This is a genomic window from Asticcacaulis sp. (genome assembly GCF_047605585.1).
Classification (GTDB): Bacteria; Pseudomonadota; Alphaproteobacteria; order Caulobacterales; family Caulobacteraceae; genus Asticcacaulis.
The window spans coordinates 56,395-114,065 of record NZ_JASGFK010000008.1; the positions used below are offsets into that span (position 1 = coordinate 56,395).

Below are 57,671 nucleotides of genomic sequence, written 5' to 3' on the forward strand. Positions count from 1 at the left end.
GATACGGCGCATTGGACATGCTTTCCATACCGCCGGCCACGACCATATCCACTGATCCCGCCGCAATGGCGTCACAGGCGAGCATCACTGCCTTCATGCCGGAACCGCACATCTTGTTGACCGTGGTGGCCGGCACGCTGACCGGCAATCCGGCCCCCAGCGCCGCCTGTCGCGCCGGCGCCTGTCCCTGCCCCGCCGGCAGGACACAGCCCATGATGACCTCATCAGGCACCTGGCCATTCAGCACGGCGCGTATAGCCACAGCCCCCAGCTCCGGCGCGGTCACGGCCGCGAAATCGCCTTGGAAGCCACCCATCGGCGTCCGCGCCGCGCCCGCTATAACGATTGTCTCCGGCATGTGTGGTTTCCTCTTATTCTTGCGGGGAAGATTACGCCTGAAACCATTTTTCGCAAGCTTTTTGCGACGGGAAAGCCTGTCTGATCACGTTTGCAAACCGTATCGCTTTTTTCCAAAATCGGCGTAAGAACCAGCCCGCCGTTATGATCTCAAAAGGATTCGCCATGCGCACTGTCAAAATCGCCCTCACCGCCCTTGCCCTGATCCTGCCCGCCTGCGCCCAGGCGGCGCCCGCCCCCGTTACCGCTGAAGCGCACGCCTTCCAGATCGGCGCCTTCAAGGCGTGGAGCCTGCGCGACCTGACCAATGTCGTGCCCAATGACAACAGCGTCATCGGCCAGGACCAGACGCCGGAAGCCGTCGCCGCTGTGCTGAAAGCCGCCGGCCAGCCGACCGACCATATCACCCTGTCGATCGACGCCCTGCTGGTGAAGGCCGGCGATCACCTGGTGCTGATCGATACCGGCATGGGCCCGAAGGCGCACGGCGTGCTGATGGAAAGCCTGGCCAAGGCCGGCGTGGCACCGGACCAGATCACCGATGTGCTGATCACCCACAGCCACCCCGACCATATCGGCGGTCTGCTGACGGCTGACGGCACGCCCGCCTTCCCCAAGGCCGTGGTGCGCATGACCGATGCCGAATGGGCTTCCCTGCAAGCCAATCCGCAACAGGCCGCCTTCGTCACCGCCATTACGCCGCAGATCCAGGCCTTTGCTGGCGGCACCGAAGTCCTACCCGGCATCACCTCTGTCGTGCTGAAAGGCCATACGCCCGGCCACACCGGTTACGAGATCGCTTCCGGCACAGCGAAACTGCTCGATATCGGCGACATGGCCCACAGCTCGGTCGTTTCCCTCGCCAAGCCGGAATGGGCCATGGGCTATGACAGCGACAAACCCACCGGCGAAGCCACCCGCCGCGAGGAACTGACCGTCCTGGCCAAAAGCGGCGAAACCATCTTCGCTCCGCACTTCCCCTTCCCCGGCACCGGCAAAATCGTCACCAAGGGCGACGGCTTCGCCCTGAAACCCACAAAGTAACCCACAAAATAAAGTCAGCTTATTCCAAAATCAAAAATTACTGATTTTATTTATTCTGACACGCGGCGCACACTCAACGCATCAACCCTCTGAGGAGATGCCCGCGTGTCAGACCAAGCCCCCAAATGCCCATTTCACCAAACGACCACGGCCGGCGCGCCGATCGTCGATAACCAAAACAGCCTGACCGCTGGCCCGCGTGGTCCTGTCCTGTTGCAAGACTACCAGCTGATCGAAAAGCTGGCCCACCAGAACCGCGAGCGCATCCCGGAACGCGTCGTCCATGCCAAGGGCTGGGGCGCGCACGGCACCTTCACCGTCACCCACGACATCACCCAATACACCCGCGCCGCCATCTTCGCCGAGGTCGGCAAGCAGACCCCGCTGATCACCCGTTTCTCGACCGTCGCCGGCGAGCTGGGCGCCGCCGATGCCGAACGCGACGTGCGCGGCTTCTCGGTGAAATTCTATACCGAAGAAGGCAACTGGGACCTGGTCGGCAACAACACCCCGGTCTTCTTCATCCGCGATCCGTACAAGTTCCCGGACTTCATCCATACCCAGAAGCGCCATCCGAAGACGCACCTGCGTTCGGCCACCGCCATGTGGGACTACTGGTCGCTAAGCCCTGAAGCCCTGCACCAGGTCACCATCCTGATGTCCGACCGCGGCATCCCCGTCTCGCCCATGCACATGAACGGCTACGGCTCGCATACCTACAGCTTCATCAATGCGGCCAGTGAGCGCTTCTGGGTCAAGTTCCACTTCAAGCCACACAAGGGCAAGGTCAACCTGACCAATGACGAGGCGGCGAAGCTGATCGGCGAGACACGCGAGAGCTATCAGGAAGCCCTGTTCGGCGCCATCGAGGCCGGCGATTACCCGCGCTGGGACCTGTTCGTGCAGGTCATGCCGGAACTGGAAGCTGAAACCACGCCCTACAATCCGTTCGACCTGACCAAGGTGTGGCCGCACGGCGATTACCCGCTGATCCCGGTCGGCGTCATGGAGCTGAACCGCAATCCGGACAACTATTTCAACGAGGTCGAGCAGGCCGCCTATTCGCCGTCGAATATCGTGCCCGGCATCGGCTTCTCACCGGACAAGGTTTTGCAGGCGCGCATCTTCTCCTATGCCGACGCCCACCGCTATCGTCTGGGCACCCATTACGAGGCCCTGCCGGTCAATGCGCCGAAATGCCCGGTCAACCATTATCACGCCGATGGCCAGATGCGTTTCTTCCCGCAATTCGGCGGCAATCCGGACGCCTATTACGAGCCCAACAGCTTCGGCGGGCCGAAAGAAGCGCCGGAATATCGCGAGCCGCCGCTAAAGATTTCGGGTGATGCCGACCGCTATAACCACCGCGAGGGCAATGACGACTATTCTCAGCCCCGCGCCCTGTTCAACCTGTTTTCGGACGGGGAAAAGCAACGGACCTGCGAAAGCATCGCCGGCTCGATGAAGGGGGTTCCCGCCTTCATCGTCGCGCGCGCCCTCGACCATTTCGACCGGATCGATCCGGCCTATGGCGCAGGCATCCGCAAGGCGCTCGGCCATGGCGGCGATACCGAGGTGCAGGCGACCCGCAGCCTCGACTGATCATTAAAAAACGCCGCGGTCCGGAGGGACGGCGGCGTTTCAGGCGTAATGCCGGTAGAGCCGTTCGCTGCGGGCGGGCGGCGTCTTGCCCTTCACCGCCCGTTCGACCACGGGCCGAACGTCGGGATGGATGGACTGCTGGTGAATCTCGTAATTGGTATCCATGAAATAGGCGTTTTCCAGCGCCTCGTCGATCACCAGCGACCACACATTACGCGGCAGGCCGAGGCGGGCAATGAGGTCCTGGGTGATGTCGGCTTTCTCGAACATCAGGTCAGAATTGAGGGACATGGGCTTATCCGATCATTTGAAAATGGGGGCGGAACAGGCAGGAAGCCAAGGCTTCACTGTTATATAAGCGTTAACTTTTGAGGCTTGACCACTTAAAAATCATCATGGTTCCAAGCACATGCGGCGAGTTGCCAGGGCGCTTGTTCCGTCCACTGACTAATGCCGAAACTCAACATGCAGACACAGTCGCAAAAGGTTATTGAGTCGGCAGATGAATCCGGCCCCGCCATTGAGAGGGCCACCTGTGCGAATGTTGCAAAATGCTTACAGTCATCAAGCTGACATCTTTGGTTCACAAATTGTGACAGCCGCCTATGGCCGCTCATGCGTGACATGCACCCAGTCAAAATCGGCATACCCCGCCGCTGCCGTCTTGTTGAAGGTGAACAGCGCCGGCCGGCTGCCCTTCCACCAGGAAAAGGTCGACAGCGGCACTTTTTCACCGAACAGCGTAAATGTCCTGCCATCCAGACTATAGGCGAACCGGCTGGTCTGATCGGGCAGGACCTCGGCGCGCAACTGCACCGTCTGGCCGGTGATTTCCGGCCCCGGCGTCTCGATGCCCGCCGACGCATAAGCGATCCGCGACACGCCATTTTCATGCACCACGCCGATCCATACCGGCCTGACACCGAACAGACTCACCCCAGCCCTCTGGCCATCGGCCATGTGCGAGATATCCAGCCGCGCCGTCATCTGCATGGCCGGACCTTGCAGGATCTGCGTCAGGGTATTGCGTGAGGTCGTCAGGCTTTGCGCCTGCCCGGCCTTAAGGCGCAACCAGCCCGGCCGCTCGGTCAGGCTCCATTTCGTGTCATCCGGATTATGGTTCCACGACCATTGCAGCCCCAGCGTCTGGCCGGCGAATGCGTCCGAATCCTGTAACCGGTCCGTCGAGCGCGTGCCTGTGTCTGGCATAGTATGTGTGAGCACGGGTTTGCCCTCATCGCCCATCACCGGCCAGTCGTCCACCCATTTGACCGGCTGGAGATAATCGATGCGGCCGAAGGCGCCGGTCGAATTGAAATGCACGAACCAGCCCTGACCGGACGGCGTTTCGACATAACCGCCCTGATGCGGCCCATTGATATCGTTGCCTGGGACCAGCACATCGCGCCATTCATAGGGACCGTAAATGTTCCTTGCCCGCCCCACCGCCTGCGGCCCGGTGCCGACCCCGCCGATCGGCGCGAAAATATAATACCAGCCATTGCGCTTGTAGAGCTTTGGCCCTTCCAGCACCGGCAGGCGGTCCTTGTCCTCGGCCACCACCACGCCATCATCCAGCACGTGCGTGCCGTCCACGCTCATCCGGTGCAGGATCAGCGGTCCCGCCCCCTTCTTGCCGTGGATCAGATAGGCCTGGCCGTCATCATCCCAGAACGGGCATGGGTCTTCGAGCTTCGCCTGAGCAATCACCTGAACCGGCTTCGACCACGGTCCCGCCGGATCCTTAGCGGTGATCATGAAAATGCCCTCGTCCGGCGTTGGGAAGTAGATGTAGAACAGGCCATCATGAAAGCGGATGGACGGCGCCCAGATACCGCTGGCGTACTTCGTGCCGGTGACCGGCTTGGACTTAGTGTCGTCGATCTCAAAAGGGCTTGATCCAGGAAGGCCAGGCATATCGTATTCCGGCGCGAAGGTGAGCTTCGGCACGGCATTGGCGATGATCTTCCAGTGCACCAGATCATCCGACTTCAGCACCGGCAGGCCGGGCGAAAAATGGAAGCTCGACGCCACAAGGTAATAGCTCTTGCCGACACGGATCACATCCGGATCGGAATAATCGGCATAAAGGATCGGATTGCTGTAGGTCTCAGCCTTCGGCGCAGCGGCGGCACTACCGGAAATCACCGCCAGGACCAGCAGGGATATGAGCGTGCGACGGATCATAGGGCAATCCTTTCATTCGGCTTGATGGTCAGCTTGCGCGTCGGGCGCCCGATCAGGCGCAAAGTAATCTTTTCGGTCTTTTCAGAAATACCAAGCAAGGCTTGAGGGGCGCCGACCTTCGTGGTCACCAGCCGCGCCATCCCTTCGATACGCCCCAGCGGCTTGCCTGCCAGTGTCAATGCGGCCCCCTTGCCGTCATAGGCCATGGTAGCGATAGCCCCGGCATCGGTCGGCAAGTCAAACCGCGCCTCTTCCGCCGCCGCATGACCGGGCCGGACATTCCAGTGCAAGGTGTCGCGCGCCTCGACCACGCCCGCCAGCCGCCAGGTGAAGTCCATCATCACCAAGGCCGCCGGCGAATAGTTGGGCAGGTCTTCCGCCATAACGGCGCCCGTCTGCGGATTGAGCTGCTGGCGGAAGGTCATGTCCGCCGCCAGGGCCTCACACCAGCGCGTCATCATGAAGCTGAACTCGACCGCACGCCCGTAATGCTCCATCCAGCGCGGCGCACGCAGGGCGGTCAGGGCCTGTGAGGGTCCCCCCCAGCTGTTCTTTGGCAAGGGCCGCACGAACTGCGGATCGTCCAGCGCCACGGACGGCATGGGGTAATTCGTCCAGAAGGCCTGGGGGTTATGGATTTGCCGCGCCCACAACTCGTCGAACAGCGCCTGGTCAACCACATGCTCACCGCACACCCGGCTGAGGATATCCGAGCGCACGCGCACGAACTGGTCATTGGCGTCGAGATCGAAGAAGGCCGCGTCTTCGGCGACATAGAGCCTTTCCAGGATCACCCGGCGTATCTTATCAGCGCTTTCCGCCCAAAGATCCGCCTCAGTCCCCTTGCCCAGCGCCCTGGCCATCTCACCCAGCGCCAGCCGCGCGCCATAGGTGGTGGCGGAGAGATCCGGACACAGGCGCGGCAGGGCGAAGCCCTCCGGATAGCGCTTGGCGTCCTTGTTCGGACACTGTGGCGGAATACCCGTCCAGCGCGGCGAGTTATCATGGCCGGTGTCATAGGTGCAGAAACCTTCGGTCAGGCCGGTCCCGCGCGTATTGCGGTATTTCAGCAGCCACGAATCCCACGCTGAACAGGCGGTATAGGCCGAATGCAGCAACGCCTCATCACCGGTCGCCTGCGCCAGTTCCCAGGCCGTGGCGGCGATCGGCACCACCATCTGGATCTGGCCAAAGCCGGTCTCGGTCACCTTGTTATTGCACGGCAGCTGGCCATCCATGCGTTGCAGCTCGAAGAAGGTCATGTGGGCATTGCGCGCCACATCCGGCCGGAACTTGCGATAGACCAGCGCCTCGTGTGGCCCGCATTCCATCCAGATGCCGGCATAGTCGGCGCCCTCTATCAGCACCGGCCCGGAATAGCGCGGCACTAACTGCACATTGGCGGCCAGCACGGCCAGCGCCTTGTCATAGGCTGCCTGCCAGCGGGCATTGCGCGTGCTGTATTGCGGTTGGATCGAGGGTTGCGCCAATGCCGGCGTAGCCAACGCCGCCACCGAGGTCGCCATAAAGGTCCGCCGGTTCATCATACGGTACAGGCCTCCGTATCCGTCCGCAGCCGGAATTGCGGACGCTTGTCCGGCGTCACCGGCGTGAAGACCGTATCCACCACGGTCAGGCGCGACACATGCCGCGCCCACAGGCCATAGGCCGGCGCATCATGGTGGTCACCCTTTGAGACCACCTCGTCCAGCATATGGGCATCGGGATAGATGCCGCGCATTTCCGGAATCTCGTCTTCCCCCAGCCAGCCCTCCGAAGCCGCCACCTGGATACGCACATCCTTCAGCACCACGTCCTCGATGTGTTTTTCCGGGATGCCGATGAAGTAAGACCCGCGCGCCCCATTATCTTCCCCCGTAATGCGCTCGAAGACGATCTTGCGCAGCGCACCCACGGGCGGCTTCGGCTGATCGGGCTGTACGCGGCCGCGATCCTCCAGCCGCATGAAAAGCGGACTGCGCGCCCGGACGATATGGATGTCGGTGGCCCGGATATTTTCCGCCGTGCCGCCATCGACCACTTCCCACGAAATACCGGAATCCGCGCCCAGCGGCTTGATATGGCGCATGCCTTCCGCCACGCCGCCGACCGTGCAGCGGCGCACAAGCACGTTGCGGAACGGGCTCTGTGAGTCCGTTCCCAGCTTGACCGCATTGCACGAGCTGAAAAAAGTACAGTCCTCGACCAGCACATTCTCGGTCGGGGCCTGCGCCGCGCCCTTGAAGCACAGGGCATCGTCGCCCGAACTGATATAGGATTTCCGCACAATGACATTGCGGCAGCCGTCGATATCGATACCATCATTATTGAAATTGGCCTGGTTCTCGACCGTCATATGCTCGACAAGCAGGTCTTCGCAATTCAGGTAGTTCTGCATCCAGCACGGCGAATCCTTCAGCGTAATGCCGTGGATATGGATACGCCGGCAATCGATCACCCGAATGACGAACGGCCGCCCCGGCGTACCATGAATGCCTTCCTCGCCATGGAAATTGTCCCCCCGGCCATCGATAATCCCCTCGCCGCTGATCGAGATATTTTCAGCCCCCTCAGCGAAGATCAGGGATTGATTCATGCCCATATTGGTGTCCTGAACCGTCCGGCGTTTTGCCACGCGTTCGGGGTAATCCTTGAGATCGAGCGAACCGAGCAGCCGCGCCCCCTTCGCCACTTCAAGCCGGACCTGGCTGCGCAGATCGAGCGTACCGGATACATAATCGCCTTTGCTGAGCCTGACCGTGCCGCCACCCTGTGCCGCGGCGTCTATGGCCTGCTGAATAAAACCGGTCGCCAGCCCCTCGCCCGCATAACCGAACTGTTCCGGCGTCACGATACGCTCCGGCCCGCTCCACGGTTTCAATCTGGCCGTCAGGCGCCTGGCCATGGTTTCGAGATCGGCGCACAGAGGCGCTACCCACCCGGGCAGGGTGCAGGCCGCCTGCACGGGCCATGCCGCAACAACCCCCATCCCTCCCAGTCCGGCCAGCAGATGACGACGTGACGAAACACAGGACATCGGTTTTCCTCTCATATTTAAAACCGCTTCTGTTGGCGGTTCCGTATCAAAGCCCAAATATCAAAGCCCAGATATCAAGGCCCAGATATCAAAGCACTGTATCGGCGGAAAAAGAAGCCCGGCAGGAAACCGGCCGGGCTTTAGTTCGCGGAACCGGGGAGGCGGTTCTTTCACGCAGGCTAGAATTTGGCATCCACGCTGACAAAGAGCACTCGCCCCTGAACATCGTAGGTGGCCGGGATGGTGTTATCCGACGACAGCTGCGACGAACCGAGGATCGGCGGATCCTTGTCAAAGATGTTGCGGGCGCCGACCGACAGCTGGAGCTTGGCGGAAATATCCCAGGCCGCCGTCAGGTCGATATAGGTCTGGGGATCTATCACCGGATTGGTCAGCGTATTGAGCGCCGGGGGCGTGCCTCCGGAGGTCGCCGGCAGGACGTAGGTGTCGACCGTCACCTTGCCGATATAGCGCGCGCTCGCCGACAGGGTCAGCGGTCCGGTCCTCCACGTCACCCGCGCCGAGCCTTTCCAGTGGGGGATTGGCTGGCCGCAGGTCGAGCCGAACGAGCCGACACAGCGGTTCTTGATATCGGGCAACTCCTGGATCGGTGTCACGGTGTATTCGTGGACATAGTTCAGGTTGGTGCTGAGATCCCAGCGGCTGCTGCCGATCAGGCCCCAGGACGTGCCGAAGCCATAATGGCCTTCGATATCGACGCCAGATGTCAGTATGCCGCCAATATTAGCGTTGGTCGTAGTGACGTAGTCAGGGCCAGCGATCTGACCGGTGGAATCGCGGTGGATAGCCTTGCAATAGACGCTGTCGGCGTCCTGGATGGTGTTATAGCACAGGTTCAGCACGTTCTGCAGGCTGCCGCCGCCCAGGGTCGAGATCGCGTCATCCAGGGTGATGCGGTAATAGTCGACGCTCAGTTGCAGGCCACGGACATAGGACGGCGAATAGACCACGCCAAACGTTGTGGTGTCCGAGGTTTCCGCGGTCAGGTCGGGATTGCCGCCGGTGACCTGGGTCAGATAGTTCGATGGCTGGATTGAAGCATCGAAGACCAGATTGGCCGGCACGCCGGTGGCAATACAGACCTGACGGACGGCATCGGTCTGCTGCGCCGTCGGCTGACGGCTGGAGCACGGATCGGTCGCCGAGGGGCCGTTGGTGCCCGCGCCACCATAAAGCTCGCCCACATTCGGTGCGCGGATGGCATGCTGAAATTGCGCCCGCAGGGTGATATCGTCGTTGAGCGCCCATTCCGACCCCAGCGAATAGGTCCAGACACTACCGACGCCCTTGAGATTATAGTCGGAAAAGCGGAAAGCACCATTGAGGCTCAGGCGTTTGGCCATGGGCAGGTCCGCCAGGATCGGCACGCGCACTTCGCCGTAGATTTCCTTGACCATGGTCGAGCCGCTGGTCGCCTTGGCGGCATTCCAGCCGGAGACATCACCCGAGGCCAGGTAGGTATCCGGAATATATTTGGCGAAGTCGTAGCGCCATTCGAAGCCGGTAGAGAAATCGACCGGCCCCGCCGGCAGGTCGAACGCTTCACCGGTCAGATTGCCGGCCAGCACCTGCTGCTCGGCGCGCAGGCCAGCATTGGAGGTGATCGAAATGGCCGCGGCACAGGCCGCAGTCATGTTCTGGCCGAAAGGATTACAGACCGGGTCTGCGCCATTTTGCGACAGGATGGCGTTCTGGAAACGGCTGAGCGAGATCGAGCCCGTCTGGGTGTCTGACTCCGTGGTGCGCGCGAAGCTGTAATAGACATCGTATTTCAGGTCGCGCAGGAAGTCGGGCGACACATCCCCCAGATGCCCTCTTACGCCGACGGCTGTACGGAAGACCGAATGATCGGAGGTCGAATAGCGCGGCCCCAGGTCTGAGAAGCGGCGGTTGAGATTGAGCACGGCCAGGCCGTCGCCCGGCGTTGTCGTCAGGGTCTGGCTGCCTGTGGTAACGCTGGTGGTACCGCTCTCCTTGAGGTCAAGCTGGTTCAAAACCTCCTGCATTTCCGCGCTCAGATTGGGGTTGTCGGTATCGACCAGGAAATTGCCCGAGGCCGAGGTCGGCGCGATCTGCACGTCGGCGACATTGTCGCTGTAATGCATTTCGACGTAGCCGGTAACCTTATCGTTGAAATCATAATGGGCGAAAACATTGCCCATCCAGCGCGTCTGCGGCGTGATGATGTAGGATTCGGGCCCGAGATCGTAGGAATCTGACGGCGACTCATATGGCCGCACCGTCTTGCCATCAGCGCTGAAAACGGCGCCAAGCGTCGTCATGTTCTGCAGACCGGCCGCGACAAGCGCCGCATCGAGCGCGGGATTGGAGCTGGAAGAGCCCACGGTCGGCAGATTGCCGATCCGGCCATTGGGCACCGTGGCCGAACCACTATAGACTAGGCCGGGACGGCCGCCGGCTTCCAGGCAGGTCTCGCCCGCAGGGACCGTCAGCGGTGTACCGGCCGAATCCTTGCTCCAGGAATCGGAAGTGACACAGCCGTCACCGAGCGAAGTGCCGGCCCAGTCACCGCGGTCAGCCCGCGTGTAGCCGCCACGATTCAAATAATCGATCGAAGCGACGAAATTGCCGCGCCCCTCGGCGAAATTGCCGCCGGTTGTCAGGCTCAGGCTGTAGGTCGGTGTACCGGTGTGCTCATCCCAGCTGCGCTGCGCCTGCATTTCCACGCCCTGAAAATCGTCACGCATCACGAAGTTGACCACACCGGTGATGGCGTCCGAGCCATAGACCGCCGAGGAACCGCCTGTAACCACTTCAACGCGTTTGATCAGTGCGGCCGGTATGGTGTTGATATCGGTGGTGAAATCCGGACCGGTAATGGCGAAACGCCGGCCATTGACCAGGACCAGGTTACGCGAGGCCCCGAAATTGCGCAGGTTCAACGTGGCCGTACCGATGGGCTGGCCGGCCTGGACTGTGTTGGCAGTGGGACTGTTCAGCTGAGAGCCGGTAAACTGTGGGGTACTGGAGAGCAGTACGTCGACGTTCTGCGTACCGGAAAGCTTCAGTTCCTGTTGATCCACTATGGTGACCGGTGTCGGCGCCTTGAAGCCGCGGCTGGACAGGCGAGATCCGGTCACCACGACAACTGTTGACTCAGCATCCGCCGGTGCATCAGCGGCTGGCGTTGCGGGGGCGGCTTCCTGGGCCAGGACCGGCGCGGCGATAACCAGGGCCACGATCGAGATGGACGCCGCGAGAGCCGGCCGGAAATTCCCCGTTTTGTTAAACTTTTTCATATTTTTCCTTCCATTTTTATTTTTATACCCGCCCGTCCCGGTGAACCGGGCACAGACCTTCCCTTCCGCAAGACACAGGCCTTGCGGTTCGGCGCGGAGAGGCTCCGGCACGACAGAGTTTCAAGACGAGAGGAATGGGCGTGCGCCTGCAGGCGGCGCGTCATCCTGCCTGGTATCCATCCCGTTTGGCGGCCGCATTCGTCCCGCAAGGGCGCGCGGCTTTCTTTTTACAGACCCGTTTTTGAGTGCCCGATGCCTGAAACATGACACCGGTGTCAATTTATATGATAGCGATAACATCATGCGACCTGCCAAAACTTGCAGCTCGTTTGAAAACGGTACGCGCCTTATTTCAGGAAAGCAACACCTTCACCTGAGGCCTGCCACCTGCCTGCGCGCCACATCGAGGTCGAGTGCCAAATGATGGGATTTCGCCACCAGATGCATCCCGCATAGTGGGACCCGACAGGCAAACTCCTCCTGAAAACGGGCCAGATGTTTCAATATTCGGGATGAGTGTGCAAAATGTAACCTTCCGGCCACAGTTGTGAAATTTTGGCGACTTCAGATGAAAGCGGCTATCGGTTCAGCTTGTTGAGCAGCAGGGCGCGCAGGCGCCGAGCCTTCATCTCATCCATCGGCCCCAAGGGACCACGCGCGTGTTCGGGCAGGTGCGCGCCAGCGGTCTCGGCCGGCCCGAAGACATAATAGTCGAACAGCTCGCGCCACGCCGCTTTCTCCGCCTGCGGCCTATCTCGCAGGCTGAGAAGCGCATGCAGCAAGGTATTCTGCGGCGTATCCATATAGGCCGGCGAGGTGTTCCACCAGTAATTGACCAGAATATTGAAGGGCGCCAGCGCCTCGACATGGTGCCACCACAGGGCCGGATAGAAGAGCACATCGCCCGGTTCCAGCTCGGCCACCTGTCCGGCGGCGATCGCCTCGTGGAAGCGCGGGTAGCGCTCGAAATCCGGATGGTTGAAATCGACCATGCTGATCACCTGGCCACCGGGCGTCGGCTCCAGCGGTCCCGGATAGAGGTTATGCACCTGATCGGGCGGAAACAGGGTAAAACGCCGGCGGCCGGCGACACAGACCGCCAAATTGTGCGACATGTCATAATGCGCCGTAGCAATCGTGCGGTTGCCGAGCCAGATACTGGCCAGCGGCGGATTGGCGGCGAACATCGGGTGATTGAGCTGAAGCTCGTCATGCGCCCGCAGGCCCGGCAGAAACAGGTCGAGATCGGTCGAGCCGATATAGAAGGCCGGCGGGTTCGGATCGTCGAGATAATCCCGTATCTGATCGAGCGCCGCACCGAGATCGATGCGTCCGGCCTCGTAATTGAACCCGGTGACATCGTCATTATAGAAGAAACGGCCGCCCTGCCCGGGTTTGCCGACAAAGAGCGTCACCGGGCGCCCCTGGTAGAACCCCTTGAGATAGTCCATGGCGGACTGGGCGGAAGCCAGTCCGGCCCTTACCAGAGGCCAGTCCCGTGCCACGCCCTTAAGGATAACCGGCGATTGCTCCGTCATCAGATCGTCATAGGGGATGCGGTCCGGGGCGATGCCGGTAATTTCCCGAGTTCTGGCGGCGATACCCGGCATGTCGGCTCAGGCGCCCAGCCGCTTGCGGGTCTTGAGTTTGACCAGATGTTGCACATTGCCGAGCGAGGCCATCACCTGAAAGGCCAGGGCCAGGTAGCCGTGTTCATTGAGACGGGTCAGAACCACGCCATCGAGCTGTGCCAGCGCTTCGCCGCTGATCGAGAACAGGTCGGGGATATCGTAGCCCAGGGTATCGTCAATGCGGATATCGAGCCTGACCGGCGCCAGCAGACCGGCCTCCATCCAGGCCGCGAAGACAGCGTCATTCATCTGCATACCCTGATGCAGGGTGCGCATGACCTGAAGATGATGTTCCAGCACCGGCGCATTGCCGCCGTGTGGCAGGAACAGGGGTTCGCCCGCGCTGCGGCTGACGCGCGGATGGCCCGGATCGATCAGCATCATCGGCCCATTGTCGCCGCCATCGCCGCCTTCACGGAAACCTAGCAGGAAAGGCCCGCGGCTCAGCACGGCCGGAACATAGCGGGCCTTCCAGCCCTCCCCGTCCCCACCTTTCCCGTCAAGAAACAGGTTTTCATCGCGGTCAAAACCCAGCAGCGCCACGGCATGGAAGGCGCCTTGCGCGTCACGCCGGAAAAAGATCGGATATTCGCGCTGCACCTCGCCAAATTCGTTCGGATAGACGCGCACCTGATTGACGGCATCGCCGAAATCGGCGGAATGGCCGGTAATGAGGCGCAGGTCGTGATGCGCGACATTGTCGAGCAGCACGGGCTTGGTATTTTCCATAAGTGTCTGGTCCATGGGCAACTATACGACAGCGGTGGGGCAATATTGCTTTAAAAAGGCATCCTGAGGCATCATTTTCGACACGGCATCGTCGACAGTCGCCTTCAGCCCCTGAAGCGCCTGGGTCAGTTCCTGATCGCTCATGAAGGCCGCCAGCCGATGCCAGCCCTGCGGTTCCAGCCGCTGGCCCAGCATGACCTGCACCCATGAGTCCGTTCGGAACAGTTCACCAGTGCCACTATAGGCCACGCCGGACTCGCGGAACAGGTCGATACGCGCCTTCAGGGACTCCGGTACCTCCATGGCGGCATTGTCCTGCCAGAAGGCGCTGTCGGCACGCTCGGTCAGCTTGTAGTGCAGAATGACGAAATCCCTTGCATATTCAATCTCCTGCTGGTTCAGCGCATTATAGTGCGCCACCAGGGCATCGGTGATGCCGAAGAACGGGAAGTTCTGGATCAGGTGCAGGACCGATTTCTGGAACAGGTGGATGCTGGTCGATTCCAGCGGTTCGATAAAGCCGCTGGCCAGGCCCATCGCCACGCAGTTCCGGTTCCACACCTGCTTGCGCCGCCCGGCCTTGTACCTGATCAGGCGCGGCGCATTGGCCGGAGGCGCATCAACGCTGGCCAGCAGGCGGGCCTGCGCCTCGTCATCCGACAGATAGGCGCTGGAATAGATCAGGCCGTTGCCGACCCGGCTCTGCAGCGGTATGCGCCAGCGCCAGCCATCGGCATGGGCAATGGCGCGCGTATAGGGTAAGGGCGCCCGGCCTGGCCGGGTCTGTACCGCCACGGCGCTGTCGGTGCGCAGCCAGTGCGACCAGTCCTCATACCCCGTCTTCAGGGTCTCCTCGATCAGAAGGCCCCTGAAGCCGGTGCAGTCGATAAACAGATCGCCCGCAATCACCTCTCCGCTGGCCAGGGTGACCGAGCGGATGAAGCCCGTCTGTGCTTGCTGCTGAACGCTGGTGATCTGGCCCTCATGCCGTTTGACGCCGGCCGCCTCACTCAGCTTGCGCAGATATTTGCCATAAAGTACGGCATCGAAATGGTAGGCATAGTTGATCGGCAGGTTCTTGTGGATCTGGAATTTCCCGGCCAGCGCCGCCTTGGTCTCCAGGCTGTAGTCGTCAAGAGCGCTGCCTATGCCCTTGGCGCGGGCTTCCAGCCAGATATTGTAGAAATGCGCCATCCAGGGCGACTTGCCCAGGCTGCCGAAGGAATGGAAATACTGGTCGCTGCGGCGGGCCCAGTTCTCGAACGCGATCCCCAGCTTGAAGGTCGCATCCGTTTCGCGCATAAATTCCGGCTCGTCCACGCCGATGAGATGATGGAACGCTCGCACCGTCGGAATCGTCGCCTCGCCGACCCCGATAATGCCGATATCCGCCGATTCGATCAGGGTAATATCCAGTATGGAGCCCATCAGGCGTGACAGTCCTGCGGCCGCGCACCAGCCTGCCGTGCCACCCCCGACGATCACCACCTTCCTGACAACCTGTTCCTGCATCGCCAATCTCCGGCCCTGTTTCTTTCATGCGCGGGCTTACAAAAAAAGGAAGGCCGCACAGGTGTACGGCCTTCCGATCAGACTAAACCGATATCCGGCTTAGAACTTGTAACGCACGCCGAATTCGTAACGGGAGTCGAGCTCCTGATACAGAACCACATCGGTCGGTACGCGAATATACTGCACGATGTGCCCCTTGTTGATGTTCAGGGCTTCGAACGTCAGGATGATGTTCGGACGCAGCGTGTAGTTCAGCGAGGCATCCCACTGGCCATAGGCCGCGGCATACCGGCCGCCGTTCTGCGAGGCATTGGCCTGCATCAGGTACTTGTCGCGCCAGTTATAGACGACGCGGCCCTCGAAGCCATACTTCTCATAGATACCCGTGATGTTGTAGGTATTGCTGAGGCCTTCGAGAGCGAACTGGCTGCTGCCGTTCGGATCGGCACCGTCATCCAGGGCCACGTCACCATTGACGGTGGTGGCACTGGCGGCAATGCCGAAGCCGGTCTCGCCGAAGAAGTGCTGGATCGCGAATTCAAAGCCATCGATGTTGGCGGTGTGGTTGTTGATCGGCTGCGACAAGGTAAAGATCGCCAGGGGATCGTCGCCATTGCTGACGACCTTCCAAGCCGGATTCGCCCACAGATAGACCGAAAGCGCATCCGTATCGGCAAAGGTCTGGCCGTCCGGTGCCGTATTCGTGGTCCATTCGGTCTTGGCCGTATCCACATTGCCACCCGCCTGTTCGATGAGGATCGTCATGGCGGACAGGTTGTTGGTGTTGGTGCTGACGCCCAGGGCCTGCAGGGCGGTCACGGCGGCACCCGAACGCGTACCCGATGTGCCGGAGGCCGGATCGGTTATGCCGAACAGGCTGGTCTGTGTCGTGCCGTTACCAACGAAGTTCTGTACAGCCTTGCGGTAATAGCCCAGCGATACATAGCTGTTGCGGCCATAGTACCATTCAGCCGAGACGTCGAAGTTTTCCGAAACCAGCGGCTTCAGGGCGGGGTTGCCCGAAGACGCCGTGTAGACGCCGCCGTTATAGCTGGCATCGCCCGGTGCGTTGACACTGGTCGTGGCATACATCGAGCTGTATTGCGGACGCGCATCCGTTACCGAGAATGACATACGGCCGATGATATCGTCGGTCACGTTCATCGCCATGTCGAGGCTTGGCAGCAGGTTGCTGTAGTGGGATTTTACAGCATAGGGCTGGATATCCGTACCCTGGACAACCGAGAAGTTGTTCTTCTGATCCCAGCGCAGGCCCGTCGGGATGTTCTGATAAGCGGTAACCGTGACATCCGTGTCTTCATAGCGCACGCCGGCCAGAATCTTCACCGGACGCGACAGGAGCTCGCTCTTCATCGAGAACTGCACATAGGCGGCGGTAACCTGCTCGTCGACCTGGTTGTGGCTGAAGCCATTCAGGTTCGGCGTATTGGACTTGGCGCCGCCGGACGGCAGGACGTTCTGGAAGTTGGCGGCATCGCCATAATAGGCCGCCAGACCAGCATAGGCTTCCACCGCATTGAAGCGGTAGGCCGTGCTGTTTGAAGACCCCAGATCGACCGACTGGAACTGACAGGTCATGCAGAAGGTCTTGATCTCGGTATTGCCGTACTTTTCCAGGTCGCCGGGGTTCAGGCCGCCCCAGTCGCCGAACTGGGCCTGATAGGCGGTGTAAGACTGTTCATTGACATTCTTGTAAGCGTCAACACCGAAGCTCAGCTTGCTGTTGTCGTCAACCTGATAGGTGGCGTCAAACTTTGCCTGCTGGATCTTGTCCGACTGCTTCGAGAAATACTGATTGCTGTAGCCGGAACTGATCGAGCCGATGTCCTGTGCGCCCGTGGCCGATTTGCTCGGATCGAGCGTGACATGCTGGACCGGCGCGGCCAGTTCGCCAAAGGTGGTCGTATCGGAAGCCACATAAGTCTGGGCGACGCTGACTGTGGTCGACGACGTGCCGTTCGGGTTGTCGCCCCCCGAGCCGGATTGCGATGACGACAGGTCAGCCGTCAGGGTCCAGTGGTCGTTCGGCTGGTACTTGACGTTCAGGCCGGTCGACTCGATGCTGCTTTGCGTGGCGCGCAGCTCGTTTTCATACCCCTGGTCCTTACCGGTCGGAATCGTGTCCGTAACCGAAATCGCCGAACTGACGGTCGAGTTACCGTCAAACGTGACCGCGGCGTAAGGGCTGCGCGAGAACCAGTTCGTCAGTTCGGAACGGGCTTCCTGCTGCTTGCTGTTGGTATAGAAGCTGTTGGCCGTGATGGTAAGGTCTTCGGTCGGCTTCCATTGCAGCACGATAGCGGCATTGGACCGTTCCAGATGGTTTTCCGCATAGGTATAGCGGCTGTCGGTCGGAACGGCGATCAGCTGGTTCGGATCGGTCGGCGCATTGGTGATATTGGCCGCATCCGGCGCCTGACCACTCGCCAGCCAGTCGGAATAGGTCTGAACATTCCAGGTATTGACCGTGTCGGAACGGGTCGAGCCGGTCTTTTCCTGATACGAGCCAAAGAGCGCGATACCGAAATTGCCGCTGTCATTGGTCCATTGATAGGCGCCGGAGATTTCCGGCGTGACGCTCTTCTTTTCCAGGACCGTGCCGAGGCCCGGATTGTCCGTCGTCAGCCCCTTGATCGTGAAGCTGCCCTTCGAGCCCGGATGGGAGAGCGGCTGCAGGGTGACCAGGTTGATCGAGGCACCGATGCCGCCGGAATTGATGTCGGCGCGGCCGGTCTTGTAAACCTGAACAGCCCCCACGCCGTCCGAGGCAATGTTGCTGAAGTCAAAGGCGCGGGTATTGCCCTGGCCGCCGTCAGCCCCCTGGCCGCCGCCGATGACGCCGATGCCGGAGGCCGGCATGAGGCGGCCGTCGACGGTCGTCTGATTATAGCCGGGGCCGAAACCGCGAACCGTGATCTGCTGGCCTTCGCCGTTGACGCGGTTGATCGACACGCCGGTGATGCGTTGCAGCGAGTCAGCCAGGTTGGTGTCCGGATACTTGCCGACGTCTTCGGCCGAGATGCCGTCGACAACACCATCCGCATTCTTCTTGATGTTCATCGAGCGTTGCAGCGACCCGCGCAGGCCGGTCACGATAATGACCGTACCGTCATCCGCCGGTGCGGCGGCGGGGGCCGCAGGTTGTGCCGCCTCCTGCGCGAACGATGGCGCGGTAACGGCGCACAGGGCAAGTGTCGATGCACCGCCCAGGAACGCCGCACGCAACAAGCCTCCGGTGCGCTTCCCAGTTACTCCACTCTTCATATAGTCCTCCCAACTTTTGGTTTTATGTTAGACAACGTCGGCCGACGGGCGTGTTCGTAAACACTGACCCGCCAGACAGACGCAGCTCTCCGCTCCGCGACGCCGGGTCATCCGGCCTCCGGTTGAAGTCTTCGCGCAAAGCCGCGCCCTGACTGGACACGGCTTCGCCTTGCTTTGAGAACGCTACTGATCGAACCGGACCTGATCCCCGTGATGCGTGGTCCTGAAAACCGTCAGATATCCGACAACGTTGTCAGCATCAAATTCGATACCAAACTCTACACGTACTTTTGCCGCAATAGAAAATGCCGGCGCTTCCTCTCCCAAATTTATCTTTATCGCCGCGGCTGCCTTTCAGGGCCGCGATTCACCTCAGCCTGTTTCCGGACAGGTTTTACCCTTCCGGACCGATCTGGGCACGTTAGCGGTAACACCAGCGTCACTATGCGTCAATTATGGAAAAAATCCGCCATAGTTTTTTACGGGTGATTTGCATAATTGCAACATTATGTGCGTAAAGACGGCGTTTACAGCTTTTAATTGTAATATCAATGACCGTTTGATCATACAATTAGCCATGTTATCCACATACCAGACATAAAATCTGATCCGCCCGGAAACCCGGTTAAAGCCAAATGGTCGCGAATCATCCAGCCGTTACGGATAAGCAGACCCGATCAGGCGCTCTTCAACGTGCCTGCAACCGACCGCTGCGCTCCAGCTTGCCCCAGCCCACGGCCCGGCCTCGCCCGGCCGACAACAGCGCCTTCAGCACAACATAGTACATGATCTGGCGATAGACGAAGCGCTGCGACAACAGCCAGAAGACCGGATAGCGCTTTTCCCGCGGTTCCAGCCAGTAGGCAATGCCGCCACACAGGGCGTCAATGGCCAGAAAGACCAGCCAGTAAATCCCCATACGGCCCAGATCGCCGCTGCTCTGCGCCCAGCCGTGCTGAGTTACGTTGACAATGGTGGCGACGATATTGACCACCAGGGCAAAATCGATCAGGGGCGAGATGATCGAGAAGAGAATCTGGAACAGCCAGGCCTGCGGCATGCCGATGAAGGCCAGCCCCTTCGGCTTGCGGGTGCGGAAAATATCGCGGTGCTTCCACAGGCACTGCAAGGTACCGAAAGCCCAGCGATAGCGCTGCTTCATCAGGGCGCCGAAGCTTTCCGGCGCCTCGGTCCAGGCCACGGCGTCCTGGTCGTAGGCCACCTGCCAGCCTTTCCGCTGCACGGCGATGGTCAGGTCCTGGTCCTCGGCCAAAGTATTGTGCGGATAGTTGCCGACCTCTGCCAGGGCGGTACGCCGCCAGGCCCCGACCGCGCCGGGCACAACCATCATGGCCCCGAACATGGCCAGCGCGCTGCGCTCCAAATTCTGCGAGGTGACATATTCCACGCCCTGCCACTTGGTCACCCAGTTGAACCGGTTACCGACCTTGGCATTGCCAGCCACGGCGCCGATTTCCGGACGCACGAACCAGCGCACCAGGCGGGCGATGGTTTCCGGCTCGAACTGGGTATCGGCATCGAGCGCGATGATGATGTCACCCTTCGAAGCGGCGATGCCGTTATTGACCGCATTGGCCTTGCCACCATTGGCCTGGGTGATCAGGCGCACACGCGGGTCATCCTGGAAGGCCTCGGCGATGATGGCGCTGGTGCGGTCCTTCGAACCGTCGTCGATGACGATGACTTCCAGATCGACGCCGACACTGGCCAGCACGCGCCGCACCGAGGCCTCAATCACGCGCTCCTCATTGTAGGCCGGGATCAGCACGCTGACGAAGGTGTGGCTGGCGAAGTCCGCCAGCTTCTCCTCACCTTCCGGCGCCTCCATATGGCCGCTGAAATCGGCATAGATGGCCAATCCCGACAGGATCAGCGCCCGGCCGATCCCCAGAATGATGGCGATAATGAACAGCCACTTCAGCGCCGCCGCCGCCCAGGCCATGAACATGAAGATACCGACGTCAAAACGCACCTCCATCAGGTCCTGGCCGCTCAGCTTCGGCATCACCTGGTCACGCGGCAGGCCGATCAGGTCGCCCACCGTTACGAACTGGTAGCCCTGCGCCTTCAGCGCGCGGATGATGGTCGGCAGGGCCTGAATGGTTTCGGTGCGTACCCCGCCGGAATCGTGCATCAGGATGATCTGGCCGGAACGGCAGTCATCGGGCGATTGCCTGCAGGTCGCGGACTGCTCGTTCTGCGCGCCATCGCGAACGCCATCGAGCGTATTCTTGATCACCTGCGCCGTGCCGGGCCGTGTCCAGTCCTCGGAATCGACATGCAGGCCGATATTGGTATAACCCATCTTCTGCGCCAGCAGCGCCGGCAACAGTTCGTCATTGGTGGTCGGCTCGGCGTCACCGAAATAGGGCGCGCGCAGCAGGCGCATGGAATGGCCGGTATAGGCCTCGACCACGCGCTGGGTCGAGTTCAGTTCGAAACCCACCTGCCAGTCGGGAATCTTCGACATATTGGGATGGGTGTAGGAGTGGTTGCCGATATCGTCGCCATCCTTGACCATCTGGCGCAGAAGGGCCGGATGGCTGATTGCCTTCTCGCCGATGACGAAGAAGGTCGCCGGCACCTGTTCCTGTTCGAGGATTTTCAGAATCTGCGGCGTCCAGCGGCCATCGGGACCGTCATCGAAGGTCAGGGCCAGCTTACCGGGCTTGTAACCGGTGCGGCGCACAACGAAAGGCGTCGGCAGGGTCTGGTAAACTTCATTCTGCGCCACGCGTTCCTGATCGAACGTGACCTCGCGGTGGCCGCTCTGGGGTGTCTCATCGATATGAACGACCTCGCCATTGCCATAGACCTGGTTGTCGCCCAGGGCCGTCAGGGTATTCAGATCGGGCAGGTTGCGGGTCTGGTAGGTATTGAAGGCCTGCCATATGCCCGGATCTTCCGAACCCAGCCGCCACAGGCCGACGCCCGAGACGTCGGAATCGGCCACGGTCAGCAGCTGGTTCCAGGCACTGACGCCATCGAGCATCCATACCTGATGGTGTACCCCACCTTCGTCGTAGAAGAAGTAGGCATTGCCGGAGGCTTCATCGAACTGGATCGGCGCCGAGGATTCACGCGAAATGCGCCAGACCTCGGCCACCGTGGCCGGATCGGCTTTCAACTGACCGTTCGGCTGCTTGTACCAGTCATAGCCGTAATTGCCGATGCAGACGATCGCCTTGCTCGCCGGCACGCTCTTCAGGGCGTGGTTCAAGCGCTCATTGAACCAGTCCTGAGCGGCGATCGGCCCTGCCGGATCGACCATGGAGTGCTGGTCGTAGATCATCAGGAACAGCTTGTCGGCCGCAGCGGCGAAGGCCTTGAGGTTCCAGCTGTCGGTATCGACCGGCGCGGTCAGATTCAGCTGATAGCCTTTCGCACCGAAGGCGGTACGGGCGTCCTTCACGAAGGTCAGGTAGTTGCGCAGGGCCGCGTCCGGCAGGGTCTCGAAATCCAGCACCACCCCTTGCGCCTTCTCCCGGTCGACCATGTCGAGCATCTGGCCGATCAGCTTGCGTCGCGCGGCCGGATTCGCCAGCAAACGGGCGGTATTGGCGCCCTGCCACTGGCCGCCGGTGATATTCTGCACCATGATCAGCACGGAAGGCTTGTGCTGGGCGTTCTGGATCGTCTGGGTGAACTGGTCATCGGCCAGGTAGATGAAACGGTTGTCCGCCCCACCGACATAGGCCAGGCCGGGAATGACCGTATCGAGATTGTTGACGTGCTTCTGCAATGAGACCAGCGAGGCATCATCGCCGGTGACATAGAAGGCCGACAGGCTCTGCTGCCCCTGCGCCTGGCCGCCACGCACCGTCAACGGGCGATGGCGCGGCGCGGCGTGGTTGAGCACCAGCTTGGAAGCATGCGGCTTGGGATATTCGAGATGCAGATCCAGCCCCTGCGGCACCGGAACCGCCACGATCGACACAATGACACCGATGAACAGCAGGATGGCCGCCACGATCAGGCTGATCACGCCCACCAGCGACGCCTTGCTGCGCTTGCCGGTCGGATCGTAGAAGACCGGGCTTTGCGATGAGGGGGTCTTGTCAGGCATGGTCTTACTCGGCAGAAGTCTGCATCAGGGCCGCACGGCTTTGCGGCAGGGCGATAATATCACGGCATGGCACGAGTCGCGCGGTTTGAAACACGCTTATCAGGAAGCGCCGCATGTCTGGCGACAGGTTGGGCTGGCTCAGGGTCTGCCCGTTCAGACGATGATCGACCACCGTACTGGCGCCAAGCCAGGTCTGGAAATCGCCCACCGTGGCGAAGGGCGTGAAATCGAAGGCGCAGCGTTCGTCCGCCAGACCATCGAGCCGGTGCAGGAAGGCCGACGGCGTCTCCGGCACGATACCCGGCCCCTGCAGGGGCGTGATCAGGTTCACGTTCGGACCATACCAGACCTCCGGTACATTATCGACATTGGCCGAATCCATCCCCGGCACCGGCAGGCTGAACCACACGCGCACATCAGCCTGATATCCGGGGGCCTGATATCCGGGGCTTTTCAGCGCCGCCAGCGACGACGCCGGAAACTGATAGTCATCGAAGGCATCGTGGATCGATTCGACCAAGGCGCCCTCATCGGCATAAAGCAGCGAAAAGAGCGCACAGGCGCACATGGCGAGCAAGGCCCAGCGGACGCGCAGCGGACGACCTGGCAGGAACATCCCCACCAGCCCAGCAACGGTCAGCACCGCGCCATAGCCGATGGTCCGGGTATTATACGGGTCGAAGAAGGTACGGAAACGTAACCAGAAGGCCAGGGCCAAAAAACTTAAGCCCGCCAGCAGAATGAACAACGCCGGCCGTGTCGCCTCCGACAGGATGAAACGCCGGTCAGGCCAGCGGCGCACGGCTATGCCGGCTATCAGGGCCGCCGCGACCGCCACGCCCAGGCCATTGTCGCCGAGCGCGATCAGGAACCGGCGGATCAGCAGCAATGGCGCTTCCGGTGCGGCCACGCGCGGCATGCCAGTGCCGAAACCGGTCATTTCGTGATTGATCAGCTGATAGACAATAAACACGCAGCCCGCGATGCAGAAGGCCGGAAGAACCTTAAGCGCCGTCCGCCGGCCAAAGGCGGGCCAGGTGCTCAGGAACAGCAGGAAGGCGAACGGTCCCCAGAAGTAACGGGCAAAGCAGCCCAGCACCAGAAAGCCGGTCAGCCATACCGACGCCCATTTGCCCTTTTGCCCCTCGTGGATCAGGGTCAGGGCATAGACCACTCCGCACAGGCAGAACAGCAGCAGGTTTTCCGACCAGGTGTACATGAAGATGAGCAGGCTGACCGGATTGAGCACCACCAGGGCCGCCACCGTCACCTGCCGCGACGCCTTAAGAATGAACCAGAAACTGCAAACCAGCAGGATCAGATTGATGATCTTGCTGCTGATCATCATGACCTCAGGCCGCGCCACCGGCGCCGTCAGGGCCAGGATCGCCGGATAGCCGCAAGGATAGACCGCCGAATATTCGCCGTGCAGGCTGCACCCGTGGCCATGCCGCAGGCTCTCCGCCAGCAGCATGTAATACCAGGAATCGACGCTGATATAGCCAAACAGCATCGCCAGGATCGCAAACACGGCGCCCAGGGCGATGACGGTCAGAAGGTAGGGGTTGAGGCGAACAGCGGACATACCCCCTATACGGGCCCTTTCCTTTAAACCTTGCGGCCGCGAAACATATTTATCCTGCGACAGGCGCATTATCGGATTGTCACAATAAAATATACGGTATACGTTTCTGACTTCATAGAGGAGGCATGGGCATGAGGATACCGCGTTCATTTCTGCGTTCCGGGGCCGCTGTCCCCGCAATCCTGCTGCTCCTGGGCAGTACCGCCCTCCCCTCCCTGGTCCACGCCGCACCGGTCGCAGCCGCTCCCTCCGCCGATGCCACCTTCGAAACCCTGTGGACATCCGAATGGGCCTGGCGCAAGGCCCTGACCGGCGACAATGACGACGACAGCGGCGAGGCCGCCATCCGTTCGCATTTCCCCGATGTCTCCAAAGCCACGCAGGACGCCAAACTCAAGCGCTGGACCGATACCCTGGCGGCGCTCGACGCGATCGATCCGAAATCCCTCTCGCCGGATGAGCAGGTCAATTACACCGTCTACCGCAACCAGATCGAAACCCTGGCCAGCCGGCAAAAATTCCGCGGTTATGAGATGAGCTTCGGCTTCTGGAGCGGACTGAGCTACGCCGCGCGCAAGCCGATGCGCACCGAGCAGGACTACCGCAACTACATCGCCTATCTGAACGATGTGCCGCGCTATTTCGGCCAGAATATCGACAATATGCGCGCTGGGCTCAAGCGCGGTTTCACCCCGTCGCAGGTCTCGCTCCAGGGCCGTGACGCCTCGGTCTCCAGCGCCTTCGAGAACAAGACGCCGGAACAGACCGTCTTCTACACGCCCTTCCAGACCATGCCGGCCTCGATCCCGCCGGAAAAGCAGGCGGAACTGCGCAAACTGGCTGTAGACGCCATATCCGGCAGCGTCATCCCGGCGCACAAGACCCTGCTCACCTTCCTGCGCAACGAATATATCCCCGGCGCCCGCAAGACCATCGCCGCCTACGACCTGCCCGACGGGCAGGCCTATTACCAGTCGCTGATCCGCGAATATGTCACGCTGGATATGACGCCCGACCAGATCCACCAGATCGGCCTCGACGAAGTGGCGAAAATCCGCGTCGAAATGCAGGCGGTGATGGACGAGGTCGGCTTCAAGGGCACGCTCCAGGACTTCAACACCTTCCTGCGCACCGACCCGCAGTTCTACGTCACCACGCCTCAGGCCTTTCTCGATCACGGTGCCTGGATTTCCAAGGAATTCGACGGCAAGGCGGCGCAGTATTTCGGTCGCAATCCGCGTATGCGTTTCGCTGTAGTGCCCACCCCGGATGCCATCGCCCCTTATAATACCGGCGGCAATGGCGGCCCCGGCGTGCTGATCCTCAATACCTACGACCTGAAGTCACGCCCGCTCTATACCCTGCCGGCGCTGGTGCTGCACGAAGGCGCGCCCGGTCACGCCTGGCAAATGCCGTTGGCTTTGGAAAACAAGTCCCTGCCGGAATTTCGCCAGTCGACCTATATCTCGGCCTATGGCGAAGGCTGGGCGCTCTATTCCGAGCGTCTCGGCGTCGAGATGGGCATGTACCATACGCCCTATGACCGCTTCGGCATGCTGACCTACCAGATGTGGCGCGCCTGCCGGCTCGTGGTCGATACCGGCATGCACGCCAAGGGCTGGACCCGCGATCAGGCGCTGGCCTATCTGCGCGACAACACCGCCCTGTCCGAGCACGAAATCACCACCGAGACCGACCGTTATATCAATACGCCGGGCCAGGCCCTCAGCTACTATATCGGCGAGATGACCATCTGGCAGGTGCGTCACAAGGCCGAGGCCGCGCTCGGTGATAAATTCGATATCCGTCAGTTCCACGACACCGTGCTGGATCTGGGCTCCGTCCCCCTGCCGGTGCTGGAAGCCCGCATCGATCGCTTTATCGCCGAGGGCGGCAAGGGCCCTTATTACGGCCAATAGGAGGTTTTCATGATCCGCCATACGTCTCTTACTCTGGCCCTGCTTCTGCTGACCGGCGGCATCGCGCAAGCTGCGCCCTCGACACCCGTGGCCGCCTGCGCCAGCGCTTCCGACCAGAAGATGATCACCCTGGTGGCCGATTTCGAAGCCCTGTCGGCCTCGCGCGATCCGATCCGCGAAAGCGGCAACGGCAATCTCGCCGCCCTGGCGCAATGGCCGGATGACAGCGCCGACACCCTGAAGGCCTATGGCGTGGCGCTGAACGGCCTGATGACTCGACTGACCGCCATCCCGGCCGCCAGTCTGTGTGCCGACCAGGCGCTGAACCAGGCCCTGATCAGGGATCGCCTTCAGCTGGAACTGGACGGCCTGCGCTTCGACGAGGCCCGTCTGCCCTTCAATACCGGCGACGGCTTCTATACCGTGCCCGACTACGCCGCCGCCGGCGTCGTCCTGCGCACCGAGCCCGAGGCCCGCGCCTGGATCGCCAAGCTGAAGGCCCTGCCCGCCTATTATGCCGCCGAGACCGACAATATGAAGCGCGGCATCGCCACCGGCTTTATGCGCCCCAAACTGGTGGCCACCAAGGCGCTGGCGGTAATGGAAAAACACGCTGGTCAGCCCGTGGCCGAACACAGCCTGCTCAACCCGCTGAAAAACCTGCCGGATAGCCTTCCCGCCGTCACCCGCGCCCAGCTCCTGGCCGAGGGTACGCAGGCAATCGCCACCCAGGTCCGTCCGGCCGAAGACGCCCTCGTCGCCTTCTTTAAAAATGACTACGTGCCCAAGGCGCCGGAAAGCATCGCCATCGGCGATCTGCCCGATGGCAAGGCCTATTACCAGTACCTGATCCACCGCAACGCCTCGACCGACATGACGCCGGAGGCCATCCACGAACTGGGCCTCAGCGAAATGAAGCGCATCCGCGCCGAGATGGACGCCGATATCAAGGCCAGCGGCTTCACAGGCAGCTTCTCGGAATTCCAGACCTTTATCCGCACCGATCCGCAGTTTATCGCCACCAGCCCGGAAGACTATTACGCAAAGGTCAGCGCCGTGCTGATCCGCGTTCAGGGCCTGTTGCCGCTCTACTTCCGTAACCTGCCGCGCCAGCCGGTCACCGTCCACGAGGTCGATCCGCAGCTGAAAAGCTCGTCGTCCGGCTATAACCCCGCCAGCCTGGCGCAGGGCCTGCCCGGCACGGTGGTGATCAATACCGATCACCTCGACCAGAGCCCGACGTCTGGGCTTACGGCCTGGGCCCTGCACGAAGGCCTGCCCGGCCATCACCTCCAGATCGCCTTGGCGCAGGAAAACGACGCCCTGCCGAAGTTCCGCCGCCGCGACGATATCAATGCCTTTGTCGAGGGCTGGGCGCTCTACAGCGAGCATCTCGGCGTCGAGATGGGCATGTACCGCACGCCCTATGAGGATTTCGGCCGCCTGTCGCTGGAGATGTGGCGCGCCTGCCGGCTGGTCATCGATACCGGCATGCACACCATGGGCTGGAGCCGCGATCAGGCCATCGCCTGTCTGCACGATAATACGGGCCTGAGCGACCGCGCCATCGAAAACGAGGTTGATCGCTATATCGGCTGGCCGGCCCAGGCCCTGGGCTACAAGATCGGTGAAATCCGCATCCGGCAATTGCGTGCCAAGGCCGAGGCCGCGCTGGGGCCGAAATTCGACCTGCGCGACTTCCACGACCAGATCCTGAAAAACGGCCCGGTGCCGCTCGATATCCTGTCGCAGCAGATCGATGCCTGGATTGCCCGGCAGACCGCGCAAAAACCGTAAATCTGTCCCCGCCCGGATTTCCTGGGTCATGCTTATCCGCATGGCTCTGGATAACCCTACAGCATCGGAACAGCTGACACCGGAAGCGCGGCGCACGCTGTTGCGCGCCTTTGCCGACCGGATGCTGATGAAGGTCACCGCCATGGACACGCCCGAAGACCTGCCGGGAGTCGAAAAGGCGGTGCGCGTCGCGTCCATGATCGAACGTCTCTATAGCCGTTGCGACCACGCCGAACGACAGAAGCGGGAAAAGACGCCCGATCCCCACAAGCGCGAAGCCGAATGCGCCCGCCAAAAGGAAGACGCCATCAAGGCCCGCGTCTCCCTGGCCAATACCCTGAAATGGGGCGAGGCGCGCCGCAAGGATCTGGGCCAATGGTGGGATGCCGCCCAGACCGCGGTGCAGCCACAACCTCAGGCCCTTGCGCCCAGGGTTTTGCCGCCAGTGACCTATGTTGACTATACCGACTGCATAGAATCCGCACGGGCGGCTCTGGGATTACCACCTGATACCCCCCCAGACCCAAATGCCCCGCCCCAGAGCCTTGAAGGTAAGGGAAAAGGCTTAACCACGGAAAGCACTGAAAACACGGAAGACACGGAATTCTTTGTGCGGTGATTTAGACGCAAAGCGTCATTTTTCGTTTGCCAGAACAGTCGTGACGGTTTGCCCTGCGGGCGAGGCAGAGTCAGTACACCCTAAATTTCCGTGTCTTCCGTGTTTTCAGTGCTTTCCGTGGGTAAACTTAGGATACACCCGCATAGCGCCTCATCCTCCCCTGCCTGACGCAGGGGAGGATGAGATGAGCGCTGCCAGCCCTTAAGCCTGTGCCTTGATCCACACCTGCGATTGCAGGCCTGTGAAGCGATGGCGCGGCCCGACCTCGGCCACGGCCGTCTGGGTGCCCGGCGCGTAATCGATATCGCCGGCGCCCATTTCGCTGGCCTCGCCGCCGATGCGGTTCATGCGCGCATAGTTGGGGATGGCCAGCATGGGCGAACCATCGGCCCACTTGCCGGTCAGGGCCATCACGCCACCCAGCAGGTCCGGACGCCATTCGGCCTTGATCGGCGCATCGCTCAGCGGTTGGGTGATGCTCTTCTGGTCGGCCAGCTCGACATTATAGACCAGAGGCCCATACCCCAGGGCCACCAGGCCGCGGTCGGCCTCGATCTTCGGATCGGCATGGATGCGTTGCGGTTCCATCGGGATATCGAAGGCGATGGTATCCCCCGCCTGCCATTCGCGCGTCACCACCGCATAGCCGTTGACGATCTCCGGCGAATAAGCCTTGCCATTGACGGTAAAGCCCTTCAGTCCGCTGATTTCCGGCGTCGCCGTATAGAGCGCGCTGGTGTGGCGGTTGGGCACGCGCACATGGACGGTGAAGGTCCTGGTTTCCTTCGGATTGACGGTGATCGAAACCGCGCCATTCCACGGATAGTCGGTCTTCTGCACCATCTCGACATCGGTGCCGGCCACCTTCTCGACCGTCATCTTCGAGCCGACGAACATGTTGACGTACAGCCCGGCCTTGTCCTTCACATAGGTCCAGGTCGGCATCATCAGCAGGGTGCGCGGGATATTGGCGACGCAGCACGGACAGACGTGCCACAGGGTGCGCTCGGTATTGACCAGCGGATTGGTGTAGCAGAAGCTGCGCCCTTCCAGATCGGTCGAGCCCAGCAGCGCATTGTACATGGTCTGCTCGTAGAGATCGGCATACTTGGCGTCGTGGTAGCTGAGGTTCATCTTGTACTGGAAGAAGATCAGGCCGCAGCTGGAGCAGGACTCGCAATAGGCGTTATTGCGCAAGGAATAGTCCGGCCCGAAGCCTTCCGAGGTCTCGCCCGAACCGATCCCGCCCGTGACATAGTATTTGCGGTTGACCATATTGTCCCACAGCGAGGCCACGGCGCTCTGGTAATCGCGATCGCCGGTCTCGGCGGCGATGTCGGCCATGCCGGAATAGAAGTAGACGGCGCGGACGGCATGGCCGACGGCCTCATACTGCTGCACCGGCGGCAGGTGGCTCTGGTCGTATTCCTGCCCGCCGCGACGCGATTCCAGCAGGAACCTGGCCAGCGCGATATAGGCGTCGCCGCGGCCATTCCCCTCCTCGTCGTTGACGAAGCGACCGAAGCGGACCAGCGCCTGCTCCATCTCCTGGTGGCCGTCGAACCATTCCTTCTTGCCCGGTCCGATATTGGCCACCCAGCAATCGGCCAGCTTCTTGGCGGCGTTATAAAGGCGCAGGTCCTGGCCATTGGTCAGGGTGTAGTGGTTGATGGCGGATTCGATGAAGTAGCCGGCGATATAGCCTTCGTGGTTGCCGCGATGATCCGGCGACCAGCGCTCCGGCCATTCCTCTTTCGTGGCCAGGGTCTTGGCGGTCTGCAGATAACCGTCCGGCTCCTGCGCGGCGAGGATGATCGGAATCCACCGCTCCAGGGTGGCGCGCATCTTGTCCTGCGCCTTGATCATGTCGGCATCCCCCTGCGGATCGACCATCAGGGCGATACACATGGCCTCGACGTTTTCGACAACCCAGGCATTGGAGAAGACATAGCCCTTGTGCGGCGCGTGCGGCTCGCCGCGATTGGCCTTGCCGGCCTCGATGAAGTTGTCGATGCCGCCATTGCCGATCTTCAGGTCGGTGCGCTCGCAATAGTCGATGACGTGCGGAATCCAGTTGACGATCAGGGTCTTGGCGCGGGTGTTCCACAGCGGGCTGTCGATGCTGTAGCGCTTGGTATAGACGACATCCAGACGCTCCGCCGGCGGGGCGGCCTGGGCGTGGACCTTGAGCGTGGAGCGGCTGACCTTGCCGCCGGTATGGGCTTCCAGTTCGAGCACATAGTCGCCCAGCGCCGAGAACTGCGCCGTGGTGATCGGGGCCTTCGGATCGGCAAAGCTGACCTCGCCCGGTCCGGAAACCTTGCGCCACAGGAGACCGGCGTCCGACGTCGAGGTCAGCCACTCGGCCTTGCCGCGCAGATAGGTCTTGCCGCCCATGACGACGGTGCGGTCAATGCCCGCCGCCACGGCTGGCGCGAACAGCGGCACGGCGCCGGAGCTCATCACCTTCCACTCCAGAATGCCGGTCGAGAGCGTGCCGTCAGAAACGATTTCCAGACGCAGTTTGTCGGTCTTCACCGCATCGAAGGTGGTGACATTGAAAGCATCCTTCGCCACGCCCAGGCCTTTGGCGTTCTTGACCGCCACGAAAGCCTTGCCATCCCAGTAGAGCACGCGGCAGGCCTTCGGCGCCCCGACGCCCTGGCCATCCACCCACCAGTAGACCTCGATGCTATTGGTCGTTACCGGCTGGCTCCAGTCATATTGCACCCACTCGGTGCCGGTCTTCGGCCAGTTGCCATACATGCCGGCTTCGGCATCGGCGGAATTGGCCGGGCTGTTGCCGTCATTCAGTGCCGAAACCTTGGTGTCGCCCGAATTATAGGAGGTCGAAGGCGTGGCCACCTTGGCGAGATTGACCGAAGCCTCCGCCGCGCGGCTGGCCGTGGCGAACGGCGCGATGCCGGTGAAAAGCGTCGCACCGGCCGCGCCGGCAAAGAACGCCCGGCGGCTGGGAGCGGCGCAGGCGCATCCCGCTTCGCACTGATGGGGATTGGTTTCGGCGATAAATTTCCTGGACATATGGCACGCTTCTTTTCTGAGAATTATATATCGTATACAATTAACTCAGACAATTACGCGTGGCAAGCCTTGTCAGGCGATCGTGGCCTCAAAAGCGAGCTGCCCGGTCTTACCCGGATTGAAAACAACCGTGTCACCGGTCACCTTCAAAGACTTGCCCGCAAGTTTGACGCTTTTCACCTGACGCCCCTTGGGCAGGCGCAGGCGCAGATGCACGTCATCCGGACGGCTATCGCTCTGGAAAACGACATGGCCGCTGACCTTGCCCTTTGCCATATCGCCTTGCATCACCAGGTCAACCCGGCCCCAACGCGTCGGCGCCCCCTTGATCTCGATGAGTTGGCCGGAGGTAAACCAGTCACGCGGAATGGCGCGGCCGAGATGCAGGGTCTCGGTATCCGAGGCTTCGAACACCAGCATCCAGCGCACCAGTTTCGGGATCGTCAACTGCGCCGGCACGCAATAGAGCGGCAGATCGCCATCGATACCGGTCACCTCGCCGGCCACCCAGGTGCCGGGCGTATGCGAGTGGTAGCGGTGCGAATGCAGGAACAGCAGGTATTCCTCGATCCGGTCCGAACGCAGCAACTGCTGGGCATAGCCGTAGGAGATAAAGCCCAGCTGATCGCGATGGGTTTCGTTGGCCGGGGCGATGTTGGCCACCACGCCGATACAGGTGCCGCCATGACCGCGCACGCCGTTGATCACCGTCTGCGCCAGGTCATCCGGCAGGACATCGGCGTGCAGCATCTCGGCATAGACGCGGTGCGCCCAGCCGTGTTCGGAGCGCTGCTTCTTTGCCTGCGCCTCGGCATAGGCCTCGCGATGGGTCAGCTTCGTGCCCGGCAGGATGGCGAGATAGGGCGGGGTCAGGTCCTGGCGCACGCTGGCGCGCATGGTCTTTACCAACTGTGCCTGAAGGGTATCGGCGCGCGCTGTCCAGGCCTTCGCCAATCCCGCCTGGTCCGGCGCGATCAACGGCCAGACGCGGGCGATATCGCGCCAGCCCCGTACCGCAAAAGCCGAATTGTTCCAGTACGGCTTCCACCAGACGGTCGGATCGGGATGCAGGCAGGCATCCGACTCGCTCCAGCCGTCGATCAGGCCGAAGCCGGCATCGCCGGCCGGCTTTTTCAGGCTGATATCGTGCAGTTCGGTCAGGATGGCCGCCGTCGCCGCGATCTTGCCGGAGAGCCGGCGCAAGGTGGCCACATCACCCGTATAGGCGACATAACGCGCCAGCAAGCTGAGCGTCAGGCCATATTGCGGCACTTCCGGCCCGCGCATATTGATCAGGCCGTCATCGAAGGTGAAGACGTCGAAATAGTTATCCAGCACCGCCTTGGCCTGGTCGAAACGTCCCCACTCCAGATTGGCGTAGAGCGACGAGGTGAAGGTATCCTGGAAGCCGTCATATTCCGGGCCGAAATAGTCGCGATCGACCACACCATATTTCGGGTAGACGCCCTGCGGCCGGGTCATCAGTTCCTTGGTGAAGGCGTGCGTGACCATATCAGCCAGGGCCTTATCCGGCAGCTTGAGCGCCGCCTGACTCTTCACCTCGCCCTGCCAGTAGGCGGCGAAATCGAACAGGCCCTTGTAGAAGGCCGCGGCCTCCGGCGCCACGCGGCGCGGCGGGAACGGCGTGTAGGAATGGGCGAAGGCGGTCTTTACCGGCTGGCCGTTGTCATACTGGATGGTGCGGTGCCAGGTCTGGACCAGCAGCGGATCGGTGGCGGTCACATCGGCAAAGACCAGCAGGTCATAATAGCGCGTCGGCGACACTTCGATGATCTTGTGGATCGCCGGCATCCAGCCGCCAAGCAGGCCTTCCCAGCGCTTTTTCGCCATGTCGTCGCCGACCAGTTCCGGGAAATCGTGCTCCGGCCGATAGTTGCGCACGCGGCCATTGGGGAAGACCGGCATGGTGTCGCCCTGCTGGCGCGTACCGACAAAATTGGTCCAGGCCATGCGCGTGCCCAGCTCATCGGCCTTGAAGTTCCAGCCGGCCGGAGGCGCGGCCCGGCGGACCTGTTCCGGATCGGGGTCGCCGCCATGCGCCAGCAGCTTGTCCGCCAGCAGGTCGGCATCGGCCAGGCAGATATCTTTCAGTGGCAGGCCCAGCCATTTCGGTTCGATATCGTCGAAACAGGCCGCCAGACGCTTGGTCAAAACCAGAGCCTCATCGCCGCGAATAAAGGTGATCGGGCCATCACGACGGCTTTGGTCTTCATAAACCGTCCAGCCATCGAATGCCGCCAGCTTCGCATGTCCGACAACAGACGCATCCTTCGCCGGGATAAAGACCGGCGCGGCCATGGCTGGCGCGCTTGCCGCGCCCAGAGCCGCTACGGTCGATCCGGTGAGAAAGGCACGGCGGTCGAAGGCTATAGGCATGGCTGGCTCCTGCAATTTGAAGCGTATACGGTATATTATATTTCAAAATGCGCTACCGATAATCCAGGGTTTCGCGCAGAAAAAAGCGCCGCCGGTTTTCACCGACAGCGCTTTTCCGTTTCAGGATTTCATGCGCTTAGAAAGCGGACGAAATGCCGATGAAGAACATCCGGCCCAGCGGATCGTAGGTGCTGGGGAAGGTGTTGCCGTTGCCATTCTCGAAGAGCAGGCCGGCAGCGATAGCGGGCGGATCCTTGTCGAACAGGTTGTTGATGCCGGCGCGCAGCACGAGGCCGTGCGGCAGGTCCTTGGTCGCCGCCAGATCGAAGTAGTTATAGGCTTCGATCTTGGCGTTGAGGGTCGACTTGGTGCCGGTCAGGTACTGGTCATCGGTATTGGTGGCCAGGTCGGTCTCACCGAAATAGCGCCAGTTGAGCGAGATCGAGGTCGGCGCCCAGACCGAGGCCCAGCCGGGGGTCCAGGTGGTGCGCAGGTTGTGGCGCCACTTCGGCGAAGGCTGGCCGCAGGTGCCGCCGTACAGACCGGTGCAGTCATAAGAACCAAGGCCCGGCAACACTTCCGTTTCCAGCGACTTCAGCAGGGTGCCGACGAAGGAGAAGTTCAGATTGCCGAACTTTGTGTCCAGTGCATAGGTACCGGTGAAGTCCACGCCCGTCGTTTCCAGGTAGCCGGTATTGACGTTGGTGGAGATGACATAGCCGCCCTGAGTGTTGCTGCCATAGAGCGCGCCGTTGTTCGGATTACGATGGATCAGACCGCAATAGAAGGCATCGCCCGTGGTGATACACTGGGACAGCGCCGTCTGGGCGGGCACCGAACCGATGTAGCCGTCGATGTGAATCTTGAAGTAATCGACGCTGAGCGCCAGGCTGCGAACTGCACGGGGCGTGAAGACCAGACCGAAGGTTGTCGTCTTGGCGGTTTCCGGATCAAGGTTGGGGTTGCCACCGCCCAGAGCGGTACCGACATCAGCCACCGTATCCGGGATCTTGGTGATATCGTATTTCGAGGCATCAACGCCCGTTGCGGCGCACTGAGCGGCCGTTGGCGCGCCGGCCTTGACAATTTCGCTGCGTGAACATGGATCGATCAGCGCCACATTGCCGACGCCTTGAGCGGCGAACAGTTCGTTAATGTTAGCCGCACGCATGGCCTTGTTATAGCTGGCGCGGAACAGGATATCCGGAGTCGGCGCATAGCGGACTTCCAGCTTGGAGGTTTCCGTCTTCTTTGAGTCACCGGTCGTCGTTGAGGACGATACATCGTAGTTGGATGTCCGGTAACCGAGCGACGCATTCAGGGAGTAGACCCATGGCTTGTCGGAAATGATCGGCACTTCCAGTTCAGTGAAGAGCTCATCAACCGAGACCTTGCCGTCGGCATTGGCGCCGCCAGCATCGATCTGGGTCTGGTCAAGCTTCACATCCAGGGTTTCCTGACGATGCTCACCGCCGAGCACGATGGCCAGGCCATCATCCGCCCAGGGCGACTTGATGCCGTACTTGCCAAGGTCACCGCTGACGAAGGCGTTGAAGACATTGATGGTCTGCTCGTTATGCGTAAAGGTCGGCGCATAGACGAAGGCATAGGCTTCTGCCGAAGGGCCATTGGCGCTGAAGACATCGAGCGGCACGCAGCCGCCGGACGTGTCCTTACAAATGATCTTGCCGTCAACCTCTACGGCCTGAAGGGCCTGGGCGGCCTTGTCCTGGTTGATGTCGTTCTGATAGTTCGACTGGGCCAGTGTGCTGGCATACATGTAGCTGGCGTCATAGGTCCAGGCGTCATTGATGGCGCCACGGAAACCCGCAGTGAAGCGATAGTTGGTGTGGCGCATGTCATTACGACGCGGCGTACCGGAAACGGCGCGCATACCGAGCCACGTCACGGCATCGTCCGTCGAGGTCGTCGAACCGCACAGCATCGTCTTCTGCGCATCGCTCATGAGCGGGTTATCGCAATTGATGGTGAAATCGCGGCCTGACCAGATGGCCGAAGGCGCGACCTGACTGATCGAGTGATCATCCATGAACATGAAGCTGCCATAGGCTTCCAGATGCTCATTGACCTTGTAATTGGCGAAGGCGCCCGCCTGATAGCGTTCGGAATTGCGCAGGGTATAGTTGTCCGGCGCGTAGTTATAGGCATAGGCCGAACTGTTAGGCACCCATGTCTTCGAACCATCCGGATTGTTCGCAAAGGCTTCACCCTTGTTCGGTCCGGTCTGCGGTGTGAAGAAACCAAGCCCGTGCGTACCCGAACCACCGCAGGCAAACTGCGAACCGGCATCATCGGCAAAGACCAGGGCGCAGTTGGAATAATCGCGGGCATCCTGACGCACCGCTTCCATCTTGCGATAACCGAAATAGCCCATGATGTTGCCGCGGCCGTCATCGATATCGCCGCCGGCAGCCACGTTGAAGTCGTACTTCTGGCCGTCCCAGACATTCTTGTCGGCGAGCGCAATGCCCTTGGCCGCCTGAATGTCACGCAGGTAGTTGTCGTCATTATTGTGCTGGTAAATGCTGTATTGCGTATCGATACGAACGCCCTTCAGCTTCTTGCGCATGATGAAGTTGACCACGCCGGACATGGCGTCCGAACCGTAAACCGAGGAAGCGCCGCCGGTCAGGACGTCGGTGCGCTCGACCAGGGTGGAGGGAATGAAGTTGAGGTCGACGCCCAGCGTCGGCAGGAAGCGCTGGCCGTCGATCAGCACCAGCGAGCGGTTGCCGCCCAGGCTGCGCAGGTTGACGCCGGCCGTACCGTCCGAATTGTTCGACTGGTTTTCGTTATTACCAGCTTCGATCTGCGGCAGTGACTTCAGGAAGGAGTCCACGGCGATGGCGCCCTGCAGTTTCACTTCCTTCGAATCGACCGAGGTGATCGGCGAAGCGCTTTTCAGATTGGGGCGGCGAATACGCGTGCCCGTCACCACCACCGTCGTCGCCTGGGCTTCATCCGCCGCGGGTGCCGCGTCCTGGGCGAAGGCCGGCGTCATCGCGCAGGCGGACCCGATGGCCGCCAGAGCGACCCCGGTCATGATCACCGCTCTCTTATTTATGTTCATTTTGAAATTCCCTTTCAAATGTCAAACAAATTACCCGTTAAAAGGTACTACAAAGACGTAGAACCGCCGCAATTTGACATTTGTGAAACAAATCACCGGTTTTGTGTCAGGTCAATTATAAATTATACGATTTTATGACATAACGTATACGATTTATGAATTTCGTGTCAGTTGTGAGACTTTTTTGTCATGCTTTATCCCGATAAGCATCGTAAATGTCTGAGTATTCAAAGGTTTCATTTGAAATCACCTGCCGTAAATCCCCTTTTTCCGACCGCCGTCAAGGCTGTACAGTCGGACGGGAAACCCATTGAGAATCGCCATGCCTGCCGTACGCATCCTTGAATCCGTCACCCCCGCCCTTTTTGCGGAGACTGTCCGCCCACTCAACACACCGGCCCTGCTGAAAGGCGCGATCCGGGACTGGCCGGCGGTTGGCCTGGGCCTGCAGTCGGACGAGGCCCTGGTCGATTACCTGAAACGTAATGACATTGGTGAACAGGCTGGGGTCTATCTCGGCGCGCCGGAAATCCGCGGCCACTTTTTCTACGGCAAGGATACGCTGAGCCAGAACTACAAGCACGGCCCGACACCGATCCCCATGGCGCTCGATCGCATCCTGCAGGAACGCGCCAATGTCAATCCCTGGTCGGTTTATGTCCAGTCGGCAATCATCCGCAAACACATGCCGGGCTTCGCCGCCGAAAACCGCCTCGATCTGCTGCCGGATAGCGTCGAGCCACGCATCTGGATCGGCAATGCCGCCGTCACCCGCGCCCATTACGATCTCAATGACAATATCGCCTGCGTGGTGGCTGGCCGCCGGCGCTTTCATCTCTTTCCGCAGGACCAGTTGCCCAACCTCTATCCGGGCCCGTTCGACCGCACTATCGGCGGGGTGCCGGTCAGCATGGTCGATGCCGAAAACCCGGACCTGACGCGCTATCCCCGCTTTGCCGAGGCGCAGAAGACCATGCTGACCGTCGAACTGGAACCGGGTGATGCCCTCTACATCCCCTATGGCTGGTGGCACCAGGTCCATTCTCTGTCGACCTTCAATGTGCTGGTCAACTACTGGTGGGACGATGCCCCGAAAGCGCCGGCCGGCGGTTACGAGGCCCTCTTCCATGCCGTGCTGGCCCTGCGCGATCTGCCCGCCCGGCAACAGGTCCTGTGGCAGACCCTGTTCGATTATTACGTCTTTACTGGCGGCGCCGATCCGCTGGCGCACCTGCCGCCGGGTGACAAGGGCTCGCTTGGCCTGCTCACGCCAGACCTGACGCGGCAGATCAGGGCCTTCCTGCGCAAGGGGCTGGATGCGGGTAACTGAAACAGCGGGGGTTTCCCTTTGGTCAAAAATGCGCTAGGCCGCAATCCACAAGGGGAAACCAGCGGAGATCCAATGAACACCCAGTCTTCGGGGGCGCCTGCCCCACATCCGGCGCGCGTCAATTCGCCATTCCAGATCCTCGTCGCCAGTCTGATCGGCACCACCATCGAGTTCTTCGACTTCTACGTCTATGCCACGGCGGCGGTGCTGGTCTTCCCGACCCTGTTCTTCCCGGCCGGCGACCCGACCTCGGCGATGCTGCAATCCTTCGCCACCTTCTCCATTGCCTTCTTCGCCCGCCCTATCGGCGCCATGGTCTTCGGCCACTTCGGTGACCGCATCGGCCGCAAGGCGACCCTGGTGGCCGCGCTCCTGACCATGGGGATTTCGACCGTCGTCATTGGCCTGCTGCCCGGCTTCAAGCAGATTGGCGTGCTGGCGCCGCTGCTGCTGTCACTCTGCCGCTTCGGACAAGGCTTCGGTCTCGGCGGCGAATGGGGTGGCGCCATCCTGCTGGCCACCGAGAATGCGCCGGAAGGCAAGCGCTCGTGGTACGGCATGTTCCCGCAGCTCGGCGCGCCCATCGGCCTGTTCCTGTCATCCGGCATCTTCTGGGCGCTGCTGCACTTCATCTCGCAGGACGATCTGCTTACCTGGGGCTGGCGCGTGCCCTTCATCTCCTCGATCGTGCTGATCGCCGTCGGCCTGTGGATGCGCCTGTCGATCACCGAAACGGCGGAGTTCAAGAAGACGGTCGAGAGCGAAGAACGCGTCAAGGTGCCGCTGGCCGAACTGTTCCGCAGCCACAAGCGCAGCCTGTTCCTCGGCACCTTCGTCGCCATGGTGACCTTCGTGCTCTTCTATATCGGCACAGCCTATCTGCTCTCCTACAATATCAAGGTGCGGCACATTCCCTTCCTTGACGCCCTGGCGATCCAGATCATGGCGGCGATTTCGTTCGGTGTGTTTATTCCGCTATCCGGCAAACTGTCGGAGCGCTTCGGCCGCCGCGCCGTCCTGATCGGGACGACCGTGCTGATCGGGGCCTTCTCCTTCCTGCTGCCGGTCCTGATGGGCGGAAGCGAAACCGGTATCCTGCTGTTCGCGATCATCAGCATGGCGCTGATGGGCATGACCTATGCCCCGATCGGTACGGCCCTGGCCGCGCCCTTCCCGACCAGCGTGCGCTATACCGGCGCGTCGATGACCTTCAATCTGGCGGGTATTGTCGGGGCCTCGCTGGCGCCCTACGCCGCCACCTGGCTTCAGTCCAATTACGGACTGCCTTACGTCGGCTATTACCTGCTGGCGGCTTCGGCCATTACCCTGCTCTGCATACTGGCTTCGCGGGAGGGCGAGGTCTAAAGAAAAGCCCCGCCAGTCTCACTGGCGGGGCTTTTCTTATTCAGCGGCGCAGGTTGGAGACGCCGGCAGCTTGGTATCCGCCGGTTCGACCAGAACCGGCTTCGGGTATAGCGCTTCCCATTCCTGGGCGGCGACGGCCGCATAGGTTTTGCCATCAGTCGAGGCGTCGAACACAGCCCTCAGGCAGCGCGTTTCCACCGTATCGAAGGTCACGTCATTGAAGGCTTCGGTCGAGGTGCCGTAGGCGCTGGCGTTCGGCACCGGCAGCCATTTCTGCTCGTTCCAGTACTCCAAGTGCCAGGCCTTGGGCGCGGCCACGCCGACGCCGGAACCGGCGGGCTGGTCGTTCCAGAAGCGGATGCGCGAGCCGTTGAACTTCAGTGGCTGTTCCCACTGATAGACCACCCACTGCTGCGCCGGATTGTTCGGCGACCAGGTGCCCCAGGTGTCGGGCGGCAGCGGATTGGCGTGGACCTTGCCGTCATTCAGCGCCTTGATCCAGTACTGCACCGGCACCGGCGAATTGGAGGCGACGATGCGGGCCGCCGGGGCGACATTTCGTGTAGCCACGGCCGGCGGCGCCGGCGGATGGGTCGGGATCACCTTGTCGATCCGGGCCGGCGAAACACTGTCGTCCCAGGTCACTTCGTCGATCGAGACGCTGCGGCGGAAGTGATCGCCGCCGGGCGAGTCGGCATTGTGATAGGCCAGATACCACTTGCCTTTGTACTCAACGATACCGCCGTGCGAGGTGGTCGAGGAGACCGGATCGAGCAAGACGCCCTGATAGGTCCACGGGCCAAGCGGTGATTTCGCCGTGCCATAGGCCTGGCAGGCATAGTAGACGGCCTCGGTACAGTCCGAGTCCGGCCCCGCCGAATTGCCGGCATACATCAGGTAATAGGTGCCGTTGCGCTTGAAGAGCCAGGCCGCCTCGAAGAAGCCCTTCAGGCCGGTGATATCGACCGGCTTGCCCTTGAAGGTCACCATGTCCTTTTCCAGCTCGACGCCCTTCAGGCGGCCGAACGTGCCCCAGTAGAGATAGACGCGGCCATCGTCATCGACCATGACGGTCGGGTCGATGTTCTGGATCTCGTTCTTCACCGGGTAGGATTGCGACACGATCGGCCCAGCCGGGTGGGCGTCGGTCCACGGCCCTGTCGGCGTATCGGAGACCGCCACGCCGATGGCGAACGGGTCCTGGTTTTTGCTGTTCGCCTCGATGATCGGCGCGTACATATAGTAACGCTTGTCCGGTCCCTGCACGATCTGGCCGGCATAGGCCCGCGCCGGGGTCGCCCATTTGAAGACGGCCTCCGGGCGGACGAAATGCGGATTGTACTGCCAGGTGTGCGAGGCCGGATCTTCCGTCTCCAGCATCTGCCATTCGGGCATGATGAAGTCGTTGACGCCCGGCTCGGCGCTATCGCGGCCGGTCAGGATATAGAGCTTGCCGTCCGCCACCAGCGGCGCCGGATCGGTGGTATAGTTCTGGCCGTCGGAAATGATCGGATTGCCGGCGGAATGGACGGTTTGCCAGCCATCTTGGGCATGGGCACAGGCCATCAGCAGCGGTAAAGCGCAGGCCGAAAAGATCAGGTTTCTCATGCGGCGGTGCCATTTTCAGTTTTTTGGGCAGCCGCGGCGGTAAACAGTTTCACGCCAAAGACCGGCCCGGCGGTCTTGCCTTCCTTCGGATCGAACTTGATCGTCACCTTGGCCTTGCCCTTGGTCAGTTCGACCGGGATCGGGTAGTCGACATCGATCCAGGCGCCGGGCTGGCGGCCGGTCAGGCGTTCGTGAGCGATCGCCACGCCATCGACCAGGATATCGAAGACGCGGTTGTTTTCCGAACCCCAGTAGGTGGCTTGCAGGATCAGCGGCCCCACATCCTTGCCGTCGCGCTGGGTCTTCATCTCGAACGAGAAGAAACCGAGCGTGCGGGCGTCGCGGCCATTGCGGCCACGATAGACGACCGGATAGGAGATGTCCGATTGCAGGTTGTGGTCGCGCTCGGGCTGCATTTCGCCGAGGTGCATGACATCGACGGAACGCGACGCCTCGTCCTTGAGCCGCGCCTGCTCCGCCTTGTAGGCCACCTGCGCCGTCGCCCATTCGGCGTCGTTGTATTTGCTGAAATAGACGGCGTTGCGGCGGGTATATTGCGCATAGAAGGGCTTAAAGGTCATGTCGCCCGGACGGCCGATGCCGTTCGTCTTGTAGACCGCCTGCTCTACCGAGACCGGCGTGAAACCGGCCAGCAGATCCGCACCCACGAGCGCCGGCGCGTCGCCTTCCCACTTGTCATCGGCCGCGCCGAGATCGGCAGCCATGACCATAGGCCCGCGCATCAGCGCGACGACCTTTTCGTCGCCGGCGGCATGTTCAAAACGCAGATCCAGCGGCAGGTCGAGCGTCACCACATCGCCGGCGCGCCACTTGCGGCGGATCAGGGCGTAGCCCTTGGCGCTGGTCGCCAGCGCCGGCTTGCCATTGACCAGGATCTTGGAACCCGAGGCCCAGCCCGGAATGCGCAGGGCGACGGTGAAGGTCTTGGCGGCAGACAGCTGGCTGACCTTGAAGGCAACCTGGCCTTCGTAAGGGTATTTCGTCTCCAGCTCAAAGGCCGCCTTTTGCGCCGCCCAGTTCAGCTTCGACGGGATGTAGAGGTTGACGAACAGGGTATCACCCGACTGCCAGTAGATCGAATCGCCATGCTTGGAATGGCTTTCGATGCCGGAGAGCACGCAGCACCAGAAGTCGTTTTCCGGCGTCGAGAATTCACGCGCCGTGCCCGACATCAGCGGCATCATGTAGGTGAACATGCCGGTCTCGGGGTTCTGGTGCGCCAGGATATGGTTGAGGTGGGCGCGTTCGTAATAATCGAAGTACGAGCCTTCCGGCGACCAGCTGTAGAGGTGGCGCGTCAGCTTCAGCATATTGTAGGTATTGCAGCTTTCGCAGGTCTGCTCGGTGATATGCTGGGCGATGGTATCCGGCTCGAAGAAGTATTCACGGTCGGCATTGCCGCCGATGGCGAAGCTGTGATGCTGGGTGACGCGCTGCCAGAAGAAGCTGGCGGCATTGCCGTCATCCGCCTTGCCGGTCAGTTCGTGCAGACGCGCCAGCCCCACCACTTTCGGCACCTGCGTATTGGCGTGGTTATTGGCCAGCTTGTCCTCGCCCGCCTTCATCGGATCGAGCATACGGCGATCGTAAATCTTTTCGGAGAGCGCCAGCCAGCGCGGGTCTTTCGTGCGGCTGTAAAGCTCAGCGAAGGATTCGTTCAGGCCGCCATATTCGCAGTTCAGCAGTTTCTGTGTCTGCTCGTCGTTCAGCGCGGCGAACACCTTCTCGATATAACCGCCGAAGCCAACCGCCACGTCGATGGCTTTTGTGTTGCCGCAGTACTTATTGGCGTCGAGCAGGCCGGCGAACAGCTTGTGGAGGCTGTAGAGCGGCGACCAGGCGCCATTGAGATCGAAACCGGCCGAGCGGATATCGCCGGCCATGACTTCCGGGAAGATTTCCTTGCCGTCGACCAGGCTGCCGTCTTTACGCTTGCGCATGATGCCGGCGACATAGCCGTCGCCCTGCGCCGCCTGCACCTTGGCCAACTCATCGACAATATAGTCGACGCGGCGCTTGCATTCCGGATTGCCGGTCTGGGCATACATCAGCGACAGCGCGCTCAGGTAATGGCCCAGGCCTTCGCCGGCGATGGTGTCGGATTCCCAGCCGCCATAGACCTCGCCCTTGACCGGCAAACCGGCGAACTTATGGTAGTTGTGCAGGAAGCGATCCGGCGACAGGAACATCAGGTATTTGGTATTGGCTTCGACCGCATTATAGAAGGGCGACGGCGTCAGGCGCACATCGCTCAGCGGCACCGGCTCGGCCATGGTCGGCAAGGCGCCGCCCGTTCCCTTTGCGTAGGCCCCGCTGGCCAGGCTCGTCAGCAGCGTGCCGGCGGCGGTGCCACGCAGCAGAAAACGGCGGTCAATCTGAGGGGCATGTGGCAGTATCGGGCGGGTCATTGGAAAGCCTCGTTATGTGAATCCGGTAGTTGCGCGACAATGATTATACTGTATACAATTGTCTGGCAATACCGATGTGTTTCTTTAAAGCGTCATGCCAAAAAGTGCCGGAATTTCCTTTGGCACTTTTTGGAAATACATGATGCGTCTGCAAAAAATGAGGTCATCGCCGATGAAAGCTCTGCTGAACGCCACCGCTCTTACCCTCGTCCTGACCTCGCTGGGCGCCTTGCCTGCCATGGCCGACACCGCAACGGATCAGAAGTTCGAGTCCATATATAAGACCGAATGGGACTGGCGCAGCAAGCAGGAGGCGGCCAATGAAGATTCGGCGCCCGGCGACGTGGCGGCGCACCTGCCCGACGTTTCGGAAAAGGCGCAACAGGCCAAGCTGGCCTATTGGCAGGACGTGCTGAAGCAACTCGACGGCATCGACGTGAAGGCGCTTTCGCCCAAGGAGGCCGAGAACTATCAGGTCTACCGCTTCCAGATCGAGACCCAGATCGCCGACCAGCAGTTCAAGGTCTACCAGCGCCCATTGAGCGGCGACACCTCCTTCTGGGGTGATCTGGCCGGCATGGCGCGCGGCACCTTCCGCACCGAGGCGGACTACCGCAACTATATCAGCCAGCTTGACGACATGCCCCGGTATTTCAAGGACAATACCGACAATATGCGCGCCGGCCTGAAGCGCGGCTTCACCCTGCCACGTATCTCGCTGGAAGGCCGCGACGCCACCATCACCAGCATCCTTGATGCAAAGTCCGTCGAGGACAACGCCTACTACCTGCCGTTCAAGTCGATGCCGGCCACCATCCCGGCGGAAAAGCAGGCCGAACTGAAAAAGCTGGCCGCCGCCGCCATCACCGACAAGGTCATCCCGGCGCACAAGACCCTGCTGAAGTTCATGCGCGAGGAATATATGCCGGGCGCGACCAAGTCGATCGCCGCCTATGACCTGCCCAACGGCAAGGCCTTCTACCAGTCGCAGATCCGCGAATACGCCACGGTCGACATGACGGCCGACCAGATCCACCAGATCGGCCTCGACGAAGTGGCCAAGATCAAGGCGGAAATGCTGGCCGTCAAAACCGAAGTGAAATTCGACGGCGACCTGCCGGCCTTCAACAACTTCCTGCGTACCGATCCGCAGTTCTACGTCACCAAGCCGCAGGACCTGCTCGATCGCGCCGCCTGGACCGCCAAGGAATTCGACGGCAAGGCCGCACAGTATTTCGGCCGCATGCCGCGCTCGCGCTTCGCCATCATCCCGGTGGCGCCGGAACTGGCGCCCTTCTACACCGGCGGCCGCGGTGGCCCCGGCGGCTACTGGGTCAATACCTGGAACCTGCCGTCGCGCCCGCTCTATTCGCTGACCGCCCTCACCCTGCATGAATCGGCGCCCGGCCACGCCTGGCAGATGCCGCTGGCGGCGGAAAACAAGTCCCTGCCGCCCTTCCGCCAGTACACCTATATCTCCGCCTATGGCGAAGGCTGGGCGCTCTATTGCGAACGCCTCGGCGTCGAGATGGGCATGTACCACACCCCTTACGAGACCTACGGCATGCTCAGCTACCAGATGTGGCGCGCCGCCCGTCTGGTGGTCGATACCGGCATCCATTCGCAGGGCTGGACGCGCGAGCAGGCGCAGAACTACCTGCTGGAAAACACCGCCCTATCCAAGCACGAAGTCACCACGGAAGTGGACCGTTATATCGCCTGGCCGGGTCAGGCGCTCAGCTATTATCTCGGTGAGGCGGATATCTGGAAGAACCGTCACAAGGCCGAGGCTGCGCTGGGCGAGAAGTTCGACATCCGCCAGTTCCACGATGCCGTGCTCGAACTGGGTTCGGTGCCACTGCCGGTGCTGGACGCCCGCATCGATCGCTTCATCGCCGAAGGCGGCAAGGGCCCCTACGCTGACGAGGAATAGTCCTTTGGCGAGGAACAGGATGAAGCGCGGGCTGCTGACTGCCGCCCTTTTCGCTGCTCTGTCGGCCAGCCCCGCGCTGGCGACAGAGGCGGAACGGGCCGTCATGGCGAAGGCGGAAATCCCGTCCTTCGATGCCCGCGTCATCACCCGCCCGCCACAGTGGCTGAACCTCGATCCGTTCTACCAGAAATACGCCGATGCCGGCGGCATACCGATCATCGGCTCGCAGAACGTACCCGACGCCGGCATTCTGGTGGCGCGCGATATCGTCCTCTACATGCTGTCCGAGCGCCCGGATATCCGCAACCAGCTGATCCGTAATGGCGCCCGCATCGGCATCATGGCGATCGACGAGACCACCACCGATATCCCCGAACAGCGCGACTGGAAGAAGCCGGCCATCGACGATCCGCGCCTGTCGAAATGCGACGTGCGCGACTATGCCAAAACCATCGGCCTGCAAACAGACCGCGACTACTGGGCCCAACGGGCGCGCGGCATGGGCGGCACCTACACCACCGGCGCAGCGGAAAATATCCTCGGCGTGCCCGGCACCCGCTATTACGGCGAAAACATCCTGGTCCACGAGTTCTCGCACAGCATTTTCGAGGCCATCCGCACCGCTGATCCGGCCCTGGCCACGCGCGTCGAAACCGCCTACGCCCACGCCAAGGAAAAACGCCTGTGGCAGGGCGCCTACATGGCCAACACGCTCGATGAATACTGGGCCGAGGGCACGCAGTTCTGGTTCAATTCCAACAAGGCCTATATCACCGACACCCTGACGGTGGTCAATGCCGATGACTTCCAGGCGCACGATCCGGAGTTCTACGCTATCCTGTCTGAAGTCTATCGCTGGGATCACCGCATCCCGGCCGATGTCTACTACATGCACCCCGCCCGCATGAACACCGCCCATATCCGCCTGGACGAAAGCGGCAAGGCCAAGGACGACTGCTTCTCGTGAAAATGAAAAAGCCGCTGCCTCCGATGGAAGCAGCGGCTTTCAGACAGTGCCGATAACGTACTAGTCGAGCAGACGGCGCTTCAGAAGCGCGACATCGGCATCCGTCAGGCCCAGGTCCTCATGGACGTAGCGCGCCATACCACCTTCACGCTGGTCGATCGCGTTAAAGGCGCTGTTCAGGTACTGCGCATCCACGCCCATCATGGCCTTGACCACATCGGGCGGCAATTTCATGAAAAAGGCCATCTGGGCGCTGGCCTGGCTGCCGGGCTGCGGCATCACCGGCTTGTAATACTGGTTCGACAGCAGATAGTCCTCGGTCGCCGTTTCGCGCGAAACGCCCAGCACGGTCAGGATCAGCGCCGTCGCCACGCCGGTGCGGTCCTTGCCCGCCGTGCAGTGGTAGACCAGCGGCGTATTGCCGTCGATGATCTGGCGGAACATGCGCTTGTACTGGCTGGCAAACTGGAACGGCGCCTGGGCATAGAACGACGACATCATGGTCCTGGCCTTGTCGGCCGTGACGTCCGGGGACATCAGGGCGGCGAAGGCCGAAGACGGATTGCTGTAGTCCTCGGCATAGGTGGTGACGCCCATGTCCGCCGGCCAGATGTTTGGATCGGTCTGGCGCTCGTCGGTCGAGCGAAAGTCGATCTCGGTCTTGATGCCCAGCGATTTCAGATAGGCGAAGCCTTCCGGCGTCACCTGGCCGAGGCTGGCCGAACGATAGAGGGTGCCCCACTTCACATGGTGGCCATCGGCGGTGGCGTACCCGCCGATGTCACGGAAGTTGTTGCCGCCGGCCACGGCCAGCACGCGGATATGCCCATCGGCCGTGGTGACCGCCTGCGGCGCTTCAAACGCGTGGGCGGCAAAGGCGGGCACGGCGGCCAGCAGGGCTAAGGCACAGACGTGCGCCATCATCTTTGAGATTTTCATCTGTTTGTTCCTTTTGTTGAAAATCAGTACTTCACGTTCAGGTCGAGGCCGTAGGTGCGCGGCTCGTTGAAGATGCCGTAATTGCCGAGCGAACCGCTGCCCTTGTAGAAGACGTGCTGCTCGTTGCCGAGATTGCGCGACCACAGCGACACCTGCACCTTGTAGCCGCCATTGCCGACCGCGATATCGGACAGGGCCAGGCGGGCATTGACGATGGCGGACTTGTCGGCCAGGGCCGCGTCGCTGGACGTGGCGTGATAGGGGCTGGCGAAGTTGGCGTCGAGGTGGGCGCGGAAGGTCATCTCACCGATGGGGCGGTTGTAATCCATGGCCAGGCTGTGGGTGGAGCGCGGCGTATTGATCGCATAGACCGTGGTCAGGGCGTTATTGGCGAAGGGATTCGGCGCCTGCGGCAGGGTGATGTCGGTGCGCGCCAGACTGGCCGAAACCGTGAAGTAGCGCGTAATCGCCGCCGTCAGGTCGGTTTCGAAACCGGAGGTCTTGCCGGTGCCGGTGGCGTTGGTCGTTTCCAGGGTGGCACGGTTGCTGCCGCCGACGGCGAAGGTGGCGTTGAAGTCGATCTGCGCGTCCTTGTAGTCGCCGTCAAAGGCGGCGATGTTGAAGCGGACGCGGCGGTTGAGGAACTCGGTCTTGGCGCCGATTTCCGACATGGACACCGATTCCGGATCGAAGGTGCGGTAGGTCAGCGAGCGCGAATTGGCGCCGCCGGCCTTGGAACCGGTGCTCCACTTGGCGTAGAAGTCGAGATTAGCGGTCGGCGTAAGGCTGGCGATGACCAGCGGATCGAAGCGGCTCCAGGTCTTGTCCATGGTCTGGACAGCGCTTGTGGTCACGCCATCGACGGTAACAACCGGCAAAGCGCCATTGACGAGATCGAGCGAGCCGGACTTGTGGTCCTGGCTGGCGCGGCCGCCAACGGTGAAGTGCATCATCTTGTTGGCGAAATCCGGCGTCCAGGTGGCCTGGCCATAGGCGCCGACACTGTGGGCACGGGCATGGCTGGCGCGATCGGGGAAGGCGTTCGAAGCGACCCACTGATCCTCGGACAGTACAACATACGAAGTCGACGAACCGTTCCACTTCAGGGTGTTCGGCGTCCAGGCGTTGTCGTTGACGCTTTCCTGATAATAGAACAGGCCGCCGATATAGGTCAGGCTGTCCGTCTTGCCGACAAGCTGGAATTCCTGGCTGAACTGGTTCTGCGCGAAATTGGCCAGGCTGTAGCGGCCGAACGTGCTGGTCGGCGCCGACGTCAGCACGTAGGCGAACAGGTTGGTCGAGCCGTTGTCATACTGCGACTGGGTCAGTTCGCGATAGGAGGTGATCGACTTGAACTTCAGCTTGTCGTTAAGGCTCCAGTCGACGGTCAGCAGGTGGCCCTTGGTGTCGCCGACGCTGTATTGCAGCGGCACGCCGAAATTGCCGACCGTGGCGCGTTCCGGCTGGAGCGCAGCCAGCGGCGACATCGGGTAAGACCCCTTAGTGAGAAGCTGGACATAGTAAGGCGTCGTGGCGTCGCGCGAGGTATCGTAGGCATAATTGACCGACAGGTCTTCGCGTGGCGCCCAGCGCACCGACAGGCGCGCACCGCGCTTGTCATAGGCGTTGAAATCGGGGGCGCCGGCCAGCGGGTTCTTGACCGTGCCGTCGCGCGAGGTGTTCAGCACGTCGATCTTGGCGCTGAAATCGTGCCAGGCCGGCAGATCCAGGTGCAGTTCTTCGCGCTGGCCGCCATAGTTGCTGACGCCGACCGTGGCGTTGAGCTTGTAGGTGCCGGAGGGCTTCTTGGTGACGATGCTGACCGCGCCGCCTTCGGTATTGCGGCCAAACAGCGTCCCTTGCGGACCACGCGCCACTTCGATGCGGTCGATATCGAACAAGGCGGTGCCGAGGCCTTGCGCGCGGCCCATATAGACGCCGTCGACATAGACGCCGACGCCCTGGTCGCGGTTCGGCTGGTTGGCGTCGGTCATGGCGCCGATACCGCGGGTATTGATGATCAAGGCCGAGCTGCGGGCGAAGAAGGGGGCGACGCGCAGGGCTGGAATGGCGCCGTCGGCGAGGTCGGACAGCGACTGAACATGGCGGTTGGCCAGGTCGTCGCTGCGCATGACGGAGATGGCGATCGGCGTCTTTTGCAGATTGGTTTCCCGCTTCTGGGCGGTGACGATGACCTCGACCAGACCGGTTTCTGCCGGCTTGCTGTCCTGAGCCTGCGTGTCCTGGGCGTGCGCCGCCGGCGCGATACCCGCCAGAGCCAGCAGGCCCGTGATTGCCAGCCCGGAGGCTGAGGTGAAGAAATTGCCCTTCATCGAAATGTCCCTTTAAGCCACTGCCATGACCGACTGCCGGCCTGGCCCCCAACGCCTCCCGGGCGTCACTGATGGCGGCAATTAGAACGTTTGTACGTCAAATGTTGAACAGTTGTGTGAAGCTATTTTGACAACCGAGCGCCGATTTCATCCGCCAACGGATGTGTGTTAGCTCTGGCATTTGCGGTGAAAATCTGTCTATAAGGGCGTGTGGCGGAATGCGGAAATACAGGCGCGCCACACGTGATGGGGATGGATACCTGGTGCGATATAGTTCCAATAATATAAATAGTTTTGAGGCGAGCGAAACCAAAAACAGAGGCGCCGCCGACCGGCTTATAGAGGTGGTGAATGGCATGTGGGCAACCCATGGCCGAGGCGCCATGTCCGCGCGCCAGGTCGCGCAAACAGCCGGCGCCACCACCTCATTAATAAATTATTATTTTGGCAGTTTTGAACAGTTGTTATTATCAACTCAGAGCCAGGTCATCGCGGCCACACGCCAGTGGTGCGACCGTCAGTCCGCCGCCGTGGCCGGATTGTCCGGCCTAGATCCGGACGCCTCCGGCCATGTCATCGCCGCGCTGATCGACGATCTCTGCACGAACCATCGCCCCCTCGCCTTCGCCTGGGCCGAATGCCAGATGCTGTCCGCCCGTCATCCGGCCTGGCTGCCGGCCGCCAGTGAATGGCGGCTGGTCTGGACGGAGTTCTGGCAAAAGGTCGCCCCCGCCCTCGGCCTGGCGGATAACGCCGAGGTCACGCGCATGTTCTTCAATGGCGAGACCTCGCTGCACCGCATCCGCTGGCAGGCCCCACTCGATCGCGCGGCCCTGTCCGAGACCTGCGTCTCCTGGATGCGCCTTCTGCATACCGGCCGAACCGGCCCCATGCCGTTGCGCGATCACGCCCGCGCCCAGGCGATCGAAACCCCGGCGCCGGCCCTGCTGGAAGGCACGATCGAACGCACCATCGCGGATGCCGCCGCCGATCTGATCGGCCAGGCCGGCGCGGGCGCCATCACCCACCGGGCGGTGGCCCGGGCCTCGGGCGCCAATCTCGGCTCTGTCACCCACCACTTTCCGACCAGCAACGCCCTGATGAGCGCCGCTTTTGAGCGCATCTATGCCCGCGTCACCCAGGAGGGCGCCATGGATATTCAGGAGGTCTCGCACATGTCGGGACAGGCCTTTGTCGAGTCGATGGTCTATTACAGCCTGGCCTCCGACCGCTCCGGCATGCTGGCCATCGACGAACTGACGGCCGCGGCGGGGCGCGACGCCGGACTGGCCGCCTTCGGCGGCATCCTGCGCTATACGCGCGGCAAGTCTTCCCTGCGCCTGCTATCGCGTCTTACTTCGGATCCAGCCTCCGACCAAGGGCCACTGGGCCAGGGGGAAGCCGCCCTTTTCTCGGCATGGATACAGGGCATGGGCCGCGACACCCTGAGCGTCGGCCCCAATGAACGTCCGCGCGCAGTGGAACCTTGCGTCCGCCGGATGCTCGACATCATCGGCGTGCGCGACTGATCCACCCGAAGCTGGCTATAAAGGCACCTGCAGCCCGGTCTTGATGCGATCCAGCACGACAATCGTCCTGTAGGCCTGCACCAGCTCGTTATCGGCGAACAACCGTGCCGTCCGTGCCTCATAAACCTCCATGGACGGCACCAGCAGAATGACGATCAGCCCCGCAGTCCCTGCCACGCGGTAGCATTGCTGCACCTCCCCGGCCTCCCGGAACATGGCCTTCACACGGGCGACCGTCGCCGACCTGTCGTTCACCAGTGTGGCCTCAACAATAAGGGTGATCGCAAAGCCGACCTTTGCCGGATCAACCAGAACCGTACTTCCCCGGATGACGCCCTCCGCCTCCATGCGGGCGATCCGCCGCTGCACCGCTGCCGGCGACAGATTAACCTGCGCGGCGATCTCGCGCTGCGGCCGGGCGGCATTATCCTGCAGGCAGCGCAGGATGGCGATATCGAAGTCATCGAGCTTTTGATTGGAAATCGACAAAAAAGCCTCCGAAACGGGTGAGAATTGCATATGTTACGCCAAATCACCGTCCAATACTCATGTTGAGTGAGCGAAAATGCAAGCTCAGTATATGAGGATGCTTTATGGACGATCACAAGGAACTGGATTCAAAAGCCATGGGCCTGATGGTGGCCCTGACCGCCACCTGGGGATTGCAACAGGTGGCGCTCAAGCTCGCGGCGTCAGACATGGCCCCCGTCTTTCAGATCGCCCTGCGTTCAGGCGTGGCCACCCTTCTGATCGGCGGGCTGGCGCTCTTTCAGGGCGCCGGGAAGGCTTTGCGCCCCTTGCTGTGGCCGGGCTTGCTGGCCGGTCTTTTCTTTGCCCTCGAATTCCTACTGGTCGGCGAAGGCCTGAAACATACCGACGCCTCCCGCATGTCGATCTACCTGTACACCGCGCCTGTTTTTACCGCGCTCGGCCTGCATTTCGTGCTGCCGAACGAGCGCCTGAAAGGGCTGCAGTGGCTCGGCATCGCCCTCGCCTTTGCCGGTGTCGTAACGGCCTTTCTCGGCCGCGACTCCACTGCGCATACGCATAATAATCACTGGATTGGCGATCTGATGGGGGTCGGCGCCGGCCTGGCCCTGGCCGCCACCACCCTGACCATCCGTTTCACGCCACTGTCGTCAGCGCCGGCGACCGTGACCCTGTTCTATCAACTTCTGGTCGCCAGCCTTTTGTTGGGCGCGGTCACGGCCATGACCGGCCAGACACACGCCCAAGCGAGCCTGACACTGATAGGCAGTCTGGCTTTCCAGACCTTCATCGTCTGCAGCCTCAGCTTTCTGGTCTGGTTCAGCCTTTTACGCACCTATCTGGCGTCACGGCTGACCATCATGACCTTTCTTACGCCCGTGTTCGGCGTCCTGTTCGGCGTGGTCCTGCTGAAGGAACCGCTTGGAGCGGGCTTCATTGCCGGCGCCGTCATGGTCCTGGCCGGCATTGTGCTGGTCAGCCGCAAGGCGGTCACGCCGGCCCGGCTCCGGTCCGTTCAGCCCCTCACCTGCGTGCCCCCCGGCGCCCGGCCACCGGAGGATCAGCGCCTGTGAGAGGGCGAATGCACGGCATCAGAAGCCTATCTTCACACCCATGTCCGGCTTGACCCGGCTTTCATCGCTCAAGCGGTCGAGAATTGCCTCGGCATCGGCCGCCGGGGCATGACGCAGTTGCCGGGCCACCACGGCGAAATCCCCGGGCGTCAGGTTGCGCAGGGCCACCAGTCCCGCCGGGGCCGGCAGGCCGAAGAAGCGCACGAAGGCGCGCCGCAGACGATCCGCCCCCAGCGGCCTCAGATCGAGCTTGAAGACGAAGCGGCGCAGCGTGGCCGGATCGAGCTGCCCTGGATGGTTGGTCGCGGCAATGACTGGCAGCGGATGGCGATCCAGCCAGGTCAGCATTTCATTGACCTGACCAACCTCCCACGAACTGCGCGCCCGCGTGCGGTCGTACAGCAGCGAATCCGCCTCATCGAACAGCAGCACTGCTTCCTGCCTGCGGGCATCCCCGAAGGCCTGGGCGATATTCTGCTCGGTCTCGCCCACCCATTTCGACAGCAGATCGGACGCCCGGCGCACCAGCAGCGGCCGGTCGAGCACCCGCGCCAGATGATGCGCCAGGGCCGTCTTGCCGGTGCCCGGCGGACCGGTCAGCAGCAGAGACACATCCTGCAGACCCGGTTCGCGGCCTGACGCCTGCAGGCTGTCGAACAGGGTCACCAGCGGACGATCGGCCTCATAGAGGTCCAGATCGAGCGCGCCCGGCCCGTCCATCGGCAGGTCGCCACCACGCAGGGCACGCACCAGAGAGGTGGCCGACCGCAATCCACAGTCCGCGTCGCCCGCCAGACGCGCCGCCTTCAGGGCAACACGCAGCACGCTCGTGGCTTCCGGCGACCGGTCGACCAGCCTTGTCATGGCCTCGTCCGGCAGGCTGCCCTCGTCGCGGGCGATCCGGCCGAGAATACGTTGCGCCGCCTGCCGTGGCGGGAAGTCAAGCTTCAGGATGAAGCTCATCCGCCGCAGAATGGCGTCATCGATATTGCCGACGGCATTGGTCACCCAGATGACCGGCGCGGCATTGGTTTCCAGTATACGGTTGACGAACACCTTACTGCCCTCGCGCTGCGAGAACCAGTCGCCGCGTGACCGCTGCGCGCCGCCGATCAGGTCTTCCATCTCGTCGAACAGCAGGACAGCGCCGCTGTGATCGCCCAGCACACGCTGCGCCATCAGCAGGGCCAGGACGCGATCCCGGCGCGACGGTTCCTCGCCATCGTCGTCCGCCTCGCCGATACCATGCAGCGGGCAGTCCGCCGCGGCTGCCAGGGCACGCGCCAGCTCGGTCTTGCCGGTGCCCGGCGGACCGTGGATCAGGATGTTGACGCCATGCGCACGCTCCCGGCGCGCGCCCTCAAGCAGACGCACCAGAAAGGCCGTATCGTGGACATGGGCGAAATCCGTCAGATCGAGCGCGGCGGCCTGGCGCTTGCCGGCCAGGGCCTCCGCCAAATCCTCGGGCGCGGGCTCGCGGTCGAGAATACGACCGAGCGCCCAGCTGATCTCGACCGGATCGTCATGCCTGGCGCGCACGCCAAAGGTCAGCAGGTCCAGTTTCAGCACCTCGCTCGATCGCACCCGGGGGCCGGCTTCCAAGGGATCGGCGCCGGCGAGTTCGCCCAGCACCGCCGGCAGGTCCCGGATGGAGTCCGCCATCTGGTTGAGCAGATCGGCCAGGCGCGGCAGGCGCGTGCAGGCAATCATCAGGGTCAGCAGCCGGGCATCGAAAGGCCCGAAGTGCAGCAGACGACCGAGTTCATCGGCCAGGTCGAGCACGCGCGGACGCGTGTCTTGCGGCGTCGGCGCCTTTTCCAGGTCGGTCAGGAAAGGCTTCAAGCCCCAATCGATCTGGACCAGCGTCTTTTCACCCGACGCCTTGCTGGCCGGTTTCTTTTTTTCAATACGCGCCGCCCCCAGCAGCCAGACGCGGTTCGCCTCGGCCCAGGTCATCAGCTTCTGCGCCGGCGGGGATACCGGCACGAGATCGCGTGCGATCCGGAGCACGAGGCGCCGGACGATGGCATGTTCGTTCATGGTTTTATCTTCGTCTGTTCGGCGGACGCGCGATCCCGCGCATCTCGCGATGTTCCCGTTCGGTCTTCAGTGTTCAGAACCAGGGTGTGGCCCGGGCGTTCCCGCCCCGCCACGGCGCCAATGGGGCGCTCAGACGAAAGGCAGGATCGCGGCGGGCTTCAGACCCCGGCTGTTATTCGATCCCAACAATGCATATTCTCCATCTGGCCGCGCATAAGGCGGCACAGCAAGCGCTATAGTTAATTTTGAAACGATGCACAAGCCGCCTTGCCAATATGCCACGCAGGCGTCACATAAAAGACACAGGCAGCGCCGTGTTACCCCGCCTCAGCCTAACCGCGTATCGCCGCTTCGATCTTCGCCACATCGATCTTGCCCATGTCCATCATGGCTGCAAACGCCCTTTTCGCCACGTCGCCCCCCTTCGCCATGGCCTCGGTCAGGATGCGCGGCGTGATCTGCCAGGATAGGCCCCACTTGTCCTTGCACCAGCCACAGGCGCTTTCCCGGCCGCCATTGCCGACAATGGCGTTCCAGTAGCGATCGGTTTCGGCCTGGTCGTCGGTGGCGATCTGGAAGGAAAAAGCCTCGCTGTGCCTGAAGGTGTCACCGCCGTTCAGGCCGATGCACGGTATGCCGCAGACGGTGAATTCCACAACCAGCGCGTCGCCGGCCTTGCCGCCGGGGAAATTCGCCGGCGCCTTGTGGACGGCACCGACCGCACTGTCCGGAAAGGTATCGGCATAGAAACGCGCCGCCTCTTCGGCATCGTGATTGAACCACAGGCAAATCGTGTTTTTGGACATGTTTCCGTTCCTCTGTTGGCCGCTCTTTCGCTTCAAGCCAGCCTTCCCGCCAAACTACACATATCCCTGCCCGCACCGACCATCACAAGTTTGAGAGGTTACATTTTTGTAAAATTTTAGTAACCAAACTCTATGTAAGGTTGCAAAAAAGTGGAGGTAAAAACAATGCCAAATAGATTTCTGTCCGATACCGTTGTCGAATATTCCCGGCCCCTTCAAGGGCAGGCGGACGAGGTCACGACCTGCACACGGACCGCATGCCTGAGCTTTGTCATCGTGGCCCAGTATGGCGGCCTGGAAGAACCCGGCACGGATATCTGCGCCCAGAAGATCGCCGGAGACACGTTAAGCGTTCACACGCTGGCGTCACGTCATAATCGGACGGCGGCCGGCAGCGATCTCACCGGCCGCCCCGTCCACAATCGCCCAGAAGGCATCGCCCTGGTGGAATCGTGTCAGACCGCCCTTACCATACGCGGGCGTTACACGGCGCAGGAAATGGGCAGCGACATCTCGATCGACGGCCTGGACAAGGCCCTGGCGTCCTCCGTCGCCCACGCCTTGTGCCATGCCGAATTCGAGGTTCGGATATTGAATTTGCCCAGCCGCGCCAAACATGCCGATAACCTCTGCAACCGGGGCCTGCGCGGGCGTGGAATCGAGCTGGATCTCAGCCACGACCTGCGTGAACGCCTGATGGCCGACCCCGGCCTGATGGGCCAGTTCGCCGCCGCCGTCCGCAGCGGGCTGCAATCGGTCCTGGCCGACTGCTGACTCCTTATTGTGGAAAAAGCTCGACGTGGGTCTCGGCCGTGCGGCCGAAATAGACCACCCGACGCCCGAGCATCGAGACGATATAACCGGCGCAACCGGCCGCCATCACCTTTTCGCAGAAGCCGCGATAGGTGTAGCCTGCCACGCCCGCCTGGGCTTCGCGGATCGCCGCCTGGACTGCCGCGGCATCGAAAACGGCGGCGACAGGCACTCCCACCGCCTGAAACGACAGTTCGAGGCTGTCACCATCCGGCTGGTAATAGGCCTTGGTCGAGCGGCGAAAATCGACGCTGTAACCCTCGATACCGGCCGCGTTCAGTGCCGCCAGGATCTGCGGGAAGGCCATGCGGTCCTGTTCGGTGGCCTCATGGCAGTCATGGATGATGGCTGTGACAGATGCGTGCATGGACGCGCTCCTTTTTTGAAATCTAGCTGATGGGGACGGCCGTCAGGCCGCGCCGTGCGATAATATCCCTGAGCAGGCGCTCGATCTGGTCACGCTCGGCCGGCGTCAGATGGCCAAAGAACGCGGCGTCGTTCTGATCCGCCAGCGCCGACAGTTGCGGGATCAGCCCCTGCCCCGCCAGGGTGATCGCCAGGGTCTGGGCGCGCGCATCGTCGGGATTGGCTTCGCGGCTGACCAGCCCTTTGGCGATCAGGCGATCGGCCAGTTTGGTGATGGCGCCGCGCGTCATGCCCATGCGTTCCGCCAGCCGGCTGGGCGCGATGCTGTCCACATCGTAAAGCTCACGCAGCAGCACCCACTCCGCCACGGTGACGTCGCGGTCCTCCAGCTTGCGGGCAAAGGCCTGCGAAACATGGTTGGAGACAAATCTCAGCCAGAAGCCGAGATG

36 protein-coding genes (2 of these 36 only partly in view) are annotated in these 57,671 nt (G+C 61.7%); 12 read left to right on the forward strand and 24 right to left on the reverse strand.

Annotation, left to right across the window (positions count from 1 at the left end):
• Positions 1-358, reverse strand: the 5' portion of a protein-coding gene (locus tag QM647_RS16195) for an acetyl-CoA C-acyltransferase (protein ID WP_414996587.1). It extends 785 nt beyond the left edge of the window; 358 of the gene's 1,143 nt are visible here — the first part of the coding sequence; the start codon lies at positions 356-358; the stop codon falls past the left edge of the window.
• Positions 359-522: 164 nt separating this feature from the next.
• On the opposite strand from QM647_RS16195, the gene QM647_RS16200 reads away from it, so the two are divergent.
• Complete coding sequence (locus QM647_RS16200; RefSeq protein ID WP_414996588.1) at positions 523-1,401, forward strand: MBL fold metallo-hydrolase; 879 nt, start codon at positions 523-525, stop codon at positions 1,399-1,401.
• Positions 1,402-1,506: 105 nt separating this feature from the next.
• The gene (locus QM647_RS16205; RefSeq protein ID WP_414996589.1) at positions 1,507-3,003 is read left to right on the forward strand and encodes a catalase; all 1,497 of its coding nucleotides are present in this window, start codon (positions 1,507-1,509) and stop codon (positions 3,001-3,003) included.
• A 39-nt stretch (positions 3,004-3,042) separates the two neighbouring features.
• On the opposite strand, the gene QM647_RS16210 is transcribed toward QM647_RS16205, so the two are convergent.
• The 11 genes from QM647_RS16210 to QM647_RS16260 form a co-directional block, all read right to left on the reverse strand.
• On the reverse strand, positions 3,043-3,294 hold the full coding sequence (locus tag QM647_RS16210) for a hypothetical protein (RefSeq protein WP_414996590.1): 252 nt from the start codon (positions 3,292-3,294) through the stop codon (positions 3,043-3,045).
• Positions 3,295-3,606: 312 nt separating this feature from the next.
• Positions 3,607-5,190 (reverse strand): glycoside hydrolase 43 family protein, encoded by a 1,584-nt coding sequence (locus QM647_RS16215; RefSeq protein WP_414996591.1) that lies wholly within the window; start codon positions 5,188-5,190, stop codon positions 3,607-3,609.
• Positions 5,187-6,734 (reverse strand): MGH1-like glycoside hydrolase domain-containing protein, encoded by a 1,548-nt coding sequence (locus QM647_RS16220; protein ID WP_414996592.1) that lies wholly within the window; start codon positions 6,732-6,734, stop codon positions 5,187-5,189. The genes QM647_RS16215 and QM647_RS16220 overlap by 4 nt, the downstream gene beginning before the upstream one ends.
• Positions 6,734-8,227, reverse strand: a complete 1,494-nt coding sequence (locus tag QM647_RS16225; RefSeq protein WP_414996593.1) for a glycoside hydrolase family 28 protein — start codon at positions 8,225-8,227, stop codon at positions 6,734-6,736. Before QM647_RS16225 ends, QM647_RS16220 begins: the two co-directional genes overlap by 1 nt.
• A gap of 179 nt (positions 8,228-8,406) precedes the next feature.
• A complete protein-coding gene (locus QM647_RS16230; protein ID WP_414996594.1) occupies positions 8,407-11,508 on the reverse strand; it encodes a TonB-dependent receptor domain-containing protein in 3,102 nt (1,033 codons plus the stop codon).
• Between the two features lie 578 nt (positions 11,509-12,086).
• Complete coding sequence (locus tag QM647_RS16235) at positions 12,087-13,118, reverse strand: cupin-like domain-containing protein (RefSeq protein WP_414996595.1); 1,032 nt, start codon at positions 13,116-13,118, stop codon at positions 12,087-12,089.
• 6 nt (positions 13,119-13,124) lie between these two features.
• Positions 13,125-13,883 carry a SapC family protein gene (locus tag QM647_RS16240; RefSeq protein WP_414996596.1) on the reverse strand — a complete coding sequence of 253 codons (759 nt, stop codon included), beginning with the start codon at positions 13,881-13,883 and terminating at the stop codon, positions 13,125-13,127.
• 6 nt (positions 13,884-13,889) lie between these two features.
• Positions 13,890-15,380: a tryptophan halogenase family protein gene (locus tag QM647_RS16245; RefSeq protein WP_414996597.1), complete on the reverse strand. Its 1,491-nt coding sequence runs from the start codon at positions 15,378-15,380 to the stop codon at positions 13,890-13,892.
• A gap of 99 nt (positions 15,381-15,479) precedes the next feature.
• The gene (locus QM647_RS16250; RefSeq protein WP_414996598.1) at positions 15,480-18,626 is read right to left on the reverse strand and encodes a TonB-dependent receptor; all 3,147 of its coding nucleotides are present in this window, start codon (positions 18,624-18,626) and stop codon (positions 15,480-15,482) included.
• 727 nt (positions 18,627-19,353) lie between these two features.
• Positions 19,354-22,752: a glycosyltransferase gene (locus QM647_RS16255; RefSeq protein WP_414996599.1), complete on the reverse strand. Its 3,399-nt coding sequence runs from the start codon at positions 22,750-22,752 to the stop codon at positions 19,354-19,356.
• 4 nt (positions 22,753-22,756) lie between these two features.
• Positions 22,757-24,337, reverse strand: a complete 1,581-nt coding sequence (locus QM647_RS16260) for a hypothetical protein (protein ID WP_414996600.1) — start codon at positions 24,335-24,337, stop codon at positions 22,757-22,759.
• Between the two features lie 131 nt (positions 24,338-24,468).
• On the opposite strand from QM647_RS16260, the gene QM647_RS16265 reads away from it, so the two are divergent.
• Genes QM647_RS16265 through QM647_RS16275 form a run of 3 tightly spaced genes read left to right on the forward strand, consistent with a single transcriptional unit; the run spans position 24,469 to position 28,672 of the window.
• Entirely contained in the window at positions 24,469-26,256 is a 1,788-nt protein-coding gene (locus QM647_RS16265) for a DUF885 domain-containing protein (protein WP_414996601.1), read from the forward strand.
• Between the two features lie 9 nt (positions 26,257-26,265).
• Positions 26,266-28,053: a DUF885 domain-containing protein gene (locus QM647_RS16270; RefSeq protein WP_414996602.1), complete on the forward strand. Its 1,788-nt coding sequence runs from the start codon at positions 26,266-26,268 to the stop codon at positions 28,051-28,053.
• A gap of 28 nt (positions 28,054-28,081) precedes the next feature.
• Entirely contained in the window at positions 28,082-28,672 is a 591-nt protein-coding gene (locus QM647_RS16275) for a hypothetical protein (RefSeq protein ID WP_414996603.1), read from the forward strand.
• Positions 28,673-28,873: 201 nt separating this feature from the next.
• Here the strand turns inward: QM647_RS16275 and QM647_RS16280 are convergent, their stop codons facing one another.
• The 3 genes from QM647_RS16280 to QM647_RS16290 form a co-directional block, all read right to left on the reverse strand.
• Positions 28,874-31,714 carry a glycoside hydrolase family 127 protein gene (locus tag QM647_RS16280; RefSeq protein WP_414996604.1) on the reverse strand — a complete coding sequence of 947 codons (2,841 nt, stop codon included), beginning with the start codon at positions 31,712-31,714 and terminating at the stop codon, positions 28,874-28,876.
• 72 nt (positions 31,715-31,786) lie between these two features.
• A complete protein-coding gene (locus QM647_RS16285) occupies positions 31,787-34,111 on the reverse strand; it encodes a Tat pathway signal protein (protein ID WP_414996605.1) in 2,325 nt (774 codons plus the stop codon).
• Between the two features lie 136 nt (positions 34,112-34,247).
• Positions 34,248-37,175, reverse strand: a complete 2,928-nt coding sequence (locus QM647_RS16290; RefSeq protein WP_414996606.1) for a TonB-dependent receptor domain-containing protein — start codon at positions 37,173-37,175, stop codon at positions 34,248-34,250.
• 349 nt (positions 37,176-37,524) lie between these two features.
• Between QM647_RS16290 and QM647_RS16295 the strand changes: the two genes are divergently transcribed.
• Positions 37,525-38,532 carry a cupin-like domain-containing protein gene (locus QM647_RS16295; protein WP_414996607.1) on the forward strand — a complete coding sequence of 336 codons (1,008 nt, stop codon included), beginning with the start codon at positions 37,525-37,527 and terminating at the stop codon, positions 38,530-38,532.
• Between the two features lie 72 nt (positions 38,533-38,604).
• On the forward strand, positions 38,605-39,897 hold the full coding sequence (locus tag QM647_RS16300) for an MFS transporter (RefSeq protein WP_414996608.1): 1,293 nt from the start codon (positions 38,605-38,607) through the stop codon (positions 39,895-39,897).
• A 36-nt stretch (positions 39,898-39,933) separates the two neighbouring features.
• Here QM647_RS16300 and QM647_RS16305 read toward each other — a convergent pair whose 3' ends face one another.
• Positions 39,934-41,505: a family 43 glycosylhydrolase gene (locus QM647_RS16305; RefSeq protein WP_414996609.1), complete on the reverse strand. Its 1,572-nt coding sequence runs from the start codon at positions 41,503-41,505 to the stop codon at positions 39,934-39,936.
• The gene (locus QM647_RS16310; protein WP_414996610.1) at positions 41,502-43,934 is read right to left on the reverse strand and encodes a beta-L-arabinofuranosidase domain-containing protein; all 2,433 of its coding nucleotides are present in this window, start codon (positions 43,932-43,934) and stop codon (positions 41,502-41,504) included. Before QM647_RS16310 ends, QM647_RS16305 begins: the two co-directional genes overlap by 4 nt.
• A 172-nt stretch (positions 43,935-44,106) precedes the next feature.
• Between QM647_RS16310 and QM647_RS16315 the strand changes: the two genes are divergently transcribed.
• Together QM647_RS16315 and QM647_RS16320 are read left to right on the forward strand one after the other, a co-directional pair.
• A complete protein-coding gene (locus QM647_RS16315) occupies positions 44,107-45,867 on the forward strand; it encodes a DUF885 domain-containing protein (protein ID WP_414996611.1) in 1,761 nt (586 codons plus the stop codon).
• Between the two features lie 19 nt (positions 45,868-45,886).
• The gene (locus QM647_RS16320; RefSeq protein ID WP_414996612.1) at positions 45,887-46,834 is read left to right on the forward strand and encodes a glycoside hydrolase; all 948 of its coding nucleotides are present in this window, start codon (positions 45,887-45,889) and stop codon (positions 46,832-46,834) included.
• 60 nt (positions 46,835-46,894) lie between these two features.
• Here QM647_RS16320 and QM647_RS16325 read toward each other — a convergent pair whose 3' ends face one another.
• Both QM647_RS16325 and QM647_RS16330 read right to left on the reverse strand, forming a co-directional pair.
• Positions 46,895-47,773: a tyrosine-protein phosphatase gene (locus QM647_RS16325; RefSeq protein ID WP_414996613.1), complete on the reverse strand. Its 879-nt coding sequence runs from the start codon at positions 47,771-47,773 to the stop codon at positions 46,895-46,897.
• 23 nt (positions 47,774-47,796) lie between these two features.
• On the reverse strand, positions 47,797-50,106 hold the full coding sequence (locus QM647_RS16330) for a TonB-dependent receptor (RefSeq protein ID WP_414996614.1): 2,310 nt from the start codon (positions 50,104-50,106) through the stop codon (positions 47,797-47,799).
• Between the two features lie 383 nt (positions 50,107-50,489).
• On the opposite strand from QM647_RS16330, the gene QM647_RS16335 reads away from it, so the two are divergent.
• Positions 50,490-51,635 (forward strand): TetR family transcriptional regulator, encoded by a 1,146-nt coding sequence (locus tag QM647_RS16335; RefSeq protein ID WP_414996615.1) that lies wholly within the window; start codon positions 50,490-50,492, stop codon positions 51,633-51,635.
• Positions 51,636-51,650: 15 nt separating this feature from the next.
• Here QM647_RS16335 and QM647_RS16340 read toward each other — a convergent pair whose 3' ends face one another.
• On the reverse strand, positions 51,651-52,124 hold the full coding sequence (locus QM647_RS16340; protein ID WP_414996616.1) for an Lrp/AsnC family transcriptional regulator: 474 nt from the start codon (positions 52,122-52,124) through the stop codon (positions 51,651-51,653).
• A gap of 104 nt (positions 52,125-52,228) precedes the next feature.
• On the opposite strand from QM647_RS16340, the gene QM647_RS16345 reads away from it, so the two are divergent.
• The gene (locus QM647_RS16345; RefSeq protein WP_414996617.1) at positions 52,229-53,197 is read left to right on the forward strand and encodes a DMT family transporter; all 969 of its coding nucleotides are present in this window, start codon (positions 52,229-52,231) and stop codon (positions 53,195-53,197) included.
• Positions 53,198-53,215: 18 nt separating this feature from the next.
• Here QM647_RS16345 and QM647_RS16350 read toward each other — a convergent pair whose 3' ends face one another.
• Both QM647_RS16350 and QM647_RS16355 read right to left on the reverse strand, forming a co-directional pair.
• Positions 53,216-55,237, reverse strand: a complete 2,022-nt coding sequence (locus QM647_RS16350) for an AAA family ATPase (RefSeq protein WP_414996618.1) — start codon at positions 55,235-55,237, stop codon at positions 53,216-53,218.
• Positions 55,238-55,569: 332 nt separating this feature from the next.
• Positions 55,570-56,043: a VOC family protein gene (locus QM647_RS16355; RefSeq protein ID WP_414996619.1), complete on the reverse strand. Its 474-nt coding sequence runs from the start codon at positions 56,041-56,043 to the stop codon at positions 55,570-55,572.
• Positions 56,044-56,208: 165 nt separating this feature from the next.
• On the opposite strand from QM647_RS16355, the gene QM647_RS16360 reads away from it, so the two are divergent.
• Complete coding sequence (locus QM647_RS16360; RefSeq protein WP_414996620.1) at positions 56,209-56,817, forward strand: poly-gamma-glutamate hydrolase family protein; 609 nt, start codon at positions 56,209-56,211, stop codon at positions 56,815-56,817.
• Positions 56,818-56,821: 4 nt separating this feature from the next.
• Here QM647_RS16360 and QM647_RS16365 read toward each other — a convergent pair whose 3' ends face one another.
• Both QM647_RS16365 and QM647_RS16370 read right to left on the reverse strand, forming a co-directional pair.
• On the reverse strand, positions 56,822-57,223 hold the full coding sequence (locus tag QM647_RS16365; RefSeq protein WP_414996621.1) for a DUF1398 family protein: 402 nt from the start codon (positions 57,221-57,223) through the stop codon (positions 56,822-56,824).
• Between the two features lie 22 nt (positions 57,224-57,245).
• Positions 57,246-57,671, reverse strand: partial view of a MarR family winged helix-turn-helix transcriptional regulator gene (locus QM647_RS16370; RefSeq protein ID WP_414996622.1) — the 3' portion only. It continues 36 nt past the right edge of the window; 426 of the gene's 462 nt are visible here — the last part of the coding sequence; its start codon lies off the right edge, out of view; its stop codon occupies positions 57,246-57,248.

Excerpts from the sequence above, each read along its gene's own strand:
- QM647_RS16200 (WP_414996588.1), top strand. The coding sequence starts at position 523 with ATGCGCACTGTCAAAATCGCCCTCACCGCCCTTGCCCTGATCCTGCCC.
- QM647_RS16210 (WP_414996590.1), bottom strand. The coding sequence starts at position 3,294 with ATGTCCCTCAATTCTGACCTGATGTTCGAGAAAGCCGACATCACCCAG.
- QM647_RS16215 (WP_414996591.1), bottom strand. The coding sequence starts at position 5,190 with ATGATCCGTCGCACGCTCATATCCCTGCTGGTCCTGGCGGTGATTTCC.
- QM647_RS16220 (WP_414996592.1), bottom strand. The coding sequence starts at position 6,734 with ATGAACCGGCGGACCTTTATGGCGACCTCGGTGGCGGCGTTGGCTACG.
- QM647_RS16225 (WP_414996593.1), bottom strand. The coding sequence starts at position 8,227 with ATGTCCTGTGTTTCGTCACGTCGTCATCTGCTGGCCGGACTGGGAGGG.
- QM647_RS16230 (WP_414996594.1), bottom strand. The coding sequence starts at position 11,508 with ATGAAAAAGTTTAACAAAACGGGGAATTTCCGGCCGGCTCTCGCGGCG.
- QM647_RS16235 (WP_414996595.1), bottom strand. The coding sequence starts at position 13,118 with ATGCCGGGTATCGCCGCCAGAACTCGGGAAATTACCGGCATCGCCCCG.
- QM647_RS16240 (WP_414996596.1), bottom strand. The coding sequence starts at position 13,883 with ATGGACCAGACACTTATGGAAAATACCAAGCCCGTGCTGCTCGACAAT.
- QM647_RS16245 (WP_414996597.1), bottom strand. The coding sequence starts at position 15,380 with ATGCAGGAACAGGTTGTCAGGAAGGTGGTGATCGTCGGGGGTGGCACG.
- QM647_RS16255 (WP_414996599.1), bottom strand. The coding sequence starts at position 22,752 with ATGCCTGACAAGACCCCCTCATCGCAAAGCCCGGTCTTCTACGATCCG.
- QM647_RS16260 (WP_414996600.1), bottom strand. The coding sequence starts at position 24,337 with ATGTCCGCTGTTCGCCTCAACCCCTACCTTCTGACCGTCATCGCCCTG.
- QM647_RS16265 (WP_414996601.1), top strand. The coding sequence starts at position 24,469 with ATGAGGATACCGCGTTCATTTCTGCGTTCCGGGGCCGCTGTCCCCGCA.
- QM647_RS16270 (WP_414996602.1), top strand. The coding sequence starts at position 26,266 with ATGATCCGCCATACGTCTCTTACTCTGGCCCTGCTTCTGCTGACCGGC.
- QM647_RS16275 (WP_414996603.1), top strand. The coding sequence starts at position 28,082 with ATGCTTATCCGCATGGCTCTGGATAACCCTACAGCATCGGAACAGCTG.
- QM647_RS16280 (WP_414996604.1), bottom strand. The coding sequence starts at position 31,714 with ATGTCCAGGAAATTTATCGCCGAAACCAATCCCCATCAGTGCGAAGCG.
- QM647_RS16285 (WP_414996605.1), bottom strand. The coding sequence starts at position 34,111 with ATGCCTATAGCCTTCGACCGCCGTGCCTTTCTCACCGGATCGACCGTA.
- QM647_RS16290 (WP_414996606.1), bottom strand. The coding sequence starts at position 37,175 with ATGACCGGGGTCGCTCTGGCGGCCATCGGGTCCGCCTGCGCGATGACG.
- QM647_RS16295 (WP_414996607.1), top strand. The coding sequence starts at position 37,525 with ATGCCTGCCGTACGCATCCTTGAATCCGTCACCCCCGCCCTTTTTGCG.
- QM647_RS16300 (WP_414996608.1), top strand. The coding sequence starts at position 38,605 with ATGAACACCCAGTCTTCGGGGGCGCCTGCCCCACATCCGGCGCGCGTC.
- QM647_RS16305 (WP_414996609.1), bottom strand. The coding sequence starts at position 41,505 with ATGAGAAACCTGATCTTTTCGGCCTGCGCTTTACCGCTGCTGATGGCC.
- QM647_RS16310 (WP_414996610.1), bottom strand. The coding sequence starts at position 43,934 with ATGACCCGCCCGATACTGCCACATGCCCCTCAGATTGACCGCCGTTTT.
- QM647_RS16315 (WP_414996611.1), top strand. The coding sequence starts at position 44,107 with ATGAAAGCTCTGCTGAACGCCACCGCTCTTACCCTCGTCCTGACCTCG.
- QM647_RS16320 (WP_414996612.1), top strand. The coding sequence starts at position 45,887 with ATGAAGCGCGGGCTGCTGACTGCCGCCCTTTTCGCTGCTCTGTCGGCC.
- QM647_RS16325 (WP_414996613.1), bottom strand. The coding sequence starts at position 47,773 with ATGAAAATCTCAAAGATGATGGCGCACGTCTGTGCCTTAGCCCTGCTG.
- QM647_RS16330 (WP_414996614.1), bottom strand. The coding sequence starts at position 50,106 with ATGAAGGGCAATTTCTTCACCTCAGCCTCCGGGCTGGCAATCACGGGC.
- QM647_RS16335 (WP_414996615.1), top strand. The coding sequence starts at position 50,490 with ATGTCCGCGCGCCAGGTCGCGCAAACAGCCGGCGCCACCACCTCATTA.
- QM647_RS16345 (WP_414996617.1), top strand. The coding sequence starts at position 52,229 with ATGGACGATCACAAGGAACTGGATTCAAAAGCCATGGGCCTGATGGTG.
- QM647_RS16350 (WP_414996618.1), bottom strand. The coding sequence starts at position 55,237 with ATGAACGAACATGCCATCGTCCGGCGCCTCGTGCTCCGGATCGCACGC.
- QM647_RS16355 (WP_414996619.1), bottom strand. The coding sequence starts at position 56,043 with ATGTCCAAAAACACGATTTGCCTGTGGTTCAATCACGATGCCGAAGAG.
- QM647_RS16360 (WP_414996620.1), top strand. The coding sequence starts at position 56,209 with ATGCCAAATAGATTTCTGTCCGATACCGTTGTCGAATATTCCCGGCCC.
- QM647_RS16365 (WP_414996621.1), bottom strand. The coding sequence starts at position 57,223 with ATGCACGCATCTGTCACAGCCATCATCCATGACTGCCATGAGGCCACC.